45 protein-coding genes (1 of these 45 running past the window's edge) are annotated in these 57,671 nt (G+C 69.4%); 21 read left to right on the forward strand and 24 right to left on the reverse strand.

Going from position 1 to position 57,671, the window contains the following annotated elements:
• A partial coding sequence (locus O5O46_RS31955) for a Pls/PosA family non-ribosomal peptide synthetase (protein ID WP_269859140.1) occupies nucleotides 1-3,199 on the forward strand: 3,199 nt, incomplete at its 5' end.
• 108 nt (nucleotides 3,200-3,307) lie between these two features.
• On the opposite strand, the gene pgm is transcribed toward O5O46_RS31955, so the two are convergent.
• Complete coding sequence (pgm, locus tag O5O46_RS31960; protein WP_269859141.1) at nucleotides 3,308-4,954, reverse strand: phosphoglucomutase (alpha-D-glucose-1,6-bisphosphate-dependent); 1,647 nt, start codon at nucleotides 4,952-4,954, stop codon at nucleotides 3,308-3,310.
• A gap of 167 nt (nucleotides 4,955-5,121) precedes the next feature.
• Nucleotides 5,122-6,417, reverse strand: a complete 1,296-nt coding sequence (locus O5O46_RS31965) for an ATP-binding protein (protein ID WP_443072677.1) — start codon at nucleotides 6,415-6,417, stop codon at nucleotides 5,122-5,124.
• A gap of 110 nt (nucleotides 6,418-6,527) precedes the next feature.
• On the opposite strand from O5O46_RS31965, the gene O5O46_RS31970 reads away from it, so the two are divergent.
• From O5O46_RS31970 to O5O46_RS31985, 4 genes are all read left to right on the forward strand, one after another.
• Nucleotides 6,528-7,790, forward strand: a complete 1,263-nt coding sequence (locus tag O5O46_RS31970) for an MFS transporter (protein ID WP_269859143.1) — start codon at nucleotides 6,528-6,530, stop codon at nucleotides 7,788-7,790.
• Nucleotides 7,791-8,099: 309 nt separating this feature from the next.
• Nucleotides 8,100-9,173 carry an iron ABC transporter substrate-binding protein gene (locus O5O46_RS31975; RefSeq protein ID WP_269859144.1) on the forward strand — a complete coding sequence of 358 codons (1,074 nt, stop codon included), beginning with the start codon at nucleotides 8,100-8,102 and terminating at the stop codon, nucleotides 9,171-9,173.
• A 38-nt stretch (nucleotides 9,174-9,211) separates the two neighbouring features.
• Nucleotides 9,212-10,744, forward strand: coding sequence for an ABC transporter permease (locus tag O5O46_RS31980; RefSeq protein WP_269859145.1), 1,533 nt, complete (start codon nucleotides 9,212-9,214; stop codon nucleotides 10,742-10,744).
• A gap of 1 nt (nucleotide 10,745) precedes the next feature.
• Nucleotides 10,746-11,816 (forward strand): ABC transporter ATP-binding protein, encoded by a 1,071-nt coding sequence (locus O5O46_RS31985; RefSeq protein WP_269859146.1) that lies wholly within the window; start codon nucleotides 10,746-10,748, stop codon nucleotides 11,814-11,816.
• A 118-nt stretch (nucleotides 11,817-11,934) separates the two neighbouring features.
• Here O5O46_RS31985 and O5O46_RS31990 read toward each other — a convergent pair whose 3' ends face one another.
• From O5O46_RS31990 to O5O46_RS32015, 5 genes are all read right to left on the reverse strand, one after another.
• Nucleotides 11,935-12,342 carry an STAS domain-containing protein gene (locus O5O46_RS31990; RefSeq protein WP_269859147.1) on the reverse strand — a complete coding sequence of 136 codons (408 nt, stop codon included), beginning with the start codon at nucleotides 12,340-12,342 and terminating at the stop codon, nucleotides 11,935-11,937.
• A 783-nt stretch (nucleotides 12,343-13,125) separates the two neighbouring features.
• A complete protein-coding gene (locus O5O46_RS32000; RefSeq protein ID WP_269859148.1) occupies nucleotides 13,126-13,539 on the reverse strand; it encodes a DUF3052 domain-containing protein in 414 nt (137 codons plus the stop codon).
• Between the two features lie 111 nt (nucleotides 13,540-13,650).
• Complete coding sequence (locus O5O46_RS32005) at nucleotides 13,651-14,025, reverse strand: hypothetical protein (RefSeq protein ID WP_269859149.1); 375 nt, start codon at nucleotides 14,023-14,025, stop codon at nucleotides 13,651-13,653.
• 206 nt (nucleotides 14,026-14,231) lie between these two features.
• On the reverse strand, nucleotides 14,232-14,417 hold the full coding sequence (locus O5O46_RS32010; protein ID WP_269859150.1) for a hypothetical protein: 186 nt from the start codon (nucleotides 14,415-14,417) through the stop codon (nucleotides 14,232-14,234).
• A gap of 198 nt (nucleotides 14,418-14,615) precedes the next feature.
• Entirely contained in the window at nucleotides 14,616-15,146 is a 531-nt protein-coding gene (locus O5O46_RS32015; protein WP_269859151.1) for a MarR family winged helix-turn-helix transcriptional regulator, read from the reverse strand.
• Nucleotides 15,147-15,368: 222 nt separating this feature from the next.
• Between O5O46_RS32015 and O5O46_RS32020 the strand changes: the two genes are divergently transcribed.
• Nucleotides 15,369-17,060, forward strand: coding sequence for a chloride channel protein (locus O5O46_RS32020; protein ID WP_269859188.1), 1,692 nt, complete (start codon nucleotides 15,369-15,371; stop codon nucleotides 17,058-17,060).
• 117 nt (nucleotides 17,061-17,177) lie between these two features.
• On the opposite strand, the gene O5O46_RS32025 is transcribed toward O5O46_RS32020, so the two are convergent.
• Together O5O46_RS32025 and O5O46_RS32035 are read right to left on the reverse strand one after the other, a co-directional pair.
• Nucleotides 17,178-17,723: a Clp protease N-terminal domain-containing protein gene (locus O5O46_RS32025; RefSeq protein WP_443072679.1), complete on the reverse strand. Its 546-nt coding sequence runs from the start codon at nucleotides 17,721-17,723 to the stop codon at nucleotides 17,178-17,180.
• Between the two features lies 1 nt (nucleotide 17,724).
• The gene (locus O5O46_RS32035; protein WP_269859152.1) at nucleotides 17,725-17,967 is read right to left on the reverse strand and encodes a helix-turn-helix domain-containing protein; all 243 of its coding nucleotides are present in this window, start codon (nucleotides 17,965-17,967) and stop codon (nucleotides 17,725-17,727) included.
• 306 nt (nucleotides 17,968-18,273) lie between these two features.
• Here O5O46_RS32035 and O5O46_RS32040 point away from each other — a divergent pair, with 306 nt between their 5' ends.
• Both O5O46_RS32040 and O5O46_RS32045 read left to right on the forward strand, forming a co-directional pair.
• Nucleotides 18,274-19,623: a glutamate-cysteine ligase family protein gene (locus O5O46_RS32040; protein ID WP_269859153.1), complete on the forward strand. Its 1,350-nt coding sequence runs from the start codon at nucleotides 18,274-18,276 to the stop codon at nucleotides 19,621-19,623.
• A 595-nt stretch (nucleotides 19,624-20,218) separates the two neighbouring features.
• Nucleotides 20,219-20,956, forward strand: a complete 738-nt coding sequence (locus O5O46_RS32045) for a class I SAM-dependent methyltransferase (protein WP_269859154.1) — start codon at nucleotides 20,219-20,221, stop codon at nucleotides 20,954-20,956.
• A 93-nt stretch (nucleotides 20,957-21,049) separates the two neighbouring features.
• Here the strand turns inward: O5O46_RS32045 and O5O46_RS32050 are convergent, their stop codons facing one another.
• From O5O46_RS32050 to O5O46_RS32060, 3 genes are all read right to left on the reverse strand, one after another.
• Nucleotides 21,050-21,760, reverse strand: coding sequence for a class I SAM-dependent methyltransferase (locus O5O46_RS32050; protein WP_269859155.1), 711 nt, complete (start codon nucleotides 21,758-21,760; stop codon nucleotides 21,050-21,052).
• Nucleotides 21,761-21,807: 47 nt separating this feature from the next.
• Nucleotides 21,808-22,245, reverse strand: coding sequence for a MerR family transcriptional regulator (locus O5O46_RS32055; RefSeq protein ID WP_269859156.1), 438 nt, complete (start codon nucleotides 22,243-22,245; stop codon nucleotides 21,808-21,810).
• A 134-nt stretch (nucleotides 22,246-22,379) separates the two neighbouring features.
• Entirely contained in the window at nucleotides 22,380-22,820 is a 441-nt protein-coding gene (locus O5O46_RS32060) for a GNAT family N-acetyltransferase (RefSeq protein ID WP_269859190.1), read from the reverse strand.
• Between the two features lie 370 nt (nucleotides 22,821-23,190).
• Between O5O46_RS32060 and O5O46_RS32065 the strand changes: the two genes are divergently transcribed.
• The 3 genes from O5O46_RS32065 (at nucleotide 23,191) to O5O46_RS32075 (ending at nucleotide 24,294) form a co-directional block, all read left to right on the forward strand.
• Entirely contained in the window at nucleotides 23,191-23,619 is a 429-nt protein-coding gene (locus O5O46_RS32065; RefSeq protein ID WP_269859157.1) for a hypothetical protein, read from the forward strand.
• Nucleotides 23,620-23,832: 213 nt separating this feature from the next.
• Nucleotides 23,833-23,994: a hypothetical protein gene (locus O5O46_RS32070; protein ID WP_269859195.1), complete on the forward strand. Its 162-nt coding sequence runs from the start codon at nucleotides 23,833-23,835 to the stop codon at nucleotides 23,992-23,994.
• A gap of 36 nt (nucleotides 23,995-24,030) precedes the next feature.
• A complete protein-coding gene (locus O5O46_RS32075) occupies nucleotides 24,031-24,294 on the forward strand; it encodes a DUF4190 domain-containing protein (RefSeq protein ID WP_269859158.1) in 264 nt (87 codons plus the stop codon).
• Nucleotides 24,295-25,474: 1,180 nt separating this feature from the next.
• Here the strand turns inward: O5O46_RS32075 and O5O46_RS32080 are convergent.
• From O5O46_RS32080 to O5O46_RS32090, 3 genes are all read right to left on the reverse strand, one after another.
• The gene (locus tag O5O46_RS32080) at nucleotides 25,475-26,848 is read right to left on the reverse strand and encodes a cryptochrome/photolyase family protein (protein WP_269859159.1); all 1,374 of its coding nucleotides are present in this window, start codon (nucleotides 26,846-26,848) and stop codon (nucleotides 25,475-25,477) included.
• A gap of 95 nt (nucleotides 26,849-26,943) precedes the next feature.
• Nucleotides 26,944-28,449, reverse strand: a complete 1,506-nt coding sequence (locus tag O5O46_RS32085) for an SDR family oxidoreductase (RefSeq protein WP_269859160.1) — start codon at nucleotides 28,447-28,449, stop codon at nucleotides 26,944-26,946.
• A gap of 86 nt (nucleotides 28,450-28,535) precedes the next feature.
• The gene (locus tag O5O46_RS32090; RefSeq protein WP_269859161.1) at nucleotides 28,536-29,057 is read right to left on the reverse strand and encodes an SgcJ/EcaC family oxidoreductase; all 522 of its coding nucleotides are present in this window, start codon (nucleotides 29,055-29,057) and stop codon (nucleotides 28,536-28,538) included.
• A 1,121-nt stretch (nucleotides 29,058-30,178) separates the two neighbouring features.
• On the opposite strand from O5O46_RS32090, the gene O5O46_RS32095 reads away from it, so the two are divergent.
• The 5 genes from O5O46_RS32095 (at nucleotide 30,179) to sbnA (ending at nucleotide 39,197) form a co-directional block, all read left to right on the forward strand.
• Complete coding sequence (locus O5O46_RS32095) at nucleotides 30,179-32,806, forward strand: Pls/PosA family non-ribosomal peptide synthetase (RefSeq protein WP_443072680.1); 2,628 nt, start codon at nucleotides 30,179-30,181, stop codon at nucleotides 32,804-32,806.
• On the forward strand, nucleotides 32,803-36,051 hold the full coding sequence (locus O5O46_RS32100) for a non-ribosomal peptide synthetase (protein ID WP_269859162.1): 3,249 nt from the start codon (nucleotides 32,803-32,805) through the stop codon (nucleotides 36,049-36,051). The genes O5O46_RS32095 and O5O46_RS32100 overlap by 4 nt, the downstream gene beginning before the upstream one ends.
• Nucleotides 36,052-36,113: 62 nt before the next feature.
• Complete coding sequence (locus O5O46_RS32105; protein ID WP_269859163.1) at nucleotides 36,114-37,118, forward strand: TauD/TfdA family dioxygenase; 1,005 nt, start codon at nucleotides 36,114-36,116, stop codon at nucleotides 37,116-37,118.
• On the forward strand, nucleotides 37,115-38,173 hold the full coding sequence (gene sbnB, locus O5O46_RS32110) for a 2,3-diaminopropionate biosynthesis protein SbnB (protein ID WP_269859164.1): 1,059 nt from the start codon (nucleotides 37,115-37,117) through the stop codon (nucleotides 38,171-38,173). The genes O5O46_RS32105 and sbnB overlap by 4 nt, the downstream gene beginning before the upstream one ends.
• A 37-nt stretch (nucleotides 38,174-38,210) precedes the next feature.
• Nucleotides 38,211-39,197 (forward strand): 2,3-diaminopropionate biosynthesis protein SbnA, encoded by a 987-nt coding sequence (gene sbnA, locus O5O46_RS32115; RefSeq protein ID WP_269859165.1) that lies wholly within the window; start codon nucleotides 38,211-38,213, stop codon nucleotides 39,195-39,197.
• A gap of 54 nt (nucleotides 39,198-39,251) precedes the next feature.
• Here the strand turns inward: sbnA and O5O46_RS32120 are convergent, their stop codons facing one another.
• On the reverse strand, nucleotides 39,252-40,163 hold the full coding sequence (locus O5O46_RS32120; RefSeq protein WP_269859166.1) for an SMP-30/gluconolactonase/LRE family protein: 912 nt from the start codon (nucleotides 40,161-40,163) through the stop codon (nucleotides 39,252-39,254).
• Nucleotides 40,164-40,690: 527 nt separating this feature from the next.
• Here O5O46_RS32120 and htpG point away from each other — a divergent pair.
• The 5 genes from htpG to O5O46_RS32145 all read left to right on the forward strand — a co-directional run bounded on the left by htpG (nucleotide 40,691) and on the right by O5O46_RS32145 (nucleotide 45,539).
• Nucleotides 40,691-42,616, forward strand: coding sequence for a molecular chaperone HtpG (htpG, locus tag O5O46_RS32125; RefSeq protein WP_269859167.1), 1,926 nt, complete (start codon nucleotides 40,691-40,693; stop codon nucleotides 42,614-42,616).
• A 198-nt stretch (nucleotides 42,617-42,814) separates the two neighbouring features.
• Nucleotides 42,815-43,597: an Fpg/Nei family DNA glycosylase gene (locus O5O46_RS32130; protein WP_269859168.1), complete on the forward strand. Its 783-nt coding sequence runs from the start codon at nucleotides 42,815-42,817 to the stop codon at nucleotides 43,595-43,597.
• Between the two features lie 462 nt (nucleotides 43,598-44,059).
• A complete protein-coding gene (locus O5O46_RS32135) occupies nucleotides 44,060-44,593 on the forward strand; it encodes a sigma-70 family RNA polymerase sigma factor (protein ID WP_269859169.1) in 534 nt (177 codons plus the stop codon).
• The gene (locus O5O46_RS32140) at nucleotides 44,590-45,258 is read left to right on the forward strand and encodes a hypothetical protein (RefSeq protein WP_269859170.1); all 669 of its coding nucleotides are present in this window, start codon (nucleotides 44,590-44,592) and stop codon (nucleotides 45,256-45,258) included. The genes O5O46_RS32135 and O5O46_RS32140 overlap by 4 nt, the downstream gene beginning before the upstream one ends.
• 98 nt (nucleotides 45,259-45,356) lie before the next feature.
• Nucleotides 45,357-45,539 (forward strand): hypothetical protein, encoded by a 183-nt coding sequence (locus O5O46_RS32145; RefSeq protein WP_269859171.1) that lies wholly within the window; start codon nucleotides 45,357-45,359, stop codon nucleotides 45,537-45,539.
• A gap of 231 nt (nucleotides 45,540-45,770) precedes the next feature.
• Here O5O46_RS32145 and O5O46_RS32150 read toward each other — a convergent pair whose 3' ends face one another.
• The 8 genes from O5O46_RS32150 to O5O46_RS32185 form a co-directional block, all read right to left on the reverse strand.
• Nucleotides 45,771-46,679 carry a ribokinase gene (locus O5O46_RS32150; RefSeq protein WP_269859172.1) on the reverse strand — a complete coding sequence of 303 codons (909 nt, stop codon included), beginning with the start codon at nucleotides 46,677-46,679 and terminating at the stop codon, nucleotides 45,771-45,773.
• A gap of 49 nt (nucleotides 46,680-46,728) precedes the next feature.
• Nucleotides 46,729-48,669, reverse strand: coding sequence for an ABC transporter permease/substrate-binding protein (locus O5O46_RS32155; RefSeq protein WP_269859173.1), 1,941 nt, complete (start codon nucleotides 48,667-48,669; stop codon nucleotides 46,729-46,731).
• Nucleotides 48,659-50,194, reverse strand: a complete 1,536-nt coding sequence (locus tag O5O46_RS32160; protein WP_269859174.1) for a sugar ABC transporter ATP-binding protein — start codon at nucleotides 50,192-50,194, stop codon at nucleotides 48,659-48,661. Before O5O46_RS32160 ends, O5O46_RS32155 begins: the two co-directional genes overlap by 11 nt.
• Entirely contained in the window at nucleotides 50,191-51,228 is a 1,038-nt protein-coding gene (locus O5O46_RS32165) for a LacI family DNA-binding transcriptional regulator (RefSeq protein WP_269859175.1), read from the reverse strand. The genes O5O46_RS32160 and O5O46_RS32165 overlap by 4 nt, the downstream gene beginning before the upstream one ends.
• A gap of 312 nt (nucleotides 51,229-51,540) precedes the next feature.
• Complete coding sequence (locus O5O46_RS32170) at nucleotides 51,541-52,038, reverse strand: hypothetical protein (RefSeq protein ID WP_269859176.1); 498 nt, start codon at nucleotides 52,036-52,038, stop codon at nucleotides 51,541-51,543.
• A gap of 76 nt (nucleotides 52,039-52,114) precedes the next feature.
• Nucleotides 52,115-53,566, reverse strand: coding sequence for an amino acid permease (locus tag O5O46_RS32175; protein WP_269859192.1), 1,452 nt, complete (start codon nucleotides 53,564-53,566; stop codon nucleotides 52,115-52,117).
• A gap of 179 nt (nucleotides 53,567-53,745) precedes the next feature.
• Nucleotides 53,746-54,702 (reverse strand): hypothetical protein, encoded by a 957-nt coding sequence (locus tag O5O46_RS32180; protein ID WP_269859177.1) that lies wholly within the window; start codon nucleotides 54,700-54,702, stop codon nucleotides 53,746-53,748.
• A gap of 312 nt (nucleotides 54,703-55,014) precedes the next feature.
• A protein-coding gene (locus O5O46_RS32185) for a SpoIIE family protein phosphatase (RefSeq protein WP_443072681.1) crosses the window boundary here: on the reverse strand, nucleotides 55,015-57,671 show its 3' portion. 112 nt of this gene lie beyond the right edge of the window; 2,657 of the gene's 2,769 nt are visible here — the last part of the coding sequence; its start codon lies beyond the right edge, outside the window; it ends in the stop codon at nucleotides 55,015-55,017.

Below are 57,671 nucleotides of genomic sequence, written 5' to 3' on the forward strand. Positions count from 1 at the left end.
GCTGGTCCGCACCGGCGGCGACCTGGGGCCCTGGCTGGTGGAACGGCGGATCACCGCGATCTCCACTGTGCCAACTCTGGTCGCGCTCTGGCCTGTTGAGTACCTGGAGCGGGTCCGGTTGGTGATCCTGGGCGGCGAGGCGTGCCCGCCCGAGCTGGTCGACCGGCTCTCCGCCGGACACCGCGAGCTGTGGAACACCTATGGCCCCACCGAAACCACCGTGGTGGCCTGCGCGGCACCTCTGCTGCCGGGCCAGCCGGTACGGATCGGCGCGCCGCTGGACGGATGGGACCTCGCGGTGGTGGACGGTGACGGCCACCCCGTCCGCTGGGGCGAGAGCGGGGAGTTGCTGATCTCAGGGGTCGGCACCGCGCGCTACCTGGACCCGGCGAAGGACGCCGAGCGGTTCCGTACGCACCCGGCCCTGCCCGGCGGACGCGTCTACCGCAGCGGCGACCGGGTACGTGCCGACCGAGAGGGCCTGGTCTTCCTCGGCCGCGTGGACGAGCAGGTCAAACTGGCCGGCCGCCGGATCGAACTGGGCGAGATCGACGCGGCGTTGCGGGCGCTGCCGGGGATCGCGGCGGCCGCCGCGGCCGTGCGGAGCACCGCCACCGGGGGACGGACGCTGGTCGGCTACCTGGTACCTGAACAGGCGCCGGGTACCACCGAGTTCGACACCGCCCTCGCACGCGAACGACTCCTGGAGCAGCTGCCGCACGCGCTCGTCCCCGTGCTCGCGCTCGTAGCCGAACTGCCGACCCGCACCTCCGGCAAGGTCGACCGCGACGCCCTGCCGTGGCCCGTACCGCTCGCCGGGACGAGCGGCGAAGGCGGCCCCGAGGCCTCGTTGACCGGCACCGAAGCCTGGCTCGCCGAGCGGTGGCACGAGGTGCTGGGCCTGCGAGTGTCCAGTGACAGTGACTTCTTCGCACTCGGTGGCGGCAGTCTCACCGCCGCCGCACTGGTGTCGGCGCTGCGCGAGCGCTACCCGGAGGTCTCGGTCGCCGACATCTACCGCCATCCCTCGCTGCGCGCACTGGCCGCACGGCTGGACGGATCGGCGCGGGGCTCCCGGTCACGACGCGAGGTGCGCCGGACACCACGCCGCACCGGATTCGTCCAAAGCCTCGTGCTCGCCGGGCTGTTCGCGGTGACCGGGCTGCGCTGGCTGCTCGTCCTGGCCGCGATCGACAACATCGCCGAACCGCTGCCGTGGGCCAGGCACACCTCGTGGTGGCTGGTCGCGGCCGGCTGGGTGGTGCTGTACAGCGCGCCCGCCCGAGTGGCGATCGGCGCGGGCGCGGCCCGACTGCTGACCCGCGGACTGCGCCCCGGCACCCATGCGCGAGGTGGCGGTACACATCTGCGCCTGTGGGCGGCGGAGCGGATCGCGGGCACGTTCGGGGTGCCCGCGCTGCTCGGTACCCCTTGGGCCAGCCGCTACGCCCGTGCGCTGGGGTGTGCCGTCGGCCGCGACGTGGAACTGCACGCCATGCCGCCGGTCACCGGGCTGGCCGAGTTCGGCGACGGCTGCGCGGTCGAGCGGGAGGTCGACCTCGCCGGGTGGTGGCTGGACGGTGACCTGCTGCGGATCGGCGCGGTACGCGTCGGCGCCGGTGCCCGGGTGGCCGCCCGCAGCACACTGCTGCCCGGCGCGGTGATCGGCGACCGGGCCGAGGTGGCCGCTGGATCCAGCGTGCACGGCACGGTGCCGGACGGCCAGTTGTGGGCCGGCAGCCCGGCCCGGCCCGCCACCGAAGCCGGGCGCGACTGGCCTGCCCCACGGCACGGCACCTCGCGCCGGTGGCATGTCGCCTACGGCGCCGGGCTGTTGGGGTTCGCCGTACTGCCGTTGCTGGCCGCACTTCCGGCGGTCGCGCTGCTCGGCCGGGTCGCGGAGGGCACGACCACGTTGACCGCCTTGCTCGGCGAACTCCTGGCGTGGGCGGCCCCGGCCACCGTACTGGTGACGGTCTGCTACGCGGCACTGCTGGCCGGGGTGGTACGGCTGGCCGGGCGGGGTCTCACCCCCGGCTTCCACCCGGCGCACGGGCGGGCGGCGTGGTGCGCCTGGGTGACCACCCGGGCCATGGACCAGGCTCGCTCGGTCCTCTTCCCCGGCTACGCGAGCCTGTTCACCCCGGCGTGGCTGCGGCTGCTCGGTGCCTCGGTGGGGCGCCGGGCGGAGGTCTCCACCGCGCTGGTGCTACCGCGGTTGACCACCGTCGGCGACGGGGCGTTCCTGGCGGACGACACTCTGCTCGCGCCCCTCGAACTGCGCGGTGGATGGATGTACTTGGGGCGCTCGTCGGTCGGCTCTCGCGCGTTCGTCGGTAACTCCGGCATCGTCGGGCCGGACCGCCACGTACCCGACCGGGCGCTGATCGGGGTGCTCTCCGACGCCCCCGCGCACGCCGAACCCGGCACATCCTGGTTGGGGCGGCCCGGCGTCACCGTGGCCAGGGCCACCGACGACGCCGACCCGGCCCGCACCTTCGACCCGCCCCGGCGCCTGGTCGTGGCTCGGGCTGCGGTCGAACTGTGCCGCGTGCTACCGCTGTTGTGCGCCGCCGCGCTGGCCGACCTGGTGTTCGTGGCGATGCAGGAGGCGGTCGACCGCCTGGGCCGGCTGGCCGCGGGCGCGGTCTGCGGTGCGGTCCTACTGGTGGCGGGAGTGGTCGCCTGCCTGCTCACCACCGCCGCGAAGTGGCTGCTGGTCGGCCGCTTCCGGACCGGCGAACACCCGCTGTGGAGCTCGTTCGTGTGGCGCAACGAACTGTACGACACCTTCGTCGAGTCACTGGCGATGCCGTGGTTGGGCACCGCCATCACCGGCACCCCGATGCTCAACGCCTGGCTGCGCACCCTCGGTGCGCGCATCGGCCGCGGTGTGTGGCTGGAAAGCCACTGGCTGCCGGAGACGGACCTGGTACGGCTGGACGACGCGGTGAGTGTCAACCGCGGATGCGTACTGCAAACGCACCTGTTCCACGACCGGTTGATGCGTGTCGACACGGTGCACGTACACCGCGGCGCCACCCTCGGCCCGAACTCCATCGTGCTACCGGGCGCGGCCGTCGGCACGGCGACCACGATCGGCCCCGCCTCCCTGGTCATGCGCGGCGAACAGGTGCCACCCGAATCCCGCTGGACAGGCAACCCGATCGCGGCGCACACCCCGGACGACGGCCGGTAGCCCGGCGTCGCGTACCGGCCCTCCCGAATCCGTTGGGGCTTCGGGAGGGCCGGCCGCATCGCGGATGCCGCGTTTCCCCAGCGGAGCCGCGCGGCGTCGGCGCGGCCGCTACCGCGCGCTGGCGAGGGCGGTCGACACCACGGACCTGGCTTCCTCCTGGACCTGGCTGAGGTGGTCGGGGCCGAGGAAGGACTCGGCGTAGATCTTGTACACGTCCTCGGTGCCCGAAGGGCGGGCCGCGAACCAGGCGTTGCGCGTGCACACCTTGATGCCGCCGATCGGGGCCCCGTTGCCGGGGGCCTCGGTGAGGACGGAGGTGATCCGCTCGCCCGCGAGGGTGTCCGTGGTGATCTGCTCCGGCGAGAGCTTGGCGAGGACCGCCTTCTCGGCCTTGGTGGCGGGCGCGTCGATGCGAGCGTAGGCCGGTTCGCCGAAGCGGTCGGTGAGGGCGTAGTAGTGCCAGGACGGAGACCTGCCGGTCACCGCGATGATCTCGGAGGCGAGCAGGGCGAGGACGATGCCGTCCTTGTCGGTGGTCCAGACGGAACCGTCACGCCGTAGGAAGGAGGCCCCGGCCGACTCCTCACCGCCGAAGCCGAGCGTCCCGGCCAGCAGTCCGTCCACGAACCACTTGAAGCCAACGGGTACTTCGACCAGTTGCCGCCCAAGCTCGGCGGCCACCCGGTCGATCATGCCGGACGACACCAGGGTCTTGCCGACTCCGGTGGTGCGCGGCCACTGGTCCCGGTGCGAGTACAGGTAGGAGATGGCCACCGCGAGGTAGTGGTTGGGATTCATCAGGCCGCCGTCCGGTGTGACGATGCCGTGCCGGTCGGCGTCGGCGTCGTTGCCGGTGGCCACCTGGTACTTGTCGCGCTGCGCGATCAACGAGGCCATGGCGTAGGGCGAGGAGCAGTCCATACGGATCCTGCCGTCCCAGTCAAGCGTCATGAAGCGCCAGGTGGGATCGGTCAGCGGATTGACCACCGTCAGGTCGAGCCGGTGCTGCTCGGCGATCCGCTCCCAGTAGGCGACCGACGCGCCGCCCATCGGATCCGCGCCGATGCGCACTCCCTCCGAGCGCACCGCGTCCAGGTCGACCACGCTGGGCAGGTCCTCGACGTAGCGCTCCAGGAAGTCGTACCGGCCGGTGGCCGGCGCCGAGAGCGCGCGGGCGTACGGCAGCCGACGTACGTCCTTGAGGCCGCCGGCGATCAGCTCGTTGGCGCGGTCCTGGATCCAGGAGGTCGCAGCCGAGTCCGCGGGGCCGCCGCTCGGCGGGTTGTACTTGAAGCCGCCGTCGGAGGGCGGGTTGTGGGACGGGGTGACCACCACACCGTCCGAAAGGCCACTGCTACGGCCCCGGTTGTGGGTGAGGATGGCGTGCGAGACGGCCGGTGTGGGGGTGTAGCCGTCGGCGCTGTCGATGAGCACTGTGACGTCGTTGGCGGCGAAGACCTCAAGGGCGGTCACCCGCGCGGGCTCGGACAGCGCGTGGGTGTCGGCGCCGAGGTACAGCGGGCCGTCGGTGCCCTGTCTGTCCCGGTAGTCGCAGATCGCCTGGCTGGTGGCCGAGATGTGGTCCTCGTTGAACGCCGTGGCCAGCGACGAGCCGCGGTGCCCGGAGGTACCGAAGGCCACGCGCTGGGCGGGGTCGTCGGGATCAGGGTGCAGGGCGTAGTACGCGGTAACCAGCCGGGCGATGTCCACCAGGTCGGACGGCTGTGCGGGCCGTCCCGCTCGTTCGTGCGGCATCCAGGCTCCTCCAGATCCGGTCCGGACATGTCATTTTTCCGGACGCCTGACCGTAGGATCCGCTTCGACACGGGTGCGGGGCGAGAGCGGCTTCCGGCCCGTCCCGGCGCGCCGTGCCGCTCGGCTGGACGCGAGCGAGGTCCCCGCGGTCGGCCGCCTTGGGCGCCTCAGACGCGGGCGGCCGCTCTGAGGTCACGGTCGAAGGCGCGGATGTCGTCCTCGGTGAGCGATGTACGGGTGTCGGCGATGGCCCGCAGATAGTCGCCGGTGAGCTGGCCCGGTGCCGGTGCTGACCGTGACTCCGCCGCCAGGTGCCGCTCGAAGGCGGTCTGCGCGGCGGTGCGCGCGGCGTACTCGATGTCGGCGGGGGTGAAGCGGTCACTGGCCTCGACCAGTGCCTCCAGGTCGACGTCGGCCGCCCGGTCCGGGCCGATGTAGCGGATCCAGATGGCCCGGCGGGCCTCGGCGTCCGGTGGCCCCACCGGGATCAGGTAGTCGAAGCGTCCGGGCCGCAGGAAGGCCGGGTCCAGGGACCGTACGGCGTTGGTCGCGCAGATCAGCAGTCTGCGGTCACCACGTCTGAACTGCGGGATGAGCTTCAGCAGTTCATTGGTCACCCGGTGCGCCAGGGTGGTGGGGTCATGCCGCTGCGAGGCGATCTCCTCCGCCTCGTCGAAGAACAGCACCAGCTGCTGCAAGTGCTCGACGCGCGAGAAGAGTTGGCGCAGCCCATCGGCCACCCCGTGTGCGTCCTCAGCGAGTTGGTAGGGCAGCACCTCGATGAACGGCCAGCGCAGTCGCGAGGCCACCGCCCGCGCGAAGGTGGTCTTGCCCGTACCGGGCGGCCCGAACAGCACCACGGCGCGGGGCGGCACCAAGCGGTAGTGCCGCGCGACGCCCGGATGCTCCAGCGGCAGTACCAGCCGTCGCTCGATCAGTGCCTTCTCCGCGGTCATGCCCGCGATGCCGTCCCACAGCCCGTCCTCCGGCACCGCGCCACCGAGCTGGTCGAGGATGGTGGCCTCCGCCGAGTCCGCGGTCAGCAGCTTCTCGAAGTACGTCAGATCGGGTCGGCCGGCGTAACCGGAGTGGATGAAGGAGTGCTCGCCGACCTCGCCCGGCGGCAGCAGCGCCCCGATGCGGCGCACCCCCGCCTGCGCCAGCCGCTCCTCAAGGGCGGCCAGCAGCGCCGATCCGATGCCGTGGCGGCGCCACTCACGGGCCACCGCAAGCCGCAGCACCCAGCCCCGCTCCTGCGCCGTCGAGGAGACCGCGGCACCGATGACCTGGTCGCCCACCACGGCCACCACGGCAGGCGCGCCCATCCGCAGGGCGCTCACCACTTCGGCGAGGCTCACCGCTGGGTCAGAAGTGCTGTCGCGCGACTCCTCCCAGATGCGCACCATCTGGTCCAGGTCGCCTTCCTCCAGGGTCCGAAGCCGCCAGGGCGTCATCACGGTCACCTCCCGGCCATTTTCCTCCACGTCACGGCCGCTGGCGCGCCGTGCGCCCGCCCCGTGCGGTGCCGGAAAATGCCGAGCATTACTCCACGCCGCTGCGTTAGCCTCCGGCCATGGCCGAACTCGCCGACCACGGGCCTGCGTTGGGCCGACCGCGTCCGCTGTGGCGTGACCGTGACTTCAGTGTCTTCTGGGCCGCGCAGACCCTCTCGGTCGTCGGCGACTCCTTCGCGCTGATCGCCCTGCCGCTGCTGGTGCTGCGGGCGACGGGGTCGGTGGCGCAGATGGGCCTGCTGACGGCGGTGGCTGGTGCGGCGTCCGTTGTCGCCGGTGTCTTCGCCGGGGTCGTGGTGGACCGGCTGGACCGCAGGATGCTGCTGGTCGTCTGTGACCTCGCCCGTATGGTGCTCTACGGGCTGGTCCCGCTGGCCTGGGCGTTCGGCCCGCACATCTGGCTGCTGTACGTGGTGCTGCCGCTGGGCGAGGCGGTGGGGATGCTGTTCTCCGTCACCTATGTCACCGCCGTACGGGCGCTCGTCCCCGGAGCCCGCATCACGCGGGCCAACGGCAGGCTGAACGCCACGGCCGCGGCGGCCGGAGTCGTCGGCCCGGTGTTCGCGGGGATGGTCGCGGCGCGCTTCGGTCCGAGCGCGGCGGTCGGCGTGGACGCGGCGAGCTTCGGGGTGTCGGCGGCCTGCGTGAGCTTCGTACGGTTCCGGGGGCGGCCGCGGGAGGACGAGCGGACCGGCGGCGGGACGCCGTGGCGGGAGCTGCTGGCCGGAGCGGCGTTCCTGCGGCGGCACCCCGTGCTGCGGACGCTGACCGTGCTGCTGTCGGTGTTCTGCTTCCTGACGCTCGGGCTGAACGACCTGATCGTCTACCGCCTCAAGCACGATCTCGGCCAGGGCGACGGAGCGGTCGGCACCGTCTTCGCGGTCGGCGCGGTGGGCACGATCACCGGGGCGCTGCTCGTCGCCCCGATCCGCCGGGTGCTGGGCTTCGGGATGACGTGGATCGGCGGCGTGGCGGTGTGCGGGCTGGCGCTGGCGGGCATCGGCTCGGCAGCTAGCGTGCCGGTCATCGGGGCGTTGGCCGCCGGGTTCCTGGGGTGTGTCAGCGTGGCCGGAACGTGCTCCATGTCGCTGCGGCAGGAAGTCACCCCGGACCATCTGCTGGGCCGGGTCACCTCGGCGTTCTGGACCATTCACTACTCGGCGGCCCCCGTGGGCGCCGCCGCCCTCACCTGGGCCGCGCAGCGCTGCGGTACGGCGGCGGTGTGCCTGGTCGCCGGGGCGTGCTGCCTGGTCACCGCGGTACTGACGCTGTTCACCCCGGTCCGTGCCCCCCGCCCGGAACACTCGGGCGATCCGGCCTGACCGGCTGCCGCCAAGGCGTCACGCTTGGATCACGGTTGGGAGGCGCGGGGGTGTGGGAAGGGTCATGCGGTGGTCAAAAATCGCTCCCCAAAACCGGGCGAACAGTTGCTTTTGGGCTGGGTGATGGCAGGAAACCGCTGTCCGGACTGGTGTGAAGCCAAGGGTTGCCTAAGTAAGGTACGCCTTGCTTCATTGGTCGGGTGTGTGCCGGGCGGGCGGGAAAGTCCGTGAAAGCGGTTGGGGCCGCGGCGCAGACCCAGGCGGGTTCCGTCGGTCGACGGCTCGTTTGCGTCTCACTTCGGAGGGCCCATGCCTGTCGTAGTTCCACGGTCCGTGCGCCGGACCACGGCGGTACTGGCGACTGCCGCCGCGTCGGCGCTGGTGCTGACCGGATGCGGTGGTTCGAAGACGCCGGGCAACTCCTCGTCCGCGTCGGGCGGGTCGCTCAACGGCCAGTCGATAACCCTGTACAGCGGCCAGCACCAGCAGACCGTGGACGAGTTGGTGAAGGGCTTCGAGTCGCGCACCGGTGTGAAGGTCAACGTCCGCTCCGGCGACGAGGCCGAGTTGGCCAACCAGATCCTCCAGGAGGGCGCCGCCTCGCCAGCGGACGTGTTCTTCGCGGAGAACCCGCCCGCGCTGACCACGCTGGAGGAGAAGGGCCTGCTGACCAAGGCCGACTCCAGCACGCTGGCCGCCGTACCGTCCGGCGACAGCTCGGCCAAGGGAGACTGGGTGGGCGTCTCCGCCCGCGAGGCGGTGTTCGCCTTCAACACGGGCAAGCTGTCCGCCGCACAGGCCCCCTCCTCGGTGAAGGACCTGGCCTCGGCGGCCTGGAAGGGCAAACTGGGCATCGCACCAAGCGAGACCGACTTCTCCCCGATCGTCACCAGGATGATCAAGGCCGACGGTGAGGCCGCCACCAAGTCCTGGCTGGAGGGCCTGAAAGCCAACAGCAAGGTCTACGCCAGCAACGAGGACCTGGTCGCCGCCATCAACCGCGGCGAGGCCGAGGGCGGCGTCATCGACCACTACTACTGGTACCGGCTGCGGGACGAGCAGGGCGCCTCCGGCATCCACAGCGCGCTGGCCTACTTCAAGCAGGGCGACCCCGGCTCGATGGTGGACGTCTCCGGCGCCGGGATCCTGGCAAACAGCAAACACCAGGCCGCGGCCCAGGCGTTCCTGGCGTATCTGACCAGCAAGCCCGCCCAGCAGATCATCGCCACCTCGCACAGCTACGAGTACCCGCTGGCCGCCGGGGTGCAGAACAACAAGGTCAGCCGCCCGCTCAAGGACGCCGGTGCGGTGGTCCCGGCCAGCGACCTCGGTGACGGCAAACAGGCACTGCAACTGCTGCAGAGCGTGGGCCTGTTGTCGTGAGCATCCTGCGTTCACTGACGCGGCCGAGCCGGCCACCGGTGTTCCGGTGGCCGGCCGGCCGCGTGCTGCCCGCGGTGGCCGGACTGGTCGCGCTGCTGGTGGCCTGCCCGTTGGTGTTCCTCGGCCTCCAGGCCGGGCAGTCCGGCTGGGCCACGGCGGCCCGTCTGCTGCAACGCCCCCTGATCGCCACCCTGTTGTGGCACACCGTCTCACTGACGGTGCTGGTCACCGCCGCCACGCTGGTAGTGGGCTTCGGCGCCGCCTACTTGGTGGAGCGCACCGACCTCCCCGGCCGCCGCGCCTGGACCGTGGCACTGGCGATGCCGCTGGCCGTACCGGAGTTCGTGCACGGCTACTGCTGGGTCTCGCTGTTCCCGTCGGTACAGGGCTACTGGGGCGCGGCGCTGGTGATGACCTCCTCGCTGTACCCACTGGTGTTCCTGCCGGTGGCCGCCACGCTGCGGCGCAGCGACGCCGCCGCCGAGGAGGTGGCGCGCAGCCTGGGACACGGCCGGTTGGCGACCCTGTGGCGCGTCACGCTGCCGCAGACCAGGCCCGCGCTGGCCGGGGGCGCGCTGCTGGTGTCGCTCTATCTGCTCGGCGAGTACGGCGCGTTCGCGATGCTCCGGTTCACCACCTTCGCCACCGCCATCTACACCGAGTACGAGACGGCCTTCGACACCGAGTCCGCCAGCGTACTGACCCTTGTCCTGGTCGCCCTGGCGCTGCTGGTGGTGACCCTCGACGCGCGCTCCGCACGCCGTGGCCGCGTGGTGCGCGAGGGCGGCACCGCACGCCCCTGCGCCCCGCAGCCGCTCGGCCACTGGAAGGCACCCGCGACCTCGGCACTGGCCGCGCTCGTCGCGGTGACGCTCGGGGTGCCGGTGTACGCGCTCGTCTACTGGACGGCGCGCGGCAACTCCTCCACCCTGCCGTCGACTTCCATCCTGTCGGCCACCGCCGCGACGCTGGGCTACGCGCTGGCCGCGGCGACCGCTGCCACCGCCGCCGCGGTGCCGGTGGCGCTCTACGCCTGGCGGCGGGCCACCCGACTGGCCCGGGCCGTGGAACGTGCCGTCTACCTCACCAGGGCGCTGCCCGGCATCGCGGTGGCGCTGGCCGTGGTCTTCTTCGCGATCCGCTACGCACCGGCCGTCTACCAGCAGCCCCCGATGCTTGTCGCCGGATACGCGGTGCTGTTCTTCCCGCTGGCGCTGACCGCGGTACGCGCCTCACTCACCCAGGTGCCGCACGGTGTCGAGGACGCCGCCCGCTCCCTGGGCGTGCGCCCGCTGGCGGTACTGGCCCGGGTGACGCTGCCGCTGATCCTGCCCGGCCTCGGCGCCGCCTTCGCCATGGTCGCGCTCACCGCCAGCACCGAACTGACCGCCACGCTGCTGCTGCGCCCGACCGGGACCGAGACGCTGGCCACCCAGTTCTGGGCCTACACCACCGATCTGTCCTGGGGCGCCGCCGCTCCGTACGCCGCCGTGATGACCGCCCTGTCCATCCCGGCCGTCGTGCTGCTCACCCGCCGCACCCTCGGCACCCCGCGAACCCGAAAGGCGTGAGATGAGCGGACTGTCGATCAGCAAGCTGCACGCGGCGCACGGTCACACCACCGTGCTGCGCGACCTCGAACTGACCGTCCCCAACGGCGCGCTGGCCTGCGTACTGGGGCCCTCCGGCTGCGGCAAGAGCACCCTGCTGCGGATCATCGCGGGCTTCCACCAGCCGGTCAGCGGCAAGGTCACGGTGGGGGAGCGCACCCTCAACGACGACCGCACCCAGATCCCCGCCGAACGTCGGCGCATCGGCTACGTACCGCAGGACGGCGCTCTCTTCCCGCATCTGACCGTCGCCGCCAACGTCGGCTTCGGGCTGCCCCGCGCCGAACGCCGGGAGCGGGTGGCCGAGATGCTCGACCTCGTCGGCCTGAACGGTCTAGCCGACCGGCACCCCCACCAGCTCTCCGGCGGCCAGCAGCAACGCGTCGCGCTCGCCCGCGCCCTGGCCCCAAGGCCGGAACTGCTGCTACTGGACGAGCCGTTCGCCGCACTGGACGCCGCCCTGCGCACCGAACTGCGCACCGAGGTCGCCACCACACTGCGCCGCGCGGGCGCCACCGCCGTCCTGGTCACCCACGACGTGGACGAGGCCCTTGCCTTCGCCGACGTCATCGCCGTGATGCGGGACGGTCGAATCGTCCAGGCCGACGCCCCGCACGCCCTCTACCACCGGCCCGCCGACACCGGCGTGGCGCGCACCCTCGGCGAGGCCAACCTGATCCCCGCCAAACTCGCCGCCGACCACGCCATCACCGCGTTCGGCGAACTACCGCTCACCGACGGCGCTTCCAACGGCACCGAAGACGCCGTCGTACTGCTGCGCCCCCAGCAACTCCGGCTGTCCGCCGCCTCCGGCCCGCACACCATCGAGGCCCGCATCATCAACTCCGGCTTCCGCGGCCACGACTACCGCCTCGAACTGGACCCCGCCGCCCGCCACGAACTCCCCACCCCCCTCATCGCCTACACGAGCGCCGACGCCCCACCGCCCACCGACCAGACGATCCACGTAGCGGCACACGGCACAGCGCATCCACTCGTCCCTGAACAGGCGCCCGTCTCCGCCACCGTGTAGGTGCCCGCCACACGAGCGTTGACGTGCGGCGCGGGGCGCCGCCGTTCTCGGAGCCAACGGCGCCGCGTGCTGTGACGGCGTGGGGGCGCGAACCGTTGGCGTGCGCCTCGCGGGCGGATCAGGCCACCGGCGGTGCGCCCTCCTCGACCCAGTCGGCGGTACGCCACTCCTGTCGCCTTTCGGCGCTCAAGGGCTGGTGAGCGGTGAGCGCGGTGGCCAGGTCGCAGTGCACGGCGATGGGCGGCTGCTCACCGGCTGGCACGATCGACCCGTCGGCGGGGATGGCGGCCAGCTCCAGCGGCCGGTCGTGCGCGGCGAGGCGGCGGGCGGCGTCGAGCACGGCGACCTGACCGGCGGGCGACCAGCCGTGCAACGCGGTGAGGTCCAGGATCACCGGCCCGGCACCGCGCGCCAGCGCCCATCCCACCGCCCCCGCGAAACGGGCGACCGCCTCGGCGCCCAGGTAGCCGGACAGCGACAGGATGCCCAGATCATCACGGTTGGTGTAACGCCACTGGATGGTCATACGTGTCTCACATGCCCTTTCGTTGCGCGGAGTTGCCGCGGACGGGCTTGCCACGAGGACGCCACTTCGACGACGCGGTCGGGCGGGTCGTCGGGGCCCGGCGCGCACCCGCGTCGTCCACGCGGTCGCGGGCATCGCCTGGTACCCCGGACCGGACGGTGAACGGCTGGGTGTGTGCGGCGAGTTGGCCGACAGCGCCGAGCGCGTCCAGTACTCGTAGCTGGTCGTCCCTGATGCCCGAAGCGATGACCTGATCCCACGCCTGCCCAGTTCGTCGACGGCGTCCCTGAGGACAAGAGTGCCGCTGGCATCGATAGTGGACATCCGCGACATGCGCAAGATGACCACGCGGGCATCGGCGAGTTGTTCTGGCTCCTCCAGCGCGGCCCCGCGGCTCGGGCCGAGACCTGTTGCGGCCCCTGGTGTGCCAGGCCCCGGGGGAGGCAGGCTGGAAGAGGGACGGCTGCCGAGGAGGCGGAACGGTGGTGGTGTCCGACGCGAGAACCCATCTCCACCTGCGGCCCTACACAGCCGAGGACGAGGTCTCCCCGTATCTGGCTGGCAGCGGAACCGGCTCCGGCCTGTACGGCTCGGCGATGGACCACCTCACACGACTCGGCGCCCGAGAAGTGATCCACTTTCCCCGGCGCCGACGAATCCGGCGACCCGGACCGCCGCCTCGCCCCGTCCGGGCTGACGGGGGTGGACCGCCTGTTCTCCTTCGAGGCGGCCGTGGCGGCGACTTCGCCAGAGTGAGGGCAACGTGGCCAGGGGCTGCGACCACTACCGCTTGGGGCTGGCGAGGCGGGTGCCCGACCAGTCCTTGCCGACGCTGATGGACTTGGTCTGGGAGAGGCCCGAGGTCTGGGCGCCGTCGCTGATGTCGCTGGGCTCGATGTAGCCGTCGCGTCCCGTCTTCGGAGTGAACAGCCAGATCATGCCGCCCTCCTCGAGCAGGCCCAGGGCGTCCACCAGGGCGTCGGTGAGGTCTCCGTCCTCGTCCCGGAACCACAACAGCACCACGTCGGCAACGTCGTCGTAGTCCTCGTCGACCAGTTCCCGGCCGATGATGGACTCGATCCCCTCGCGCAGGTCGTGGTCGACGTCGTCGTCGTACCCGATCTCCTGGACGACCTGCCCGTGCTCGAACCCCAACCGGGCCGCAGGGTTGGTCCGCTCGTTTCCTGATTCCGTCATCGCAGTCCCTTCGCGCAGGACGCGCCTGCCGCGCCCTTTCTGATAGCCAATCAGACATGCCCGGACGGCGGTGGCCAACTCACCGATCGGGCCGCACCGAGCGTGGGGGCGTCAGGACCGGACCTCCTCGCAGGCACGGCCGCGTAGTTGTGGTCCGCTGCCGGTGTGCTCCCACCCCTCGGCGCAGACCACCGCGTGGTTGGGCAGGTCACGCCCCACGGGCACGGTGTACTTCTGGTGGTAACCCCAGAACCCCGTCGGGCTGTTGGCGTTGAGCCCGCCACCGTAGATGTGGAAGTGGCCGGTGAAGTCACCACCCCACGTGGTGGACGCGCTCACCGCATCGACATGAAGACCGCGGCCGTCGACGCTGAGACACGTCCTGTCGTTGCACCCCGCGCCCCCCGCGAACGCGGACGGCGCGCCCGCCACCAGTGCCCCCGACGTGGCGATGCCCACCGTCACGCGGACGCACCAACGCCCCATCCCCGCAACCCTGTTCACCCGCGGCACCCCTCGGCTCGTGACAACTGCTGGGGGATCCTGCCAGTCCCGTCGGCAAACGGAACGTCTCTCCAACCGCGATTCCCCCCAAGGGATGACCGGCCTCCGTCGCGCGGCAGCAACTGCCACGTGCCGTCCGGTAGGCGCGGCTTGCGCGGTGCGTGGTCGGTCAGGGGTGAAAGCCACGCTTACTGAAGGTCGTCCAAGTCGTCCTGGTCGAAATAGGTGCCGTCATCGTCCGTCTGCCGGGCGCGCTGCTGCTCCTGCTGGCGCTGGCGCAGCTGGCGCTCCTGCTCTTGGGACGCGAGTGTCTCCTCGGTCATGTCCTCTATGAAGTCCGCATCGCTGTAAGGGTCGCGATCCCTGTTTGCCATTTCGGTCTCACTCCTCGGTGAGGTGGCGTGTGGGAGGCGTCTCCACCGAGATCAGCGTGGCACGCGCCGGTAGGGCACGCATCTCGTGTCGATGCCGTGCGGTTGTGCCGCAAGTCCAGCCGTAGCAGCGGGTTAACGGTGTGGCTGATGCGCCCAGAGTGCCGGGCGGTGCGACGCGACTTCACCGCACCCTGAGGCTCACCAGGCGCTTCCGACGCCGGGCCGCTCGTGGGCGGTCGGTTCGCCGCCCGCCTCCGTGAACGCCTGCAGTGCCGCCACGAGGCCCGTGCGCTGGGCGGGCGGCATGGCGGCGACGATGCGGGCGATCTCGGCCCGCCGCCGCTCGGTGGCCTCGCGCACCACTCGACGTCCGGCATCGGTGAGATCGATGAAGACCTCGCGTCGGTTGGCGGGACTGGCCTCGCGCTCCAGCATGCCTGCGGCTACCAGCCGGTCCACCATGCGCATCGCGGTGGACGGGATGACGTCGAGGTGTTCGCCGAGCCGGGAGATGTTCATCGCCCCGCGGCTGTCCAGGATCACCAGCATCCGGAACTGGGGAAGAGTCAAGGTCTCCTCGACTGAAGCCAACGACCGCGCGGAGACCGCCACCAGCAACCGCGAGGCGGTCAGCACGGCGGTGACCACCTCGTCCGCGCTCTCGGCCGCCCCTTGCTGGCTGTCGGCAGGGGGCGGGGAGGAGTCCGTGATCGGCGCGCGCTTCGACATGTGCTCCTTTCTACCTCTTCCGCAACGCTTCCGAGCCGCTCGGCCTCGCACAGGGTGGCGCACTCTTGCACACGGCAAAGGTTCATATTGCATAATGCAAAAATGATGAACGGACCGGAGCTGACCGCTGACCCCGCCCACCCGCAGCCTCGTGACGCGCCCGCCGTGCCGCGCGGCCTGCCCGCCGCCGTAGCCCTGCTACGGGAAGCCAAAGGTGGGCTACTGGTCCTTGCCTTGCTGGTGGGGGCCGGTGCGGGCCTCGGCGCGATCGCCTTCCGCTGGCTGATCAAGACGTTCACCTCGCTGCTGTCCGGCCACTCCGACTACGCCGCCGCCGGGCACGCCGCCAACCCGCATGCACCGTGGCTGGGTCCGTGGTTCGTACTGCTCGCCCCGGTGCTCGCCGGTCTGGCCTACGGCCCGCTGGTGCACCGGTTCGCCCGCGAGGCCCGCGGGCACGGGGTGCCCGAGGTGATGTACGCGGTCGCGCGCCGCGGTGGGCGGATCGCACCTCAGGTGGCGGTCGTGAAGTCACTGGCCTCGGCCTTGTGCATCGGCGGTGGCGGTTCGGTGGGTCGTGAGGGGCCGATCGTCCAGATCGGTTCCGCGCTGGGCTCGACGCTGGGCCGGGTGGTGAAGGTCGCCGAGGACCGGATGAAGGTGCTGGTGGCCTGTGGCGCGGCGGGCGGCATCGCGGCGACGTTCAACGCGCCGCTGGCCGGAGTGTTCTTCGCGATGGAGCTGATCCTGCGGGACTTCACCGCCGAGTCCTTCGGCATGGTGGTCCTCGCCTCGGTCACCGCGAGCGTCATAGGCCGGGCCGCCTTCGGCAACACTCCGTTCCTGCACCTGCCCGCCTTCTCCGTCCAACACCTCTCCGAGTACCTGCTGTTCGCCGCGCTGGGGGTGCTGGCCGGAGCGGTCGGCGTCGGCTTCACCCGCGTCCTGTACTGGATCGAGGACGCCTGTGACTTCGCCTGGCGCGGCCCGGAGTGGGCCCGCCCGGCGGTCGGCGGTGTGCTGTTGGGCGCTCTGCTGCTGGTACTGCCGCAGATGTACGGGGTCGGCTACCCCGTCCTGGAGAACGCCGTGGACGGCAAGTACGTCATCGGCTTCCTCCTCCTGCTGCTCGTCGGAAAGATCGTCGCCACCAGCCTGACCATCGGCATCGGCGGCTCCGGCGGTGTCTTCGCGCCGTCGCTGTTCATGGGCGCGATGCTCGGTGCCGCCTACGGCACCGCCGCCCACCATCTCGCCCCCGGCGTGACCGGTCCGGTCGGGGCGTACGGGCTGATCGGCATGGGCGCGGTCTTCGCCGGAGCCGCCCGGGCCCCGATCACCGCCGTGATCATCATGTTCGAGCTGACCGGCGAATACTCGATCATCCTGCCCCTGATGACCGCCATCGTCCTGGCCACCGGAACCAGCCGGATGCTGTCCCGGGACACCATCTACACACTGAAGTTGCGCCGGCGCGGCATCGACCTCGACCACACCCCGCCCACCGCACCCCTGGTCGGCGTCCCGGTCGGCACGGTGATGGAGCCGGTCCCCGAACCCCTCAACGAAACCCTGCCGTTGGCCGAGGCCGCCGCCGCGCTCACCCGCTCACCGCACGGCATCCTGCCCGTCATCGCCGCCGACGGCACATATCTGGGCGCCGCCACCGCCCGTACCGCCGCGGAGACCCTGGCCGACGGCGCCCACGACGCCACCACCGTCGCCGCCATCGCCCACCTTCCCCACCCCGTCACTATCGGCACCGATCTGTCGGCCGCGCTCGACGCCCTGGTGTCCGCCGACGGCGCGGGACTTCCCGTCCTTGACGACGGCCGCACTCGGCTGGTCGGCTGGATCACCCATCAGTCGGTCCTCACGGCACTGCACCGCGGCTCCGCCCAGGCTTCGGCATGACGAACGCGTAAGAAGCGAGCGCGGTGGGAGGCAGTGAGTGCTCACTGCCTCCCCCCGGCTCAGGGAACGACGCAACGGCCTTGGTCAAATGGTGAGTTGACGCTCAGCCGCGCCGTTCTACGAAGCCTGCGGTGCCACCCGGCTGAGAATCGTCTGGCGCAGCGCGGCGACGTCGACTTCGAGTGCGGTCAGCACCTTGATGGCGAGGCCCTCTCCCTCCGCGAGGAGGCCGAGCAGCACGTGCTCGGTGCCGATGTCTTCGTGGCCCAGCGCTCGGGCCTCGCGCACCGAGAGTTCCAGTGCCTTCTTGGCCCGCGCTGTGTAGGCGGGCCGTGGGTACTGGAACGCGCCCGTGCCGAAGGTACTGTCCGCCTGCCTCCGGATCTCCTCGACGTCGATACCGATCGAGGAGAGCGCGTCCTTGGCGGCCTGGCCGCCGGTGCCGACGACTCCCGCTTCCTCCCAAAGCCGTACGGTCTCGTCCCGCGCCCGTGACACGTCGACGCCGTGCTCAGCCAGTACCTCATGGGCCGTGCTCTCGTCGGTGCCCGCCAGTCCGAGCAGCATGTGCTCCGTGCCGATGAAGTCATGCCGGAAGGCAAGCGCCTCGTCCTGCGACGCCACCACAGCCCGCTTGGCGCGGTCGGTGAAGTACTCGAACACCTCAGTCCTCCTTGCCCATGGCCTTGCGCCTGCCCGCGTGCTTCTCGTGCACCGTCTGCCGACTGACCTGTAGCGCCGTCGCGATGCTCTGCCATGTCCAGCCCTGATCACGGGCGTTGTCGACGTGCAGACGTTCCAGTTCCTCCAGCAGGCGGCGCAGCGCTACCACGGCCTGCAGCCCCACGGCGGGGTCCTTGTTGGTGACTTTCCCGGCCAGCGTGGCCGGTGTGTCCTCATCAGCCATGCTGTCAGGTTAGCCTGACGCGACTGCTTGTCAAGGTTCCCTGACAGGCGCGGTCGTGGGACGACGAATCCAGGCGACATCGCACGGGCACCGACGCCGCGCGTGTCCGGGAAACCTCCACCCCGGTGTGGCCTGGTTGCCCGTGATGGCGTACTGATCCACGCTGACAACGAGACGACGCGAGGTGCACAGGTCCGACGAGAGCTTCGACTTCCCCGGTCGGCTTGCTGGACCGGCCCGCCCACCGGGCGGGCGCGGCGTACGGGGCGGGCGCAGCCGTCGGCGAGGAGGTAAGGAGACCTGCTTGTGAACACCACCCGGCTACAGCGTGACGAGCTCAGATCGCTGTTCGCCCCGTCGGCCGGCCCTTCGGAGAGGATCGGGCTTGAGATCGAGAGTGGCATCGTCGACCCTGAGACCGGACTCGCCGCCCCGTACACGGGAAGGAACGGCGTCAAGGCCATCCTTGAGACACTGATCGCCGAGTGGGGCGGGGAGGCGCAGCACGACGCCGGAGAGCTGATCGGCGTCAAACTGTCGGATGGTGTCCTGATCGGCCTCGAACACGGCGGCCAGGTGGAGTACTCCTCCGCCCCGGCAGCCGACCTGGTCACGGTGGTGGACGACGCACGAGCCGCCCTTGAGCGCCTGTCGGAGATCGTCAAACGCTTCGGCTGGGCCCTGTTGCCCGGCGCCTACCTGCCGTTCGACAAGATCGACAGCATCCCCTGGGTGCCCATGAGCCGCGGCAGGGTCATGCGCGACTTCTTCGCCCGCATCGGCGACGCGGGTCGTGACGCCCCGAAGATCCTGTCGATGTCGCTGTGCACACAGGTACATCTGGACTTCTTCTCCCACGAGGACTTCACCCGAAAGCTCCGGATGCAGGCGGCGGCCTCACCGGTGGTCGCCGCGCTGTTCGTCAACTCCCCGTTGCAGAACGGCCGGTTGACCGGGCTGCTGTCGCACCGGTCCCATGACTGGCTGTGGACGGACCCCCAGCGCTGCGGTGTTATGGGCCCGGCCCTGCGCGGTGACGTGGGCGCCGATCACATCATCGACTGGGCGTTGCGTCTTCCCATGATCTACTACCTGGGGCCGGACGGTCGGTACCAGCCCGCCCCCGACCGGCCGTTCGCCACGATCCTGGAGCAGGGCTTCGAGGACGGCTCGATGCCGACCTTCGCGCACTGGGTCTCCCACATGACGCAGACCTGGACGCACGTAAGGGCCAGGCGCACCCTGGAACTCCGCGCGGCGGACGGCCCCCCGTACCAACACATCCCCGCCGTCCCCGCGTTGTGGGTGGGGCTCAGCTACCACCCGCCGTCCCGCGATGCGGCATGGGAACTACTGCGGCAGTACAGCGTGGAGGAGCAACGCACGGCGATGCTCAGGCTGCCGGTCGAAGGGCTGCACACCATGCTGGGTGGGGATCGGATGGACGAACTCGCCCGTGAACTGGTGCGGTTGGCGCGGGCGGGGTTGCGGGCGCGGGTGGAGGCGGGGCTGGAACGTCCCAAGGCCCTGGACTACCTCGATCCACTCGACGAGGTGTTGCACACGGGGGAGACCTTCGCCGAGCAGTGCGCGCGGCGCTGGGAGACGGACCTGGGACGCGATCCGCGCCGCTACGTCGCGGCCTTCCGCGTCTGAGCCACGAGAGGGAGGCTGAATCCAGTCGGCAACGGACTTGCGCACCGCGAAGGCGCCCTCTCAACAACGATGCCGTGCAAGCGGCCTGCACACGGTCGGCGCCGGGCACCCCGGCGGGGGAGGGCGCCTCGTGAGCGGTACCGCCGACCGGTCCGCTTTCTCGGCCTGGGCTTCGGCGGCCACTGGGCCGCCGAACTTCCCCTTGCTGAGCCGGGCGGACATTGCCATTGACGTGGGGTGGCCCGACGGGTACCGCCCAACGCGACGCCGACGACCTGTTCCGCCTGCCGTACGGGATGGCCGCAACCACCGGCAACGCGCTTGCACTTGACCGGTCGCCCGATGACGCGGCTGTCGCGCACTGGCGGCACCGGATCCAGCTTGGGCCAGAAAGTCACTTGAGCCCCGCCCGTAACGTCTCCACAACGGCCCCTGGCCGGAGCACCGGCGAACGGGTGCACATGGTCGGAGGTGACTCCCTCCGACCCTCGCGCAGCCGCCCCCAGCGCCAGCTCAGCCAATCGCGCCCGCCGCTCTGAGCTGGGATTGAGCAGCATTCGACCGTACGATCTCACTCATCGTTGAGGGGGAACTCATGGACCGTGACGTCCGCTCGGTGGATGACCTGCTCAAGCTCCTGGACAGCCTGTTCGTACCGGCAACCGACCGTTGGACGGACGGCGCCGCGACCTGGTGGGACGACTTCTACGCAGACCGTGCCAGGCCGGTGCCGTTCTTCGTGGCGAAGCCGGACGAAAGCCTGGTGTCGTACCTGGACCGAGGCCTGATCGCCCCGGGCCGCGCCCTGGATCTGGGCTGCGGCCCAGGCCGCAACGCCGTCCACCTGGCATCCCGTGGCTTCCGGGTGGACGCCGTCGACCTCTCTCCCACAGCCATCGAATGGGCCGAGGAGCGCGCCCGTGAAGCCGGAGTCGACATCGGCTACCACTGCGGCGATGCCTTCGCGCTGACCGGCGAGCTGACCGGCCCGTACGACCTGATCGTCGACTCGGGCTGCTTCCACCACCTGCCGCCGCATCGACGCATCAGCTACCGCGCCCTACTGGATCGCTCCCTCGCACCCGGTGGCCATCTCGCCCTCACCTGCTTCGCGGCGGGGACGATGGGTTGCGAACTGGCCGACATCGACCTCTACCGCGAGTTCTGCCTGCACGGGGGACTCGGCTATTCACGGCATGCCCTGCGCTGGATCTTCGCCGATCTCACGGAGATCGAACTTCGTCGGATGCGCGACGAGCCTCCCGACTCCGAGTGTTTCGGCGAGCACTTCCTGTGGGCGGCCCTGTTCCAACGCGGTGGTACGGGCGCTTGACCGGTCGGTTCGGGAGCTCGCCGCCAGGGGCGGGGCCGCGCCTGTGTTCCCCACGTGGCGGATGAGGAGTCCGCTGGAAGCGACGGCAGCCGCTCAGTTGCGCCGATGCGCGGCGAGGAAGACCTGGTCGAACTCCTTGTACACGCAGTCGACCTCGTCGAATCCCGCTTCGCGCAGCCAGGCCAGATTACCTTCCAGCGTGAGTTCGGCGAACCGCGCTCCGCCGGGTGCGTCCTCGTGGACGTGAGCGCCGTGGGGGTGGCCGGAACCCCGGGCGTAGAGTGCGGCAAGTGGAGTGCGTGACGATGACATCACCACATCCAGCACCAAATCCAGGTTGAAGAACCAGCCACCAGGACGCAGCAGCGAGTGCACCTGACCGTATACCCGGCGAACGGCGTCCGGATCACCCAGATTGTGCGTCGTGAGCGAAGACACCACCGCATCGAACGGCCCTTCAACCTGCTCGATCCACGTAGAGTCACGCAGGTCACAGCGTCGATAGACCACCCGCGGGCCGAATTCGGCAAGTACGCTCCTGGCCCGGTCGAGCATCGGGGCGGAGTAGTCCTGGAGGCACACACCGGCTTCCGGGAACTCGGCGAGCACTTGCCGACTGAACTCACCATAGCCACCCCCCAAGTCGAGGACCCGCGGGTGGGGCAAGTCCGCCAGCGGCAGCAGTGACGCGGCGCGCCGCAGTCGGAGTTGGCGACGTTCCCCGTCGGAAGCGACGTAGTTGATCCACTGCTCGACGTATTCGGGTGACTGCCAGTCGTGTTGGGTCTTGACGTTCTCGGTCATGGACACTCCTCGTCGTAGGGATGGGACGTGGCGCCCATTGCAGCGGCTCAACCCAAGTTGAGTGCAACACCGTGTGCCGTGTGGCTGACCGAGTTCCCGTTCCAGGCGATCTCCCGGCGTAGCTCAGGACATTCCGCCGCGGGGTTGTCGCGGGGGCAGGACAGCAGGTGGTTGAGGTAGCCACGGGCGGTACGCAGCTGCTCCAGTTGGTTGTCGATCGCCGTGATGCGATCGGTGACGATCTCACGCCAGTCGCTGGTACTGGTCCGCCCGCGGAGCACGGAGTCGATCTCGTCCAGGCTCATCAGTCCGGTCGACTGCCACAGTCGAATCAGCGCGATGCGGTACCGCTGGTCCGCGTCGTAGTAGCGCTGCCCGGACCGCCGGTGCGCGGTGATCAGCCCACGGCGTTCCCAGTAGTGCAGGGTTGAGAACGCCAAACCGTACTGGTCCGCTATGTCGCGGATCCCGATGAGATCGTTCATGGACCCAACCTGACCTCACCCGGGCACGAGTGACAAGGACCCAGGCCACCAAGCCCGTTGGGCAGGGCCGTCGCTGCCTGACCAGCCGCGCACCGGCGTTGGACGAGGCCGGGTTCCGAAAGCCGCCGGCCGGGTCAGGAAAGCCGCAAGCTGATCCAGGGGATGGTCTCCCCGGGCAGCAGGTAGCGCTCCACCTCGAAGAACCCATGCTTTTGCGCGAACCGCAGCCCGTCCACGTTGGAGGACAGGACCACAGTTTCGACTGCTTCCGCGCCAAGCTCTCGTGCTCGTCGCAACCCCCGTGCATAGAGTTCCTCGCCGAAACCGCGGCCGCGGTATTCAGCTAGCACACGGGCTATCACGGTGGCGATCGTTGTGTCCGCCGTCGGCGGGCGGACGGTACTACAGCCCACCAGCGCGTCCCCTAGATACGCGACTTCAAGGTGATTGCGCTGGGCGCGTTCCCTTACCTCGTCCAGGGACAAGATGTGGGTGGGAATGACCACGTTGTGGACATACCGCCAGTCTTCGAACTCGGCGTCACTGTCCGGCTGCTCGATGCGGAGGTCAGACATCGAATCAGAAAACCTGAATACGCCTTGGGCCGTCAACTCCTTGTCGGCAGGCAAGCCATGACAGTGAGGAGAGCAATGCTCGACCCTCAATTGGTGACGCAACCCGTTGGGCGTTTGGAGTCGGGTTTGCTTCTGCACGAGTTGTGTGGCGATGGCGAGCCCGGCCCGGGTCAGCAGCTTGATGATCCGGTCGGAGGGCCTCGGAGCACACAGCCGCGCGCCTCGGTCCGTTTGAACTGAGCCAGGCAGGGCGGCGATCGGGTGGCCGGAAGTTTCCGACGGGCGGGGAGCGGGGGGGTGGCTTAGCCTGGTGTTTTCGGGCTGCCTTGCCGGTCGGTAGGGGCGGCACCTCAGCCGAGGGAGACGAGCCATGCCTGGTCGCACCGTGATGCTGCGTTCCGTCCTCGCCTTCACAGTCGTCGCCGTGCTGTCGGCCGCGCGGCCGCTGGATTCGGGACCGACGATCCGGCTGGAGGACCTGTCCCAGCATCCTTCGGTGCGCCCGAGCACCTTCCAGGTGACCTACCACGTGGCCCTCACAGGTCTGCGTTGGAGCGGCTGGGGTGCCCCGGTGGCGGTCAGCACGGGGACCTTGGACATCAACACCTGCCAGCCGACCTGCGCTGAAGGTCGCCACCGTCTGCTGCGACACGCCGAGCTTCAGGTGCGCGGAGTGCGGATCGACCAGGGACGCCGTTTCTACCGGCAGTACCGCGTCACGGGCCCGGCCCTGACGGCCGCTGACCGCCTCGCGTACGCGCACTGGACCAACGCGTACGTCCCGAGCGACTTCCGCTAGCCCTCGCAGGGGGGCGCCATGGGGACCAGGCGCCCAAGTAGCGCTGCGGAAAGGCAGGTTGGGAATCGGCCCAGACACAACGGCCGACTTCACGGCAATGTGAGAAAAGGCACGCGGTCCGCGGACACGTGCCCGTTTCCAGTGGCTGCGTCCGGGCAGCCGCGAGAGTGCGCGCGTCTTCCGACACATCCCTACCGAGAACTGAAGAGGGGTATGGAGATGCTCTTCCTCGTTGCCGCGCTCACGCTGTTCGGTGTGTTGCTGGGCGCGGTTGTACACCTGCCGTTGCCCGCCGTTGTTGCCATCGCGACCGTCATCACCTGCTGGCTGGCCGTCTACCTCGTGCGCAGGCGGCAGGCTGGCCGATCGAGGTAACTGACCCCGGACCCAAGTGAGTTTCAAGGAGAGAGTATGGACACCGACGCTCCCGTACGCGACCGTCCAGCCTCCAGGCAGTATGCCAACAGTATGGCCGCCGCGTCGTTCATCTTCGGGTTGGTCGGCATCCTGGTGTTCAACGTGCTGTTCGGTCCCTTCGCCATCGTCCTCGGCGGCCTGGCGCTCATCCGGGGCACCCGCCACCGCACCCGTGCCTGTCTGGGGCTCGGTCTGGGCGTGGCGGACCTGGTGATGTTGGCTGTTCTGACTTCCGCGGACCACACGGTGAGCTGGTAGTCGATGTCACCCGGCCAGGGGCCGCACGACAAGCCCCGTTGCCCGCAGGGCCGTGGCGGACAAGGGAACGGCCACCCGGCGTACGGGGGAAACCGCCGGGTGGCCTACGACGTTTCTGCCCGACGAGCACGCTGATATGCCACTGAGCTTTCCGAGGGCGGGGCACACTCGTGCCGTCAACCTGGGCCCGCCGCACCTCGACATCAGCGACAGCGGAACCGGTGCCCCGATGCGGACCTACGGGAGTAGGGATGATGCGCCGGGTCCAGGGCACACGTTCCCCGGGCACTGCAAGCGTGATGAATCCGATCGCCGGCACAAGGAGGACCGTTCATGCAGGCATTCATATTGCTGAGCATCCCGCTGATCGCCGGGGTCAGCGCAAGTGCGTGGGCGGTTGCCGACCGTGGCGCCGGCAACACCTCCCGCCGAAGGCTCCCTCGGGGCCAACAAGCACGGTAGCCGAAGGTGTGCTGCGTCTCGGCCACTCCTCGGTAGCAGTCTTTCGAGTGAATCAGCACATGTGCGGGGTGGGTTGGGACAGGGGAGTCGGTGAACGCACACCGCACCGATGGAAGGGAGTTCGTCATGGGTGCCGTGGAAACACGGGTCGACCTGGTCGGCGGGCTCAAGCCGGTTTCCGGTAGCCTCTGCCTGAGCGGCTGAGCCTGCGGCACAGGGGTACTGCCCACGGCACCAGCCAGATTCCGATAGCCGATGGCTGGTGATGCGGGCGGCACCGGCAGTGCACCGGCACGGGTTCTCATCCAGTGACGTGCTGTCGGCCATGCGCGCAGAAGTGCGGCGTGGGAAGTCGTTGTGGCCGAGAGGGAGTGATTCTTCGTGGACGTGAAGATCCGCAGGCTCATCCTCTGTACGGGGGTACTGGGCGGTGTTCTGGGCGCTACGCTCGCAGCGCTCTCCGCGGGAAGCGGGTACAGCATCGTCTTTGGCGCAGTGCTCGGAGTGGTGATTGGAAGCGCCGCAGTCCTCCAGCGGAGTGAGCATGGTGGCGCACGGCGACGTCCTCCTTCGGGATCCGTGCGGTCCCACCACATTCCGCGGCAACACATCCGGCCGACGCACCGCTGACGAAGGCCCCTTCGGGACGGCGGGCCCCGCCGAGCGAACTCGCCAGGCCCGCACGTTGTTCGGGAGTGCGGGCGTCCATTTCGTCGGCTCAGCCGAGTCCTCGGAAGTGTTTGAACCGGGCAAGCCCTTCCGACAGGTCAACAACGGGCTCGGGGTAGTCGTACGCGGCGCGCTCGTGGGCGGGGAGTCTCCACGGCTCGTGGACGGCGGGCCCGGGCAGTCCGGCCAGTTCGGGCAGCCAGCGGCGGACGTACGTACCGTCGGGGTCGTACCGCTTGGCCTGGGCGAGCGGGTTGAAGACCCGGTTCGGTCTGGTGTCAGTTCCGGTCCCGGCCACCCACTGCCAGTTGAGCTGGTTGTTGGCGATGTCGCCGTCCACCAGGAACCGGAGGAAGTGGCGGGCGCCGACGCGCCAGTCGACGTACAACGTCTTGGTCAGGAAGCTCGCCGTCAACAGGCGAACACGGTTGTGCATCCAGCCTTCGTGCCGCAACTGCCGCATGGCTGCGTCGATCACGGGATAGCCGGTGCGGCCCTCCTTCCACGCGGTGATCTCCTGGGCGGCCTCGTCCTGCGACCGCCAACGATCGTTGCGCGGGCGGTAGTCGACAGTCGCCGCCTGGGGCCGGGCGGCCAGCACCTGGTAGTGGAAGTCTCGCCAGGCAAGCTGCCGTTCGAACGCATCGGCTCCCGGACCGCGTACGCGGCGGGTGCGGTGGACGAGTTCGACGGCGGAGACGGTCCCGAAGTGCAGGTGGGCTGAGAGGCGGGACGTGGCGTCCCCCGCCAGGTCGTCGTGGTTCCGCGCGTACTGGGCCAACTCTCCGCGCAGCCATGCCGCCAACCGCTTCCGTGCCTCCGTCTCGCCACCTGCCGGCAGCCGCTCCGCGACTCCCGGGACATCGTCGCGGGAGGGAATCTCGTCCGAACCGACATGGTCCGGTACCCGTACCACGCGTGGCGCCCCCAACACATCACGCAGCGGCTGCCGCGCCCAGTGGCGGTGGTAGGGCGTGAAGACGGCGAAGTGGTCCGATGACTGCGGCGTCACGGCTCCCGGCGCGACCGCCGTGACCACGCTGTCGTGGCTGTACAGGTGTCGGCCGCGCGACTCAAGCGCCTCCCGTAGCCGTTCCTCGCGACGCTGGGCGTACCTGGTGACCCCGGCAGCCATGTGCACCTGGTCGGCATCGGCCTGGGTGACGACGTCGCACACCTGCGCCACGACATCACCGTGCCGTACCACGAGGCGACCGCCGCGCCTGCGCAGCCCCGCGTCGAGATCCGCCAGGCAGTCCGCGAGGAACGCCCGACGGTTGGGGACGGCGAAGCCGAGGTCGATGATGCCGTCATCGCAGACGAACAGCGGCACGATCTCCCGCGCGGAGTCCAACGCCGCGCGCAACGGTGGATGGTCGTGCAACCGAAGATCAGAGGTGAACAGCACAACTGAGACGTTCAAGGCGCCACTCCTGGACTGGATGGAGGACGAACAACCGGTCCGATTTCCCTCGCCGCCCGCCGCTGAGGAGCCGCCAGAGGGATACCCGGGGCTTCCTACCCACGGTCTGTGCCGTCTTTGGCGGCGGTGCGCGCGATGTTACGTGCCATTCCGCCGAACACCGCGGTGTGGAACGGTGCGATGCTCCACCAGTACATGTGGCCGAGAAGCCCGCGTGGGTGGAACAGCGCTCGCTGCCGGTAGAGGGTGCGGCCCGCGTCGTCGCAGTCGGCGTACATCTCCAGCCAGGCCAGACCCGGCAGCCGCATCTCGGCACGCAGGCGCAGCAGTCGACCTGGTTCGACTTCCTCCACCCGCCAGAAGTCGAGCGAGTCGCCGACCCTCAGCCGGGCCGCGTCGCGTCGGCCACGGCGCAGCCCGACCCCGCCCACCAGCCGGTCCAACCAACCGCGTACCGCCCACGCGAGAGGGAAGGAGTACCAGCCGTTCTCGCCGCCGACCCCCTCGATGACGCGCCACAGCGCCTTCGGTGAAGCGTCGACGTTCAGCTCACGGACGTCGGTGTAGAGGCTGCCACCGGCCCAGTCCGGGTCGGTGGGCAGCGGGTCGCTGGGGGCGCCGGGCACCGCGGCGGACGACCAGCGAGTGGCGACCTGGGCGTCGCGCACCCGTTGCAGTGCCAGGCCGACCGCGTCGTCGAAGCCGAGCGGCGCCCCGGGAGGGTTGGGAACGTACCGCTGGATGTCGTCTTCGTGGCAGATGACTTCGTGCCGCAGCGACTCCACGAGCGGGCGGGCGATGGAACTCGGTACGGGCGTGACCAGACCGACCCAGTAGCTCGACAGCCCCGGTGTCAGCACCGGCACGGGAAGGATCAGCCGACGTGGCAGGTCGGCGATCACCGCATACCGTTGCATCATCTCTTGGTAGGTCAGGATGTCGGGGCCGCCGATGTCGAAGGCGCGGTTCGCCTCCGCCGGCATTCGCGCGCAGCCCACGAGGCAACGCAACACATCCCGCACGGCGATCGGTTGGATGCGGGTGTGTACCCAACTCGGGGTCACCATCACGGGAAGTCGCTCGGTCAGGTAGCGCAGCATCTCGAACGAGGCTGATCCGGACCCGATGATGACCGCGGCGCGCAGCACTGCCGTCGGTACCCCCGAGCCGAGCAGGATCCGTCCGACCTCGGCGCGGGACCTCAGATGCGGGGAGAGGCGTTCCTCGGGGACACCTGCGGGAGTAAGGCCGCCGAGGTACACGATCCGCCGAACTCCCGCGGCACGGGCCTGCTCTCCGAAGACGCGCGCGGCCTTCCGGTCGGTCTCCTCGAAGCGACGGCCGGTTCCCAGCGCGTGCACCAGGTAGTAGGCGACGTCGACGCCGCACATCGCCTCGGCGACTGACGCGGCATCGGTCACATCGCCCCGGACTACCTCGGTGCCGCCCACCCACGGCTGGTCGCGCAGCTTTTCCGGGGAACGGGCCAGACAACGCAGCCGGTGGCCTTCGGCCAGAAGTTCGGGGGCCAGCCGACCTCCGATATAGCCCGTGGCACCGGTCAACAGACAGGTCAGGCCGTCCGTGCGGTCGCTTGGCATGGGCCTTTTCCTCCTGGGCGTTCTCCTGTTCGGCAGCGAGGCCGCACGCCGCGAGGGGCTGTGGCGGTTGCCCGGGAGCTGTCTCGTCAGTCTCCCGCTGGCACGGTCGAGGAGTGGTGGTTGACGATCAGCCACCGGCCGCCGCGCAGCTCGTAGACGAAGGTGTAGCGCGCGTTGACGGTGCTCTTGTGGCCGTTTCCGCTGGTCAGCGTGAACTGGTACAGCCCGGTGTCGATGGCGGCGGTGCGGTTCAGGACTTTGATGATTCGCCGCTGGATCCTGCCGACGGGCTTGTTCTGGAGGAAGTGCTGGAAGTAGTCGACGATCTCGGGGCGCGTGGTGCGTATCCTGGCGGACACGGTTGGCAGCAGAACGGCGTCCGGGGCGTACAGGTCGGCGACACGGTGGGCGTCGCCCGTTGCCAGGGCTGCGTTCCATCGGTCGAAGAGCGCCGCGATCTGCCCGTTGGTGGGCGACGCCGTGCTGGGCGCTACGGAGGGCCGCGCAGCGGAGCGCTGGGCGGACGCGTCGACGAAGTGCGTTGCTCCGGTGCCGGTGAGTATGGCGGCGGTGGCGACAGCCAGCCAGGCGCAGTGTTTGTGGCTCATCGAGCGGCTCCTGCCTCATCGCAGTGGTGTGGCATAACACCAGCCTCACCCGTCTCAGGCGGCTGCGCATGGCGAACGCCCGGCGCCTGGGCGGAGGCGCCGCCCTTCATGCGGCGGCACTCAGCGCCCGCACTGGGTCGGCTCGCGCGTCGCAGAGAGCCGGACAGTCTCAAACGGAATGGGCTCATCTGTTTCTTCCCGCGTCCAGAGGGATCCGCCCGTCGCCGTTCGCAGGCGACGGGCGGAACCTGGTCCGCTTTCCATGGCCTGTGCCGCACGGAGAGTGTTCGCAATTCGAAGGAATCCCGATCGAAGACATGTTCCGGGAACGCGCATTCCATAGCTTGTCCGGTGGATTTCCCGCCCGCCCACCGTGGCAATTACCATTGCTTGACCTCTTGTGCGGATCGCGTTCGTCTCGCGTCCGATCAGGGCGTAACAGAGCGTGTGCGTCCATGCCTCTGCCTCGCGATGAACGTCGAGCTTCCGCCGCGGCTACGTCGAAGCCTGACCCGAAGCGGCGTTACCGAAAGTGACAGACGACGGGATTCCGGGGTCCGTGAAATCGGCCGGATTGTCCAAAGGGGCGGCCGAACACTTTTCGAACGGAAGGCGATAGAGGGGTGTCGCCAAGTGCCGATGATGGTTCTGTCAAGACTCCTCAAGCGGCATTGACAGTGTCATGTGGAAATTCTTAACGTCCTTAATAGATCGCCGTTTGGGGCAGCGGACGATCCGCACCGGTGCGACATGTGCCGGGGTGCGAGTGTGCCGTAACTGCCTGGCCCTCCGTTCTGCTTCATCAGTCGAAGCGAGGTGCTCGTCGTGGAATTACGCACGCCCGGCGGTGAATGGGATGCATTTCCCTCCGAGTTGTGTTCGGGGCGGGTGGGAATCCACGAACCAGATGGTGTGAATCCGCCGGGAAATGTCGCCGTCTTCTCGCTGAGGGACCGGTGGCGGCGCCCGCCGCCAGGCAGCGGCGAACTAGCTCCCGGTGCCGTCCGGCGAAAGCTTTCTGGGCGCAGGGCGGACAGGACATCGATGTCACCAACGCCCCGGCCGGACGCCGACGCAGATGTGAGTGCCGACGAAACGACACTCACACCCCAGGAGATCACGTGGTAAGAGAACCAGCCGATGTCTCAGTCGACGCCGAACCGTCGACTCGGCAGGACGGCCGCACGGATCCGGCGAGAGCCGTCGAGAAGATCTACGCCGAGGTGTTGGCTGACATCCTGAGCGCCGAACGGCTCTGTGTGGAAAGCCACTTCTTCGACGAACTCGGCGCGGACTCCATGGTGATGGCACGCTTCTGCGCGCGCGTCAGGAAACGCACCGACGTGCCGTCGGCGTCGATGAAGGACATCTACCAGCACACGACCATCCGAAGCCTGGCCACCGCACTCGCCGACGCCACATCAGCCCCTGTCGGACCGGCAGTCACGTCGCCGCCCCCGGAACCGGTCGTACCGGGCAGCACGACGCGGTACGTCCTCTGCGGAACGCTGCAGTTCATCGCCTTCCTCGCGTACTCCTACCTCACTGCGCTCGTCACCACGCGGGGCTACGGCTGGGTTGTTGCCGGGAAGGGGCCGTTGGCCTTCTACGGGCGCGCGGTTGCCTTCGGCGGGGCCTACCTGTCCGGGCTGTGTGTCTTCCCGGTCGTGGCCAAGTGGATCCTGATAGGCCGGTGGAAGCCACGCGAGTTCCCGGTCTGGAGCCTGACGTACCTGCGCTTCTGGATCGTCAAGTCCCTGGTGCACGCGAACCCGATGGTCTTCTTCGTCGGCAGTCCGCTGTACGTGCTGTATCTGCGGGCACTCGGCGCGCGGATCGGCAGACAGGTCACGATCCTCTCCCGTACCGTGCCGGTGTGCACCGACCTGCTCACCGTCGGCGCGGGTACGGTCATCCGCAAGGACTCGTTCCTGCTGTGCTACAGAGCGCACGCCGGGCGCATCCAGACCGGGCCGGTCACCCTCGGCCGGGATGTCTTCGTCGGTGAGCGGACCGTACTCGACATCAACACGTCGATGGGCGACGGCGCACAACTGGGCCACACCTCCACGCTGCACAGCGGCCAGGCCGTACCGGCCGGTCAACGCTGGCACGGATCGCCGGCGCGGCGCACCGAGCTGAACTACCTGAGGGTGGCGCCCGCCAGGTGCGGCAGAGCGCGGCGGACAGCGTTCGCCCTGTTCGCCCTGCTGAAGCCGGTCCTCGTGACGGTGCCGCTGACGGTCGTGTTCCTGTACGCACTGCTCAACGAGGTGCCGCTGCTGCTGGGCCAGTCGGACGCGGGGGCGGAGTCGGTCACCTCGTCCGCGTTCTACGTGGACGCACTGCTGCTGTGCACGGTGCTGTTCTTCGGCTTCGTCATCGCGGGACTCGGTGTGCTGTTCACCGTTCCGCGTCTGATGCGCCTGGTGATCGAACCGGGCAGGACCTACCCGCTGTACGGCTTCCGCTACGCGATGCACCGGGCGGTCGCGCGGATGACCAACCTCAGGTTCTACATCTGGCTGTTCGGCGACAGCTCCTACATAGTCCACTACCTCAAGTGCCTGGGGTACGACCTGTCCCAGGTCGAGCAGACGGGTTCGAACTTCGGCAGCGGGGTGCAGCACGAGACGCCGTATCTGAGTGTGGTCGGCAGCGGGACGATGGTCGCCGACGGGCTGTCGCTCATGAACGCGGACTACTCCAGCACGTCATTCCGGGTGTCCCGGACGTCGATCGGATCGCGCAACTTCCTTGGGAACTTCATCGCCTACCCCCCGGAAGGCAGGACGGGTGACAACGTTCTCCTGGCGACCAAGGTGATGGTTCCGCTCGACGGAGGGATCCGTGAAGGCGTGGGTCTGCTGGGCTCGCCGTGCTTCGAGATTCCCCGGACGGTGGAGCGCGACACCCGCTTCGACCACCTCCGGGCCGGGAACGAGTTTCGCCGTCGTCTCACGGCGAAGAACCGCTACAACCTGCGCACCATGGGCATCGCCCTGTTCCTGCGGTGGCTGGACTTCCTGGTCCTCACCGCCCTCGGGCTCGCCACCATCGAGCGGTACGACGCGATCGGGCAGCTACTGGACACCGTGCTGCTGGTGGTCGGCCTCGGCTTCACCGCCGTGTACTTCGCCTTGGTGGAGCGGTGTCTGACGCGGTTCCGTCCGCTGCGGCCGATGGTGTGCTCCATCTACGACCCTTACTTCTGGCGGCACGAGCGCCTGTGGAAGGTGCCCGACACCCACTTCGCCGCCTTCAACGGCACACCGTTCAAGAACATGCTCTGGCGGCTGCTGGGCGTCCGGCTCGGCAGGCGGGTCCTCGACGACGGTTGCTACCTGACGGAGCGCACCCTCACCACCATCGGGGACGACTGCGTACTCAACGCCGGGAGCAAGATCCAGTGCCACTCGCAGGAGGACGGCACGTTCAAGTCCGACCACATCACGCTCGGTGCCAACTGCACCATCGGCGTCGGCGCGCTCGTCCACTACGGAGTGACGATGGGGGACGGTGCGGTACTCGCCGCAGACTCCTTTCTCATGAAGGGCGAGGAAGTCCCCGCGTACGCCCGGTGGGGCGGGAACCCCGCCATCCCGTTGCACCCGCACGGCAGCTTCGAGACTCCCGCGCCCCCGGTTCCCGGGAAGGCGGGATCGCGGCGGTGGTACGGAAAGCGAATCAAGGCCACTTCCCACCCGTGTCCAGCCGACCGCAGCGTCGAGAAGGTGAAGTCTCCATGAACAGGTCATCCGAAACGGCCCGTGACTTCTGGCGCGACATGCTCGCCACGGGCGGATCCAGCGCCATCCCACGCTGGACTGGCAAGCCCACGGCGGGAGTCGCTGAGCACGAGGAAACCATCGCCGACGAACTCGCGGCGGCCCTGGGCCGGTTTACGGACGCCTGCGCGATACCGTTCGACGCGGTGCTGCTGTCCGCCCACGCGAAGGTGCTGGCGGCGCTGTGCGGGGAGCAGGAGGTCACGACCGGCTATGTCCTGGAGCCGGGCGGACCGGTGCTGCCATGCCGGCTGACTACCAGACCTCTGTCATGGCGGGCGCTGCTGACGGACGCCCACCGCGTGATATCGGGGATGCGGTCGCACCAGGCCTTTCCCGTCGACGCCCTGCTGTGTGAACTGGGCCTGGCCCAGCCGCTGTTCGAGTGCGAATTCAGCGCGTCCGGCGACGGCGGCGCACTCGCCGAAGCCACAGTGCTGTCGGTGGCGTTCGCCCGACGCGACGGGCACCTGACGGTACGTTTGCGGTACCGCACGGAGGCCATCGACGCGGACCACGCCGCACGGATCGCGGGTTACCACCAGACCGCGCTGGCCCTGATGGCGGCTGACGTGGACGCCGCGCACGGACAGCAGAGCCTGCTGTCGGTGGATGAGCGTCGCTTCCAGCTGGAGGGGCTGGCCGGGCCGGTCCGCGAACTGCCCGACCGGCGGTTCCACGAGCTGTTCCAGGAGCGGGTTCGGACACACCCCGACGCCGTGGCCGTCGTCCGGGGCGAACGGCAGTGGACCTATCGGGAACTCAACCAACGCGCCAACGTACTGGCCCGGGCGCTGCTGTCGCGAGGCCTCGGCCACGAAGGCGTCGTGGCGGTGGTCACCGAGCGCACCTTGGAATGGGCGGCCGCCGTCCTCGCGGTCTTCAAGGCGGGCGGCGTCTACCTGCCGATAGAGCCGCACTTTCCGGGCGAGCGGATCGCTGCCATGCTCTCGCGCGCCGGGTGCGAACTGGTCGTGACCGAACCCGGCAGCACCACCACCCTGGACGAGGCGCTGAAGTCGCTGCCCGAGGTGCGCACCCTGTTCGTCGAGGCGGCACTGGAGGAGGGGCACGCCGACGCCGACCTCGGCGTTGACGTGGCGGCGGATCAACTCGCCTATGTCTTCTTCACCTCCGGGTCCACCGGTGAGCCCAAGGGCGCGATGTGCGAGCACGCGGGGATGCTCAACCATCTGTACGCGAAGATCGGCGACCTGGGGATATCCCAGGGGCAGGCCGTGGCGCAGACAGCGCCGCAGTGCTTCGACATCTCGCTGTGGCAACTCGTCGCGGCGCTGCTGGTCGGTGGGCGGACCCTGCTGGTCGAGCAGGAGGCGATCCTGGACGTGGACCGGTTCGTGGACAGGATCGCCGAGGGACGCGTCGGGGTGCTGCAACTGGTGCCTTCGTATCTGGAGGCGGTGCTTTCCCATCTGGAGCGTCATCCGCGCGAGCTGCCCGACCTGCGATGTGTCTCGGTCACCGGCGAGGCACTGAAGAAGGAACTGGTGCAGCGCTGGTTCGCCGCCAAGCCGGGAGTCAGGCTCGTCAACGCCTACGGCCTGACCGAGACTTCGGACGACACCAACCACGAGGTCATGGACCGCGCTCCGAGCGGTGACCGGGTCCCACTGGGCCCGTGCGTCCCCAACGTCCGTGTCTACGTCGTCGACGACAACCTCTCGCCGGTGCCGCTGGGCGCACCCGGGGCGATCGTCTTCTCCGGGGTCTGCGTCGGCCGAGGCTACGTGAACGACCCGGAGCGGACCCGGCAGGCCTTCACCAGCGACCCCCATCGCGAGGGCGAACGGCTCTACCAGGGCGGTGACTTCGGCCGCTGGCAGCCCGGCGGCAAGCTGGAGTTCCTCGGCCGCAGGGACAACCAGGTCAAGATCCGTGGCTTCCGGATCGAGATCGGTGACATCGAGAACGCACTGCTGCGGGTGCCCAGCGTAGGCGACTGCGCGGTGGTGGTCGCCGAACGGTCGGACCACAGCAAGCACCTCGTTGCCTTCTACCAGGCACCCCAGCCGCTCGAAGCGGAGGCCCTGCGGGACCGGCTCGCCGCGACACTGCCCGCCTACATGGTGCCCAGCACCTTCCACTGGCGGGAACGACTGCCCCTGACCGCCAACAGCAAGATCGACACAAAGGCACTGACCGCCCTCGCAGCGGAACTCGACACCGTCGGCGGGGACCACGGCGCCCCGCGCACACCGGTCGAGAAGCGGCTCGCGACGGCCTGGGCGAAGGTGCTCGGTGTGCCCGAAAGCCGGATCAGCAGGCAGGACAACTTCTTCCACAAAGGCGGCACGTCACTGTCGGCGGTGAAACTGGCCATCGAGCTGGACCGCGCCGTGACCCTGAAGGACATCACACGACACCCGGCCCTCGCCGAGCTGGCCCACCTGGTCGACGGACATGCCGAACGACGCTGCGGACTACTGCACACGCTGGGCGAGCCGGGCAGCGCGTTGACCGGCGATCTGGTGTGCTTCCCGTACGCCGGTGGCAACGCCGTCAACTTCCAGGCGATGGCCGCGGCGCTACGCGGAACCGGGCTGGCGGTCCACGCCGTCGAGCTGCCCGGCCATGATCTGGCCGTCGAACACGAGCAGTTCGCCCCGCTGGAGCGGGTGGCCGAGCAGGTCGCCGCCGAGATCACTCGGCGCGGTCTGGCCCGGGTCCTCCTGTGGGGCCACTCAGCCGGCACCGCCGTCGCGGTGGAGACGGCCCGCCTGCTCCAGACGTCCGGGGTGCACGTCCAGAGGATCTTCCTGGGCGCCCAGCTGCTCGGCGACATCACCCACCGGCGCGCAGCCGTCGCCCGGCTGACCGAGATGAGCGAGGCCGAGATCGCCAACGAGCTGACCGAGGAAATTGGCCACAGCGCACCAGGCGAGCTCGACGCGCGGCACGCCGAACACACCAGCGCCGCCTACCGACACGACTGCCTGTCCGCCAACCGCTACTTCGCCGACGTCCTGGCCGACCCTCCCGCGGTGAAGCTCACCGCACCGATCACCGTGGTGGTCGCCGCCGACGATCCCAGCACGGCGCAGTTCCCGCACCGACACCGTGACTGGCAGCTCCTGGCGCACCAGGTCGACCTGTACGAACTCCCAGACGGGGGCCACTACTTCCACCGCACCCGCCCGGCCGCGGCCGCGCGGGCCGTACTGCGCGCGTCCGACCTCTTCGCCTGAACCGCGCAGAGAGGCGAACGGCCCGCAGGGACACGAGCCATCCGCGACGAAAAGGACGACACATGCCATCATCACCCCCAACCCCCCTGCTCGACCTGGAAGTGAGCCCCGGTAGACCGCCTCTGCTGCGGGCCGAAGCCCGGGGCGCCGGGCGGGAGTGGGCGGCCGAGCATCGCGACGCACTACGCGCCGTCGTCGCCGAGCACGGCTCGGTACTGGTCCGCGGGCTCGGGCTGCTCGACACCGCGGGAGCCGGTGCCGTCTTCCGGGAGATAGGAAGCGGACTGCTGCCCGAGGCGGAGCCCTTCGCACCCCGGCTGCCGTTCGGCGACGGTGTGCACTCCTCGACGAAGTGGCCGCAGAACCAGCAGATGTGCATGCACCACGAGCTGAGCTACCGGCTGGAGTTCCCCGGCCTGATGCTGTTCGCCTGCCTGACCGCGCCCGCCGTCGGCGGGGCGACCACCGTGGCCGACGCGCCTTCGGTGCTGGAGGCCTTGCCGGCCGCGTTGGTCGAGCGGTTCGAACGGGACGGCTGGCTGCTCACCCGCACCTACAACGAGGAGATCGGAGCCTCCGTCGCCGAGGCCTTCGGCACCGAGGACCGGCATGCGGTCGAGACCTACTGCCGGGCGAACGCGATCGACTTCGACTGGCAGCCGGACGGCGGACTGCGCACCCGCCAACGGCGCAGCGCCGTGCTGCGGCACCCGGTCAGCGGCCGACGCTGCTGGTTCAACCAGGTCGCCTTCCTCAACGAGTGGACCATCGCCGAGGAAGTGCGTGAATACCTCCTGGACGTCTACGGCCCCGACGGACTGCCGTTCAACACCTCCTTCGGCAACGGGGATCCGATCGACAAGGACATCGTGGAACTGCTGAACGCGGTCTACGAGGACCACACGCTGCGCGAGCCCTGGCAGGACGGCGACCTGCTCATCGTCGACAACATCCGTACCGCACACGGCAGGGAACCCTTCGAAGGACCACGCGAAGTGGTCGTCGCCATGACCGACAAGACCCAGCTGGCCGACTGCGACCCCACCGTGGAGGTGACCGCCCAGTGACCACCCATGCTGCGCCGGGGGCTGAAGAACCGGCCGGTGTACCGCCGTTCGCGGTGATCCCCGGGGCCCAGGTTCACCAGGCTCTGTACGGCCGGGAGAAGCAGGTGACGGAACTCGTCGAGGCCGCCTACCGGTTGCACGCGGACGGAGAGTCGGTCAACCCGCCCTCGTACTTCCTGCGGTTTCCCGACCGGCCCTCGTCCCGGATCATCGCGCTGCCCGCCTCGATCGGCGGCGACCTACGGGTCGACGGCCTGAAGTGGATCTCCAGCTTCCCACAGAACGTGGCGGCGGGCATCCCACGGGCCTCGGCGGTGCTGATCCTCAACGACCACACCACCGGCTACCCCTTCGCCTGCCTGGAAAGCTCCATCATCAGCGCCACCCGTACCGCCGCCTCAGCCGCACTCGCCGCCGACCACCTCAGCCGTACCCGGCGACGCCCCACCCGTATCGGGTTCTTCGGCACCGGACTGATCGCCCGCTACATCCACGGCTACCTTGCCGGCACCGGCTGGGCATTCGAGCACATAGGCGTCCACGACCTGTCCGCCGACAGCGCCAGCGGCTTTCGTACCTACCTCGAACAGTCAGGGGCCTCCGCCGCGGTCACCGTGCACAACAGCCCCGAACAACTCATCCGTTGCAGCGACCTGATCGTCTTCGCCACCATCGCCGGCACACCCCACGTCCACGACGTGCGCTGGTTCGACCACCACCCCCTGGTGCTGCACATCTCCCTGCGGGACCTCGCTCCCGAAACCCTGCTCACCTGCGCCAACTTCGTGGACGACGTCGACCACTGCCTCAAGGCCGACACCTCACCCCATCTCGCCGAAAAGCTCACCGGCACCAGGGACTTCATCACCGGAACCCTCAACGACGTCATCACGGGCCAGGTACCCGCACCCGACGACCGGACCGTGGTGTTCTCCCCCTTCGGACTCGGCGTCCTCGACCTCGCCGTCGGCAAATACGTCTACGACGCGGTCACCAGCTCCGGAGAACTCAATGTCATCCCCGACTTCTTCCACGAACTGCGCAGGTACGGGTGAACGAGCGCCATACCGCGACCGACGAGGGGAGGGCGCCGTGCGCGTCATAACCGCTCCCATGGACTTCAACGAGGAGGAACTCTACGTCGACCTGCGGCCCATGACCGGTCACCGCGTCCTCCTCAAGTGCGAAGGCTTCAACTTCGCGGGCTCGATCAAACTCAAGGCCGCCAGCGCGATGGTGGAAGCCGCGGAACGCAGCGGCGCCCTCACGCCGGAATCGACCCTCGTCGAATCCTCCTCGGGCAACCTCGGCGTGGCTCTCAGCATGATCGCCGCCAGCAAGGGCTACCGCTTCCTGTGCGTCACCGACGCCCGCTGCAACCTGTCCACCCGGCGCATGATGGAAGCACTCGGCAGCCAGGTCCACATCATCACCGAACCGTCGGCCACCGGTGGCCTGCTCGGCGCACGGATCGACCACGTACGCGCGCTCTGCGCCGCGGACGACCGGTACGTCTGGCTCGACCAGTACACCAACCCGGCCAACTGGAAAGCGCACTACCGCACCACCGCACCAGCCATCGCCCGACGCTTCCCACGCCTCGACGTGCTGTTCGTCGGAGCCGGTACCACCGGCACCCTGATGGGTTGCGCACGCTACTTCCGTGACTCGCACCATCCGGCGCGCGTCGTCGCGGTCGACACCGTCGGATCGGTGGCCTTCGGCGGTCCACCCGCCCGCCGGATGATCCCCGGCCTGGGGACCAGCGTGCGCCCACCCATCCTGGACGAGTCATACGTTGACGAAGTCATCCGGGTCGAGGAGGCGGATGCCATCCGCACCTGTCACCGCCTGGCACGAAGCGGATTCCTCTTCGGCGGCTCCACCGGAACCGTCGTCAGCGGTGCCACCGACTGGCTGGGCCGGCACGACGCGGAGCACCTCACCGCCGTTGCCATCGCCCCCGACCTGGGCGAACGCTACCTCGACACCATCTACCAGACCAACTGGGTACAGGACCTCTACGGCGAACACCTGCTGCGAACGGAGGAACTCACCGTCGACGCCCGCAGACCCTGACCGTCGAAAGTACGGCAACCCGCCAACAGCGCGGGCTGCCGTACGACCGAGCCGTCAGGGCCGCGGTAGGTCGAGCACGGCGATGGCGTCCTCCAGCAGACTGCCGACGTAGAGCCGCCCATCGTGCTCACACGCGCTGGTGGCCATCCGATAGCGGGCACGAGACCACCGCAGATCGTGGACGGTACGCCCCGCGTTGTCCACCGCCGCGACCCGAAGCGTACGGCGCGGACCCGGCTGCATCGAGTCAGGCAGCCGCCACAGGCCGCGCCGCAGCACCGGGGGAGTGCGGTGCAGCCAGTCCAGCATCGGATCGCGTGGCGCGGCGTAGGCGATCCATACCAGCCCGCCGGACCCGGTGGTGAGGTTGTCGGGGAAACCCGGCAGGTCCTTGAGGAAGGTGTCCCGGTGCCCGGCCTGCGGACCGGACAGCCACAGTCGGGTAAGACGGTACGCCCCGGTCTCCGCGACGAGAACGAACGATTCGTCTTCCGCGAGTGCCACGCCGTTGGCGAAGTACAGGCCGTCCAGCACCACTTCGGGTTCGGCGGCGCCGGGTGTGACCCGGATGAGCCGTCCGGTGCCGGAGTGTTCCAGCAGATCGCCCAACCAGTGGTCGATACCGAACCGCCGACTGGAGTCACTGACGTAGATCGTGCCGTCCCGGGTGACTGCCACATTGCTACAGAAACCGAGCCGCTCGTTGCCAGCGGCCTGCAGGAGCACCTCACACCTTCCCGTGTCAGGCGCCATGCGCAGCAGACCGCGCCGTGCGTCGCACACCAACAGCCCCCCGTCGGGGAGGAGTTGCAGACCCAGAGGCCGTCCTCCGGTGTCGGCGACGGTCGTCACCTGTCCGGTGTCCGGGTTGACGCGCAGGATCCTGCCGTCGGCCACGCCGGTCACCAAGTGTCCCGACGCGTCGAAGACCACGTGCTCTGGCCCGACCCCACCGAGCGGAAGCATGCGCGGAGCGGACGTGGGCACGCGCTGCCCACGTGGGCGGCCCGGCCGCGGCGGCGGGCGCCATGCCACAGGTTGCAGGGCGGGTTTGTCGGTAGACGTCATGATGCCTCCGTGCGGACGTGCTCCTCGGGGCAGGGTAGGGCGGGGAGCGGGGCATCCGCCGTGTTTCGGCGCAGATTTCGCCGGAGGAGTGGTCAACCGGGGTTACTGGCAGGGCGCGGCCTTTACCGGCGGTTGACCGAGCGCGTGATCACGTCCTCGGCGGTTCGCCCTGAGCGTGAGCGATTGCCAGCGGCCACAGCGGTGTTGGAGCCTTCGACAATGACCGCGTCCGTCGCGCACCTCGGTAACTCCAGCCACGCCGCTGCACCGGTCGCCTGCTTCTGGTGGAACGTCCGACGGTGCCCCGGCGTTGTCCGGGCAGGCCCCAACAAGTCCGGGGTATGGGATTGACGGGGTGACCTGCTGGTTTACAGTGCCGATGGTCAGTATCCGCCACTTGGTGACCTGAGAAGGAATCACGGACTATGTCGACTGAGACGTTCGAGTTTCAGGTGGAAGCGCGCCAGCTTCTGCAGATGATGATCCACTCGATCTACTCGAACAAGGACGTCTTCCTGCGCGAGCTCGTCTCCAACGCCTCCGACGCGCTGGACAAGCTTCGTCTCGAAGCTCTCCGCGACGACGCGCTTCGCGCGGACGCCTCCGACCTGCACATCGAGATCGAGACGGACAAGCAGGCTCGTACCCTCACCGTGCGGGACAACGGCATTGGCATGTCGCGCGACGAGGTGGTGCAACTCATCGGGACCATCGCGAACTCCGGTACCGCGAAGTTCCTGCAGCAGCTGAAGGAGGCCGACAACACGGCCGCCGCGGAAGGACTGATCGGCCAGTTCGGCGTCGGTTTCTACTCCAGCTTCATGGTGGCCGACGAGGTGACGCTGTTGACCCGGCGCGCTGGCGAGAGCCAGGGCACCCGCTGGACCTCGTCCGGCGAAGGTACGTACAGCATCGAGACCGTCACCGACGCCCCCCAGGGCACCTCGGTCACACTCCGACTCAAGCCGGAGGACACCGAGGACCGGCTGTACGACTACACCTCGCCTTGGAAGATCAAGGAGATCATCAAGCGGTACTCGGACTTCATCACCTGGCCCATCAAGCTGGCTCCGGAGCCCGCGGCCGAAGACGCCTCCGGGGACGGAACCGATGACGCCCCGCGGGAGCCCGAGACGCTGAACTCGATGAAGGCACTGTGGGCGCGCCCTCGTGACGAGGTCACGGACGACGAGTACCACGAGCTGTACAAGCACATCAGCCACGACTGGAACGACCCCCTGGAGACCATCCGTCTCCAGGCGGAGGGCACCTTCGAGTACCAGGCACTGCTGTTCATCCCGGCGCATGCCTCCCAGGACCTGTTCCTCCAGGGCTACAAGCGAGGCGTCCAGCTTTACGTCAAGCGCGTCTTCATCATGGACGACTGCGAGGAGCTGATGCCGCCCTACCTGCGCTTCGTCAAGGGCGTGGTCGACGCGCAGGACCTGTCGCTCAACGTTTCCCGCGAGATCCTCCAGCAGGACCGCCGGATCCAGCTGATGCACCGCCGCCTGGCGAAGAAGGTGCTGTCGACGGTCAAGGACATGATGTCCAACAACCCGGAGCGCTACGCCACGTTCTGGCGGGAGTTCGGCCGTGTCGTCAAGGAAGGGCTGCTGAGCGACTTCGAGAACCGCGAGGCCATCCTGGAGGTGTGCTCCTTCGCCACGACCCATGACGCGGACAAGCCGACCAAGTTGCGGGAGTACGTGGAGCGGATGAAGGACGGCCAGGAGCACATCTTCTATCTCGCCGGTGAGTCCCGGCAGGCCATCGAGAACTCCCCGCACATGGAGGCGTTTCGGGCCAAGGGCATCGAGGTGCTGCTGCTGACCGACCCCGTCGACGAGGTGTGGGTGGACTCCGTGCCGGACTACGACGGCAAGCAGTTGCGGTCCGTGGCCAAGGGCGAGGTCGACCTCGGTACCGAGGACGAGAAGAAGGAGGCGGAGACAGAGCGGGAGAAGCACCAGAAGGAGTACGCGGGTCTACTGACCTGGATGAAGGACCAGTTGAGCGAGAACGTCAAGGACGTACGGCTCTCCTCACGGCTCACCGTCTCTCCCGCCTGCATCGTCTCGGACACCCATGACGTGACTCCGGCCCTGGAAAACATCTACCGCGCCATGGGCCAGGCCGTTCCGCACGTCAAGCGCATCCTCGAACTCAACCCGAGCCACCCGCTGGTCAGCGGCCTCAACCGGGCGCACTCCGAGCGCTCGGGCGACACCGGCCTGCAGGAGACGGCCGAACTCCTCTACGGCATGGCGCTGTTGGCGGAGGGCGGCGAGCTGAGCGACCGCTCGCGCTTCGTCAAGCTGATGGCAGACCGTTTGGAGCGCACGCTGTGACGCCACTTCGGCGCCGTGTGTAGGTGAGGCCCGCGGTCCCGGCAGTAGCCGGGCCGCGGGCCTGGCCGGTGCTGACGGCACCGACCCGGAGTGCGACCCGAACACGCGCACCGGCTGCGACGCCGAGCGCGCAGCACACCACGTAGCCGTTCGACCACGAGGGGTCGCCGCTTCTCCTCTGACGCGTACGCTGGATGTATGCCCGAGTTGCCGGACGTCGAAGGGTTCCGGAGGGTGCTGGCCGCCCACGGGCAGGGGCGGCGCATCGCGGACGTCGAGGTAGCGGACCCGGGGGTGCTGCACGGAGTGTCGGCGCGCAGACTGCGGCGCGAGTTGGTGGGCCATCGGCTCGGTGCGCCCGAACGCCACGGCAAGTGGCTGATCGCCCGCACCGACGCGCCCGTCCTCCTGTTCCACTTCGGGATGACCGGTTCCCTGGTCCCCTGCACGCCCGATGACCCGCCGCACCCCCACGACCGGGTGGTCTTCGTCCTCGACGGCGGCGAGCTCCGTTTCCGGGACCAGCGCAAGCTCCAGGGCATCCGGCTCGCCGACGAGGCCGAAGTCAAACGCCTCCTCGCCACCCAGGGGCCGGATGCGCTGACCGTGGGACGTGATGAGTTCGAGCAGTTGCTGTCCCCGCGGCGAGGGCGGATCAAGGCGGCGCTGCTGGACCAGTCACTGATCGCCGGGCTGGGCAACCTTCTCGCCGACGAGATCCTCTGGCGGGCCCGGATGCACCCCGCTTGCCTGGTCAGCAAGCTCGAGGGTGCGCAGCTGCGCGGGTTGTACACGCAGATGCGACACGTTCTACGGGCGTCGGTGCGGGTGGGGTGCGTACCCGGACGCCCGTCCTGGCTCACCGGGGAGCGGTACGAGGAGGATCCGCACTGCCCACGGTGCGGGCACCCCCTGTGCAGGGGGCGGATCGCCGGGCGCGGGACGGTGTGGTGCCCGCAGTGCCAGCCTGAACGGTGCTAGCGCCCCGGCGCTTGGGGCCCGGGACTGCCGCGCCGCGTCAGGACAGCACGCCGCCGTCAACCCGCAGGACGGTGCCGGTCACGTAGGAGGAACGCGGCTGGGCTGCTCAACGCCCCTGTGACATATGTCACTTCATGCTCGGAACCCTTTGAACGTGATCGACAGGTGCCCGTCGTTTTCCCTGTTCAGAACGCTTTGTTAAAGGCCGACACAGCTGTCGGAAACTACTTTGCGTGGCTCCCTGTGATCGCTGGGTCATTTTTTGCAGGGCGTGATGAGTGATCGGGGCCCATCCTCGCCATGGTGGTGCCAAGAGCCAACTGGCTCCCGGCGCGCCCCCCTTGGCCGTGCCGACCCCTCAATGAAGAGGAACGCAATGAGTAGTGCATGTCGGAGGTCCGAGTGAGCGACGAAGACCTCCGCGCGGACGTTTGGCGCGACAACGGCGGGCAGAGTCAGCCGGTGGACGAACCGCTTGACCTACCGCTGGATTTCGAGGGCTTCTACCTCGGGCACCAGGAGTTCTTCCACGCCTTCGCCGAGATCCACCTGGGCACCCGCCGAGCCGCAGAGGAATCGGTTCACCGGGTGTTCCTGGAGATCCTGGCGGGCTGGGACCAACTGCTGCAGCAGGGCGACCTGGAGCAGCTGACGCTGGCCGTGCTGCACCGTCACGTTACCGAGCGGCTGAAGCGTGAGGGCCGCGGTCCGGCGTTCGTGCTGAACGGGCCGATAGCCCTGAACCTGCGCGCGATCCGCAACGAGTTGGAGATAGCGGAGAGCACCGCGGGCCTGTACGAGGCGATCGCGGACCTGCCCACCCGCCAGTTCAACGTGATCGTCCTGAAGTACCTGCTCGGCTACAACACCGCCCGCATCGCGCGGTTCATGAGCCTTGACGTCCGCACCGTCGGCTACCACGACCGCAGGGCCAAGGAACGGCTCCGCGTCCGCCTGGGCCTACCCGCCCCGAAAAGAGAGAGGTCAGGACAGTGACCGCCACCATCGAAGACCTCCTGGCCGACGCGGCGCTGCCGACAACGCCCCCGGTAGCCTTCGACGTCGGAACCGCGCTGCGCCGACTCGCCCGTGACGCCGCCCGGACCGCGCCGCCACCGCACATGGAACGAACCGCCCAGGCCGGGCAGCGCCTGGCCGTGGTCTCCCGCTGGATCCTCAACGGCCCCGGCGCCGCACACCACGTGGACCGCCTCGCGCAGGACACCCGGTCCGCTCCGGTCGAGGAGGACCAGCTGGACGTCGAGGGCGCCGCGGTGTTCGCCTGCCTGCTCTACCTCACCGATCACCCCGAGAGCGCCCAGTTCTGGTGGCAGTTGGCGGCGGGAGCCGGACACCGTGCCGCCGCCTACTGCCTGCACCTGCACCACCTCGCACTGGGCGAGACCCGGGAGGCGGCGCACTGGCGGCACCAGATCACGCACCCGATCGTCGAAGCCGACGCTGTCGACGACGACTTCCTTGACTGCGTGGAAGTCGTCGCGCGCTACGTACGGCGCAACGGATCGGCCGCGAGCCCACCGACGGCCACGCTGGAAATGGAGGTCGACCGCCTCGCTGACGACGCGACGAACCCGTGCATCATCGTCCGCCGACCTGACCGGCGCCTCGCCGACCACCTACGCGACTTCGCTCGCCGCTGACCCAGCAGAACGACGGAGGAGCCCGATTCCGGCCCCGGTTCCTCGGCCACCGGGTCGAAAAGGGCTCCTCCGCGACGCCCTCGAAAAGGACAGCCACCATGCACACCAGCCCCGAACACCGCCCCTGGCATCAAGCCGCGGGAACCATCAACGGCCTACGCAGCTGGACCGCCCGGCGCCGCCGCGCCGCCACCGCACAGCTGATGCGCGGCGCCTTCTACAGCCTGGGCAGCGGCATCGTCAGCCTCTTCATCCTCTGGATCCAGCATCAGCGCTGGTAGACGTGCGCAGCTCCACCAGCAGTCCAGAACGACCACGGCATGCGCACCCCTGGGTCCGCACCAACTCCACGACGGCTGCGTGGAGTTGGGCTGCCGCAGCCGGAAGGCCGCACCAGGCTCGGCGGCTCCGGTGTCGGCGGGAAGGGGTAGGGCTCGCACATCGGGAACACGGCGCATCGAGTGTCTTTACTTCGGACGGCGGCCAACTCGCTCCACCGTGCCCTGGAGGGTTCAGCTGCCCGCCAAGGACGCGAGCTCCTCCTCCGTCGGATACGACTCCTGTGCGCCGACCCGGGTGACCGCCGCCGCGCCCACTCGGACCGCGTACGCCGCCGCGTCCGCCAGCGACGCACCCGCCCCCAGCCGCCAGGCCAGCGCCGCGGTGAACGCGTCGCCCGCGCCCGTGGTGTCCACCGCGGCCACCCGCACCGAAGGGACCCGGACCGTGGCGTCACCTGTCGCCACCAGCGCGCCCTGCGCGCCCAACGTCACCACGACGGAGCGCGGCCCGAGCGCCAGCAGCCGCGCGGCCCACTCCTCGGGCGAGTCGTCCAGTTCGCCGCCCACGATCACCCGTGCCTCGTGCTCGTTGACGACCAACGGGTCACAGGCGGCCAGCAGTTCGGCGGGCAGCGGGCGGGGCGGCGAGGGATTGAGTACGAAACGGGTCCCGTCCGGCAGATTCCGTACGACCTCCACTACCGACTCCATCGGGATCTCCAGTTGCGCCGAGACCACTCGGGAGCCGTGCAGCAGGCTGCGGGCCGCACGTACGTCCTGCGGTGTCAGTCGGCCGTTCGCGCCCGGGGACACCACGATGCTGTTGTCTCCCGACGGGTCGACCGTGATCAGCGCGACCCCGGTGGGCGCCCCACCGACCAGCACGCCCGTGGTGTCGACGCCGGAGCGGCGCTGCGAGTCCAGCAGCAGCCGACCGTGCGTGTCGTCGCCGACCCGGGCCAGCAAGGCCGTACGGGCGCCGAGGCGGGCCGCGGCGACCGACTGGTTCGCGCCCTTGCCACCCGGATGAACCACCAGGTCGGATCCGAGAACGGTCTCACCGGCCGCGGGTCGCCGCTCCACCCCGACCACCAGATCGGCGTTGGCCGAACCCACGACCAACACGTCGTAGTCGTACACGAGTTGTCTCCCAGGAAATCCCTGCCGCGGCTGCTGCCAGCGGTCGGGGTCAGCCGGTGAAGCCCGCCGCGTTCGCCTTCGTGACCACCTTCACCGGTACCTTCACGGTCTTGTCGACCGCCTTGCCCTCGGCCGCCCGCAGGGCGTTGCGCACCGCGATCCGGCCCAGTTCGGTGGGCTGCTGTGCGACGGACGCGTACAGCGTGCCCGCCTTGACCGCTGCCAGTCCGTCCGGTGTGCCGTCGAATCCGACGACGGACACCGACGTGCCGGCCCTGGAACCCAGTGCCTTGATGGCGCCGAGAGCCATCTCGTCGTTCTCGGCGAAGACGCCCTGGACATCCGGATGGGCCTGGAGCAGGTTCGTCATCACATCCAGCCCCTTGGTGCGGTCGAAGTCCGCGGGCTGCTCGGCCACCACCTTGATGCCGGGATATGCCTTGAGGCCCTCGGCGAAGCCCGCGCCCCGCTCCCGGCTCGCCGACGTGCCCGCCTGACCCTGGAGGACCACGATGCTGCCCTTGCCGCCCAGCTTCTCCGCCAGCGTCCGGGCGGCGAGCTCGCCGCCCTCGATGTTGTCGGAGGCGACCAGCGCGGCCGTGTCCGCCTTGTGGACTCCCCGGTCGACGGCGATCACGGGAATCCTCGCCTTGTTCGCGGAGCGCACCGAGGGGCCCGCCGCGTCCGAGTCCACGGGGTTCACGATGATCGCGCCGAGCCCCTCGCTGGTGAAGTTCTGCAGCTGGTTGGCCTGTTGGGACGCGTCGTTCTGCGCGTCGGTCACCGTGAGGTCCACGCCCAGCTGCCTGGCCTCCGCCTGCGCGCCCGCCCTGATCTGCACGAAGAAGGGGTTGTTCATCGTGGACAGGGACAGGCCCACCTTCGAAGTGGTCGAGGACGCCCCGCCGTGCAGGAAGGACATCGCACCCACCAGCGCCGCCGCGACCACGGCCGCGAGTACGTACGTCACGGCCTGCCTGCCCCGGCCGCCGCCCGCACCCGTCCCGGCCGCCACCGTGCCCGCCCCGGCCCTGCGCCGCACCGTGTCGAGTAGTACAGCCAGCGCGATCACCACACCGATGACGACCTGCTGCCAGAAGGCGGACACCGAAAGGAGGTTGAGGCCGTTGCGCAGCACGGCCAGGATCAGTGCGCCGACCAGCGTGCCGGACGCCCCGCCCGTACCACCCGCCAGCGAGGCGCCACCGATGACGACGGCCGCGATCGCGTCCAACTCGTAGCCTGTCGCGGCCTGCGGCTGCGCCGAGGAGAGCCGGGAGGCGAGCACGATGCCCGCGGCGGCGGCGAACAGCCCGGACAGCGCGTAGATGGCGAGCTTCTGCCGCCGCACCCGGAGCCCGGACAGCCGGGCGGCCTCCTCGTTGCCGCCGATCGCGTACATCGAGCGGCCGATGTACGTCCGGCCCAGGACGAGCGCAGTGAGCAGGCCCATCACCACCATCACCAGCACCGGGACCGGCAGCCAGCCGCCCAGCGTGTCGCCGAGATGCGAGACCGAGTCGGGGAAGGCGATCGGGGAGCCCTGCGAGATCACCAGGGAAAGACCACGGCCCACCGACAGCATGGCCAGCGTCGCGATGAACGGCGGCAGTTTGCCGTACGAGATCAGGAAGCCGTTGACCAGGCCGCACGCCACGCCGGTGGCGATGGCGAGGACGACGGCCAGGACCACCGGGATCCCGTGTGAAGTAGCCGTCCAGGCAAGGACGGTGGCGGACAGCGCGGCGACCGAACCGACCGACAGGTCGATGCCAGCCGACACGATCACGAACGTCGCGCCGAAGGCGAGAATCGCCGTCACCGCCGCCTGTACGCCGACGTTGAGCAGGTTGTCGGCCGTCAGGAAGTCCCCGGAGAGCGCCGACATCGCGATGACGAGGGCGATGAGCGCGGTGAGTGCGCCGTTGTCCAGCAGCAGGCGGCGCAGGCCGCCCGAGCGCGCTGCGCTCTTGAGCGTGTCAGTGGCCACGGGCGGCCTCCACTTCGGTAGCGGCTTCGTTGCTGGTCGGTGTGCTGACGGCGAGTGCCATCACGGAGTCCTGGGTCGCCGCCGAGGCGGGGAGTTCACCGACCATCCGGCCCTGGGCCATCACCAGCACCCGGTCGCTCATGCCGAGCACCTCGGGCAGGTCGCTGGAGATCATCAGGACCGCGGCGCCCCCGGCGGTGAGTTCGTTGATCAGCTGGTAGATCTCGACCTTGGCTCCCACGTCGATGCCGCGTGTCGGCTCGTCCAGGATGAGCACCTTGGTGTTCGCTAGCAGCCATTTGCCGATGACGACCTTCTGCTGGTTGCCGCCGGAGAGCGTGCGCACACGCTGGCCGAGCCCGGCCATGCGCACGCCGAGCCGCTCGGCGACCCTCGCGGCAGCCGCCCGCTGGGCCTTGCGGTCGACGAGTCCACCGCGGGTCGCCGCCCGCAGCGTGACCAGCCCGAGGTTCTCCGCGACCGAGGCGTCCAGGACGAGCCCCTGCCCCTTGCGGTCCTCCGGCACCAGCCCGATGCCCGCCGCCATCGCGGCGTTGACGTCGTGCCGCCGCAAGCGCGCACCCGACACGTGCACGGTCCCGCTGTCGTAGGGATCGGCGCCGAACACGGCCCGCGCGACCTCCGTGCGGCCCGCGCCCACCAGTCCCGCGACGCCCACGACCTCACCGGCCCGCACCTGGAACGAGACGTCATGGAAGACCCCGTCCCGGGTCAGCCCTTCGACGGTGAGCAGGGCCGCCCCGGCGTCGGTGCGCTCCCGCGGGTACTGCTGGTCGATGGAGCGCCCCACCATCAGCCGTACCAGCTCGTCCCGCGGAGTGGCGGCGGGCACCTGCCCGACGCTCCTTCCGTCCCGGATCACGGTCACCCGGTCGCCGAGGGCGGCGATCTCCTCCAAGTGGTGGGTGATGAAGACGATGCCGACACCGTCCTCGCGCAGTCTGCGTACGATCGTGAAGAGTCGGTCGACCTCCCCGGAGGTGAGCACCGCGGTCGGCTCGTCCATGATGAGCACGCGTGCGTCGAGGCTGAGCGCCTTGGCGATCTCGACCATCTGGAGCCGGGCGATGCCGAGTTCACGCACCCGTGCGCGGGGCGAGACGCTGAGGCCCACCCGCTCCAGGAGCTCGGCGGCGTCAGCCTCCGTCCTCTTCCGGTCGATCATCCCGAAGCGACGCGGCTGGCGGCCCAGGAAGATGTTCTCGGCGACGCTCAGGTCGGGAACGAGGTTGAACTCCTGGTAGATGGTGGCGATTCCCAGGCGCTCGGCATCCTGTGCGTCGTGGATGCGCACCTCCTCGCCGTCCACCAGGACGCGTCCGGCGTCGGGGCGATGGGCGCCGGAGAGCATCTTGATGAGGGTGCTCTTTCCGGCGCCGTTCTCACCGAGCAGTACGTGTACTTCGCCACGGCGCAGGTCGAAGTCGACGCCGTCGAGCGCGACCACGCCCGGGAAGGTCTTGCGTATGCCTTCGATGCGCAGCAACTCCTCCGTGTCGCTCACGACCTGCTCCTTCTCGCGGGGTACGGCTCGCGGTGGGCATGGGCCGGTTCGCCGCACGAGCGGCGCGCGACGAGCCGGGCGGGGACGGTGACGGACCGGGCGGGACGTCCTTCGATGCGGTCGACCAGCGCGCGGACCGCGGTGCGCCCCAACTGGCCGGTCGGCTGGGCGATCGCCGTGATCGGCGGGTCGGTGTGCACGAACCACGCGATGTCGTCGAACGCGGCGAGACCGATGTCCTCGGGGACGCGCAGCCCACGTGCGCGGATGGCGTCCAGTGCGCCGAGCGCCATCAGGTTGTCGGCGGCGAAGACGACCTCGGGCGGCTCGGCCAGGTCGAGGAAGTCCTCGGTGACCCGACGGCCGCTGTCGGCCTTGAAATCACCCTGTCCTGTGTAGGCGTCCGGTAGCGGGATGCCGTACTCGGCCAGCGCCTCCCTGAAGGCATCCACTCGCTCGCTGCCGGTCGTGGTCGCCGCGGGCCCCGCGATGATGGCGAGCCGACGGTGCCCGAGGCCGTGCAGATGGGCAACGAGATCGTGCACGGCCGTCCGGCCGTCGGCACGTACGACGGGAACGTCGACGCCTGGAATCCACCGGTCCACGAAGACCATCGGCGTCCCGGCGCGGACCGCGTCCAGCATCAGCGGAGAGCCGCCGTCGGTGGGGGAGATCAGCAGTCCGTCGATGCGGCGGTCGAGCAGGGTCCTCACATGGTGGTCCTGCAACTCGGGCCGTTCGTCGGCGTTGCCGATGATCACGCTGTAGCCGAGGGTGCGGGCCTCCTCCTCGACGGAGCGGGCCAGCTCGGTGAAGTAGGGGTTCAGCACATCGCTGATGACCAGGCCGAGGGTGCGGGTCTGGTCGGTACGCAAGGAACGGGCCACGGCGTTCGGGCGGTAGCCCAACGTCCGCACGGCGGCCAGCACCCGGGTGCGTGCCTCCGCGCTGACCGACGGGTGGCCGTTCAGCGCGCGGGACACCGTCGCGACGGAAACACCCGCCGCCGCGGCGACGTCCTTGATGCCCGCCATCGCCGACCACCTCCTGGTGAGCCAGTGGAATCGTTTACACGACTGACACGGAGGATTGGAAACGATTACACGGGGATTGATCAAGGGGTCGGGAGTAGGCCGAGACCGGATCGTGATCTGGCGCGGCTCACATGGGCGGCTTCGCCACGGGCGAGTGGGCCGACCCGTCCGCGTGCAACTTGCCTGCGGTGCTGGCTAGTTGGGCGGCCGGAAAGGTTCGTGCCGGGGGCAGCTGGTGGGGAGGGGCCGTCGGCCGAGGGCCGTCCGCTTCTCGCCGCGCGGGTGGGCGGGTTCGCGGCGCTGGGGCAGGCGTCAGGGAAGTGGCCGGTCGACGAGCGGGAGCAGCCGTGAATCCTCAAGCGCCGCGGTCCTGTGCCCGATTCCGGCCTGGTACTCCTCGTTGGAGGCGAACGCGAAGAAGTCCTGGATGCTGGACTGGCGTGTGAGCATGACCAGGTCCCAGCGCTCGTCCGGCGGACCGATGAAGTACGGCCCCCCGGTGCCGAAGAACTGGACCGAGCCGCCGCTGGCGGCCAGGAACGGGAGGGTGTGGCGGACGTACCGGTCGTAGGCGGCGGCGCCGGAGACGGGTGCGGACGGGGCGAGGTGCGGGAAGCCGGAGTAGTCGGCGACCTCGCGGAACCGCAGCAGGTTCAGCATGGTTACCGGACCTTGGATGCCGCGCTCCAGGAGCAGACGGGCGCTGTGCTCTGATGGGTCGAGGTGCACATCCGGGACCGTAGCAGGGTCCTGTGACACCACGTCCGGTTTTTTCTCACAGGCGTGGACCTGGTCGTCCTCGACCGCCACCCCAAGGCGTTCCTCTTCACACGCCCCTTGTCCGCGCACTCGGGGAGGGCCGGTGGCAGTCGGCCCTCCCCCCAGGTCAGATGAGGTCCATGGCGGCCACCTCGTCGGGGCTGCCGTAGCTGACCGGTCCCTGGAAGCGGCGTCGGGCGGTGGCGAACCACCACGCGGTGGCGATGAGAAGTACCACGGCCAGTGCGACAGGCGCGTAGTTGAACGTCTTGGCGCTCGTCGGGGAGGTCTGCGGGAGCATGAACAGCACGTTGCTGACCACGATCCACGCCACGGCGATCGCGGCGACCAGCTTGCCGTGCCGCCCCAGGTTCCACGGGCCGGGCTGGAAGTCGTCCAGCCGTAGCCTCAGGAAGATGGGCACGCCGTAGGCGAGGAACAGCCCGACGACGTTGATGCTGACGACCGCGGTGAAGGCGGTGTTGGACCACCAGCCGGGCAGGACCAGCACCAGGGAGCATGCGGCGGCCAGCCAGACCGCCTTGACCGGAGTGCGCGTGCGTGGCGATACCGAGTGCCACCAACGGGAGCCGGGCATCGCCCCGTCGCGGGAGAAGGCGAAGATCTGCCGGGTGTTGCTGGTCATGTTGGCCAGGCCGCAAAAGAGCATGGCGCCGATCACGATCAGCAGAAGGAGTTTCGCGGTGCCGGTGCCGAGTGCGTCGATGAGAATCTGTACCGGTGGCGCCGAGGCGCTTGCCTCGGCGGCGTAGTCACGGATCGCGTAGACCAGGGCGAGCATGAGGACGAGTCCGGCGAGTGCCGAGTAGGCGATTGCCCGCATGATGCCCTTCGGGGCGTTGACGGTGGCCCGCACGGTTTCCTCGGACATGTGGAAGCTTCCGTCGAATCCGGTGAAGGTCCAACTGGTCACGAGCAGGCCGAGCATGGCGCCGTAAAGGCCGTTGGAGAATCCTGTGTTGTTGGCAAAATGTGTTGCGAAAGACGCCGGTTGATGCTGGGCGGGCAGCACGGTCAGGGCGGTGACGATCACCACCATGCCGATCAGGAGCCACCACACGGATATCCGGTTCACCATGGCGACCAGTCGCACCGTGTAGGTGTTGGCGAGCGCCTGGACCAGCAGGATCGCTGCCGTGATGGCGACCGTGCGCTCCGGTGTCACCTGGTAGGACGGCCACTGCAGCGCGATGAACGCCTGGATGAAGGTGGCGGCCGCGTAGTCGGTGGCGGCCGTTCCGCCGACCTGGCCGACGAAGTTCAGCCATCCCGTGTACCAGGACCAGGCACCGCGGTGCCGCTTGGCGAGCTTTCCCGCCGAGAAGTACAGGGCGCCGCTTGTCGGATATGCCGAGGCGATTTCTCCCATGGCGGCCCCGACGAACAGCACCATCACCGAAACGCCGATCCAACCGAAAACCAGGATTCGTGGCCCCCCGGCGTTCATGCCGAATCCGAACGAGGAGAAGATTCCGGAGATGATGTTGATGATGGTGAACGAGATCGCGAAGTTGTCGAACGCCTGGAATCGACGGGTGAGTTTCCGTGGATATCCCATCGCGTGCAGCGTCGCGTCATCGTCGAGGGGGATGGGCGAGGCATGCCGCCGGTTTCTGGTACGAGCCGGGTTCACGGGATCGGACACGATCGCGACCTTTCTGGTGGGGGACAGAAGGCATCGTCATGGGTTTCGAGAAGGGGCTGCCTCGCTGATTCGGCTGCGGCATGCCCGAGGGTTCAGGTGGTACCGGGCACCGGCAGTCCGCACAGGCGTCTGGCTTTGGTGAGTTGTTCCTCGGGATCGCCGAACGCGCTCCACGGCATGCGGGACGCGTACGGGCCCATGGCCGTGAAGACCGCCCGCGCCTCCAACTCGCGCTTGGCCATGAGCAGTGCGTGCGCGAGATACGACAGGTCCAGCACTGGTGTGCGGCGGTGGTTGGCCACGTCGGGGAACCAGTGCTGGTAGGCGGCCAACGCCGTTGCGCGCCACTGGGGTTGCTCCCAGACGTGGTCGGCCAGCGGAGAGGACCGGTCGTGGTCGTCGACCAGCGCCACCAGCGGCAGCAGGCGCAGTACGGAAGCGGCCGGTGCGCGCTGGGCGAGGAACGCGGCGACGTCCCAAGCCGCGTTCGGGGCCCCGCCGTTGCGGGCGAAGAAGAAGGCCAGGAAGCGGTGGTGCGCTTCGCGGTGCCAGGGGTCGAGCCGCAGGACGCGGAGGAACAGTGACCAGGGGCCGGGCGGTGCGGTGAGCAGTCCCTGGGGTGCGGGATCGCACCAGCGCTGTAGGCGGGTCAGGGCCAGCTTGTTCACCCAGGGAGTCGGGTCCTGCGGCGACAAGCGAACCGCCCGCTCGCTGGCCGCCACGGCGATACGCAGCAGGGCGCCCGCCCGCTGGTCGTGGGCGTCGGCCGCGCGTAACGCACGCAGTGCGGCCACGCGTGCCCACAGCAGTGCGGCCTGGGGGCTCGGTTCCTCGGCCAGCCAACGCTCCGCCAGATCCGAGTCGGCCGCCTCGGATGCCAGTACCAACGACCTGTGCGCCAACAACCCGAAATCCGCCCGCGCGTCCCTGAGCGCCTCGTACGCGCTGAAGTACCGGCCCGCCCGCACATCCACGCAGGCGTGTGCCAACTCGCGGTCATCGGCGGCGGGATGCCATACATAGTGGCCCTCGAACGCACCGGCGGTCACGTCGTTCCACCGATCCGGCCGACCCCGCCCACGCGCACCCATCCCGTCCAGGTCAATTCCGCCGAGTCTCGTCACATAACCTCTCGGCGGTCGGCCTCTCACCCTACTCACCATCAAGTGGAACCGGAACCGGTCTTGTCGACTAACTGGTTCCATCCCGATTGTGTTCCCCGCATTACCGAGTCGGCCAGGCGGCCGGCATATGCGTTGGCCCGCTGGATTCCTCAAGCGAGTCGGGTACCGCTGACCTGTTCTTCTCGCAGGTAATAACTTCCGAATTCCCGCGGCCCCGGCCCCCCTCGGGAGGCGCGCTCAGGCGCCGGGGATGGGCAGTTCGGCCCAGATGACCTTGCCTTCGTGGGTGTACCGGGTGCCCCAGCGCTCGGCGAGTTGGGCGACGAGGAACAGGCCGCGACCGCCCTCGTCCTCAACGGCCGCGTAGCGTAGGTGTGGTGAGGTGCTACTGGTGTCGGACACCTCGCAGATCAGGTTGCGGTCACGCAGCAGGCGCACCCCGATCGGGCCGCAGGCATGGCGGATGGCGTTGGTGACCAGCTCACTGAGGATCAGCTCGGTGGTGAAGACCGTCTCCTCGTCCATACCCCACTGCGTCAGCTGCCGGGTGGCTGCGGCGCGGGCGCGGGAGACGACCGTGGGGTCGCAGGGCAGTTCCCAGCTGGCGATCTGGTCGGCGTCCAGCACCCTGGTGCGCGCGACCAGCAGGGCGATGTCGTCACTCTGCCGGGCGGGCAGCAGCGAGTCGAGCACCGCGTCGCAGGTCTCCTGTGGCGTCCGGCCGGCGTGCGCGAGCGTGCTGCGCAGGATCTCCAGCCCGGTCTCGATGTCCCGCGCGCGGTCCTCGATGAGCCCGTCGGTGTACAGGACCAGGGTGCTGCCCGCGGGAAGGTGCAGTTCAGCGGCTTTGTAGGGATGGCCGCCGACGCCGAGCGGCGGCCCGACGGGGATGTCGGGGAACTCGACGGTGCCGTCGGGGAGGACGACCGCCGGTGGCGGATGCCCGGCGCGGGCCAGTTGGCAGGCGCCGGTGGCGGGGTCGTAGATCGCGAACAGACAGGCGGCGCCGACCACCGCGGCTTCGCTGTCCTCGTCGGCCGTCTCCTGGTCGATTCGGCCGACGAGCTCGTCGAGGTGGCCGAGGAGTTCGTCCGGTGGCAGGTCCAGGGCGGAGAAGTTCTGCACCGCGGTGCGCAGCCGCCCCATGGTGGCGGCGGCGTGCAGGCCATGGCCGACGACATCGCCGACGACCAGGGCGACGCGGGCACCCGGCAGGGAGATCACATCGAACCAGTCCCCGCCCACTCCGGCTTGGGCGGGGAGGTAGCGATAGGCGATGTCGAGCGCGTCCTGCGCGGGCAGGGCCCGCGGCAGCAGGCTGTGCTGCAGGGTGACTGCCAGGGCGTGCTCCCGCGTGAAGCGGCGAGCGTTGTCGATGCACACCGAGGCGCGGGCCGCCAGTTCCTCGGCGAGTGACAGGTCGTCGTCCTCGAAGGGCTCGCTGTCGCTCGTCCGCCAGAAGTTGACGATACCCATCAGGACGCCGCGGGCCTTGAGCGGAACGGTGATCAGTGAGCGGAACCCGTAGTCGAGGATCGCCTGGGTGTGTTCCACGTCCTGGGTGCGCCAGCCTTCGGCGGCTCGCAGATCGGGCACGAGCACGGGTTGCCCGCTCATGAAGCCGTTGGCCTGCGGAGTCGGCGCGGCGAACGCGACCAGCTCGCCCTCCCCGTGCAGGGGGTTGTCGTCGCGGACGCCGTGCAGCGCGACCCGGCGCAGTTGCGTCCCGTCGCTGCCCACCCGCACGTGCGGCTCCTCACCACGCAGGACGGGGTCGGCGAGATCGACGGTGGCGTAGTCGGTGAACTGCGGTGCGGCCACATAGACCAGTTCCTCGGCGGTGCGCTTGATGTCGAGGGTCGTGCCGATGGCCATGCTCGCGTTGTACAGCAGGTTCAGACGGCTCCGCGCGACCTCGGCCTTTCCGGCGAGGGCCCGCAGTTCGGTGGAGTCCCGCAGCGTCGCGACGCTGCCGCGCGGGCCACCGCGGCGGTCCGTCGGCCGGTTGTTCACGGCCAGTAGCCGGTCTCCGACGGGCAGCAGCTCGTCGGTGGCGACACGACGGGAGGACAGCAGTTCGGCCATCCGGGGGTCGAGGCCGAGCGCGCTGACGCGGTGCCCCTCCACATCCGGTGGCAGGTCGAGGAGCCGGCGCGCCTCGTCGTTGCTGAGCAGGACCCGGCCGTCGCCGCCGACGATGACCACGCCTTCGCGGACCGCGTGCAGCACCGCGTCATGGTGCTCGTACATCCGGGTCATCTCGTCCGGTCCGAGGCCGTGGGTCTGCCGCCGCAGCCGCCTGCTCACCAGCGCGGTTCCGGCCGTCGTCAGGGCCAGCGCGGCGGCTCCGGCGCCCAGGACGACCGGCAGCTGCCGGTCGACGGCGCTGCTGACGTTGCTGGCCTTCATCCCGGCCGACACGAGACCGACGACCGCGCCGTGGGCGTCGAAGACCGGGACGACGACCTGGACCTCCTCGCCGAGGGGGCCGTGCACGGTCTCGGTGGTGACGCGGCCGGCCAGTGACGGTCCGATGGTGCCGACGAACTTCTTCCCGATCTCCTCTGGCCTGGGATGCGTGTAGCGGATGCCCTGCCGGTTCATCACCACGATGAAGTCGACCCCGCCCCGCTTGCGGGCGGCCTCCGTACGCGGCTGCAGCACCGCGGAGGGATTGGGGCCCCGCAGTGTGTTCGCCAGGCCGGGGGAGTAGGCGAACGCCTCGGCAGCGGCCAGGGAGCGGTCGCGCGCGGCCTGGAACCTGTCGCTGCGTGACTGCAGCAGCAGCGTCGCAACCGCGGCCACCACCAGCAGCACCACGATCAGCACCTGGAGCACGAACATCTGACCGGCGACACTGCGGATGCTCGTCACCGGCCACACACGTCGTGCCG

The sequence above is a fragment of the Streptomyces sp. RPT161 genome (genome assembly GCF_027533845.1).
GTDB lineage: Bacteria > Actinomycetota > Actinomycetes > Streptomycetales > Streptomycetaceae > Streptantibioticus_A > Streptantibioticus_A silvisoli_A.

What these genes read in the sequence shown, in the direction of transcription:
- pgm (WP_269859141.1), bottom strand. Translation starts at nt 4,954, where the DNA reads ATGCCGCACGAACGAGCGGGACGGCCCGCACAGCCGTCCGACCTGGTG.
- O5O46_RS31970 (WP_269859143.1), top strand. Translation starts at nt 6,528, where the DNA reads ATGGCCGAACTCGCCGACCACGGGCCTGCGTTGGGCCGACCGCGTCCG.
- O5O46_RS31975 (WP_269859144.1), top strand. Translation starts at nt 8,100, where the DNA reads ATGCCTGTCGTAGTTCCACGGTCCGTGCGCCGGACCACGGCGGTACTG.
- O5O46_RS31985 (WP_269859146.1), top strand. Translation starts at nt 10,746, where the DNA reads ATGAGCGGACTGTCGATCAGCAAGCTGCACGCGGCGCACGGTCACACC.
- O5O46_RS31990 (WP_269859147.1), bottom strand. Translation starts at nt 12,342, where the DNA reads ATGACCATCCAGTGGCGTTACACCAACCGTGATGATCTGGGCATCCTG.
- O5O46_RS32000 (WP_269859148.1), bottom strand. Translation starts at nt 13,539, where the DNA reads ATGACGGAATCAGGAAACGAGCGGACCAACCCTGCGGCCCGGTTGGGG.
- O5O46_RS32005 (WP_269859149.1), bottom strand. Translation starts at nt 14,025, where the DNA reads ATGGGGCGTTGGTGCGTCCGCGTGACGGTGGGCATCGCCACGTCGGGG.
- O5O46_RS32010 (WP_269859150.1), bottom strand. Translation starts at nt 14,417, where the DNA reads ATGGCAAACAGGGATCGCGACCCTTACAGCGATGCGGACTTCATAGAG.
- O5O46_RS32015 (WP_269859151.1), bottom strand. Translation starts at nt 15,146, where the DNA reads ATGTCGAAGCGCGCGCCGATCACGGACTCCTCCCCGCCCCCTGCCGAC.
- O5O46_RS32035 (WP_269859152.1), bottom strand. Translation starts at nt 17,967, where the DNA reads ATGGCTGATGAGGACACACCGGCCACGCTGGCCGGGAAAGTCACCAAC.
- O5O46_RS32045 (WP_269859154.1), top strand. Translation starts at nt 20,219, where the DNA reads ATGGACCGTGACGTCCGCTCGGTGGATGACCTGCTCAAGCTCCTGGAC.
- O5O46_RS32050 (WP_269859155.1), bottom strand. Translation starts at nt 21,760, where the DNA reads ATGACCGAGAACGTCAAGACCCAACACGACTGGCAGTCACCCGAATAC.
- O5O46_RS32055 (WP_269859156.1), bottom strand. Translation starts at nt 22,245, where the DNA reads ATGAACGATCTCATCGGGATCCGCGACATAGCGGACCAGTACGGTTTG.
- O5O46_RS32060 (WP_269859190.1), bottom strand. Translation starts at nt 22,820, where the DNA reads ATGTCTGACCTCCGCATCGAGCAGCCGGACAGTGACGCCGAGTTCGAA.
- O5O46_RS32065 (WP_269859157.1), top strand. Translation starts at nt 23,191, where the DNA reads ATGCCTGGTCGCACCGTGATGCTGCGTTCCGTCCTCGCCTTCACAGTC.
- O5O46_RS32070 (WP_269859195.1), top strand. Translation starts at nt 23,833, where the DNA reads ATGGAGATGCTCTTCCTCGTTGCCGCGCTCACGCTGTTCGGTGTGTTG.
- O5O46_RS32075 (WP_269859158.1), top strand. Translation starts at nt 24,031, where the DNA reads ATGGACACCGACGCTCCCGTACGCGACCGTCCAGCCTCCAGGCAGTAT.
- O5O46_RS32085 (WP_269859160.1), bottom strand. Translation starts at nt 28,449, where the DNA reads ATGCCAAGCGACCGCACGGACGGCCTGACCTGTCTGTTGACCGGTGCC.
- O5O46_RS32090 (WP_269859161.1), bottom strand. Translation starts at nt 29,057, where the DNA reads ATGAGCCACAAACACTGCGCCTGGCTGGCTGTCGCCACCGCCGCCATA.
- O5O46_RS32100 (WP_269859162.1), top strand. Translation starts at nt 32,803, where the DNA reads ATGAACAGGTCATCCGAAACGGCCCGTGACTTCTGGCGCGACATGCTC.
- O5O46_RS32105 (WP_269859163.1), top strand. Translation starts at nt 36,114, where the DNA reads ATGCCATCATCACCCCCAACCCCCCTGCTCGACCTGGAAGTGAGCCCC.
- O5O46_RS32120 (WP_269859166.1), bottom strand. Translation starts at nt 40,163, where the DNA reads ATGCTTCCGCTCGGTGGGGTCGGGCCAGAGCACGTGGTCTTCGACGCG.
- htpG (WP_269859167.1), top strand. Translation starts at nt 40,691, where the DNA reads ATGTCGACTGAGACGTTCGAGTTTCAGGTGGAAGCGCGCCAGCTTCTG.
- O5O46_RS32130 (WP_269859168.1), top strand. Translation starts at nt 42,815, where the DNA reads ATGCCCGAGTTGCCGGACGTCGAAGGGTTCCGGAGGGTGCTGGCCGCC.
- O5O46_RS32145 (WP_269859171.1), top strand. Translation starts at nt 45,357, where the DNA reads ATGCACACCAGCCCCGAACACCGCCCCTGGCATCAAGCCGCGGGAACC.
- O5O46_RS32165 (WP_269859175.1), bottom strand. Translation starts at nt 51,228, where the DNA reads ATGGCGGGCATCAAGGACGTCGCCGCGGCGGCGGGTGTTTCCGTCGCG.
- O5O46_RS32175 (WP_269859192.1), bottom strand. Translation starts at nt 53,566, where the DNA reads ATGGGATATCCACGGAAACTCACCCGTCGATTCCAGGCGTTCGACAAC.